The 57,671-nt window shown below is 41.5% G+C and carries 53 protein-coding genes (1 of these 53 running past the window's edge); 26 read left to right on the top strand and 27 right to left on the bottom strand.

The genetic code is table 11. From position 1 onward, the window contains the following. On the top strand, positions 1-663 hold the 3' portion of the coding sequence (locus tag AC1RM2_RS32775; protein ID WP_492989345.1) for a DnaJ C-terminal domain-containing protein. It extends 240 nt beyond the left edge of the window; 663 of the gene's 903 nt are visible here — the last part of the coding sequence; the start codon falls outside the window, past its left edge; the stop codon is at positions 661-663. A 5-nt stretch (positions 664-668) separates the two neighbouring features. Continuing rightward, complete coding sequence (locus AC1RM2_RS32770; RefSeq protein ID WP_492989344.1) at positions 669-962, top strand: chaperone modulator CbpM; 294 nt, start codon at positions 669-671, stop codon at positions 960-962. Between the two features lie 7 nt (positions 963-969). On the opposite strand, the gene AC1RM2_RS32765 is transcribed toward AC1RM2_RS32770, so the two are convergent. Further along, positions 970-2,652 (bottom strand): MutS-related protein, encoded by a 1,683-nt coding sequence (locus AC1RM2_RS32765; RefSeq protein WP_492989343.1) that lies wholly within the window; start codon positions 2,650-2,652, stop codon positions 970-972. A gap of 92 nt (positions 2,653-2,744) precedes the next feature. Between AC1RM2_RS32765 and AC1RM2_RS32760 the strand changes: the two genes are divergently transcribed. After that, positions 2,745-3,023, top strand: a complete 279-nt coding sequence (locus AC1RM2_RS32760; RefSeq protein ID WP_492989342.1) for a hypothetical protein — start codon at positions 2,745-2,747, stop codon at positions 3,021-3,023. Positions 3,024-3,101: 78 nt separating this feature from the next. Here AC1RM2_RS32760 and AC1RM2_RS32755 read toward each other — a convergent pair whose 3' ends face one another. The 6 genes from AC1RM2_RS32755 to kaiC all read right to left on the bottom strand — a co-directional run bounded on the left by AC1RM2_RS32755 (position 3,102) and on the right by kaiC (position 11,165). Then, the gene (locus AC1RM2_RS32755; RefSeq protein ID WP_492989341.1) at positions 3,102-5,726 is read right to left on the bottom strand and encodes a PAS domain-containing protein; all 2,625 of its coding nucleotides are present in this window, start codon (positions 5,724-5,726) and stop codon (positions 3,102-3,104) included. A gap of 251 nt (positions 5,727-5,977) precedes the next feature. Further along, positions 5,978-6,754, bottom strand: coding sequence for an enoyl-CoA hydratase/isomerase family protein (locus AC1RM2_RS32750; protein WP_492989340.1), 777 nt, complete (start codon positions 6,752-6,754; stop codon positions 5,978-5,980). 354 nt (positions 6,755-7,108) lie between these two features. Beyond that, on the bottom strand, positions 7,109-8,794 hold the full coding sequence (locus AC1RM2_RS32745; RefSeq protein WP_492989339.1) for a PAS domain-containing sensor histidine kinase: 1,686 nt from the start codon (positions 8,792-8,794) through the stop codon (positions 7,109-7,111). Position 8,795: 1 nt separating this feature from the next. Continuing rightward, a complete protein-coding gene (locus AC1RM2_RS32740; protein ID WP_492989338.1) occupies positions 8,796-9,128 on the bottom strand; it encodes a circadian clock KaiB family protein in 333 nt (110 codons plus the stop codon). Positions 9,129-9,138: 10 nt separating this feature from the next. Then, positions 9,139-9,426 carry a circadian clock KaiB family protein gene (locus tag AC1RM2_RS32735; protein ID WP_492989337.1) on the bottom strand — a complete coding sequence of 96 codons (288 nt, stop codon included), beginning with the start codon at positions 9,424-9,426 and terminating at the stop codon, positions 9,139-9,141. A 5-nt stretch (positions 9,427-9,431) separates the two neighbouring features. Next, entirely contained in the window at positions 9,432-11,165 is a 1,734-nt protein-coding gene (gene kaiC / locus AC1RM2_RS32730) for a circadian clock protein KaiC (RefSeq protein ID WP_492989336.1), read from the bottom strand. A 350-nt stretch (positions 11,166-11,515) separates the two neighbouring features. On the opposite strand from kaiC, the gene AC1RM2_RS32725 reads away from it, so the two are divergent. The 3 genes from AC1RM2_RS32725 (at position 11,516) to AC1RM2_RS32715 (ending at position 15,039) form a co-directional block, all read left to right on the top strand. Continuing rightward, entirely contained in the window at positions 11,516-14,119 is a 2,604-nt protein-coding gene (locus AC1RM2_RS32725; protein ID WP_492989335.1) for a PAS domain-containing protein, read from the top strand. 109 nt (positions 14,120-14,228) lie between these two features. Continuing rightward, positions 14,229-14,699, top strand: coding sequence for a ferritin-like domain-containing protein (locus tag AC1RM2_RS32720; protein ID WP_492989334.1), 471 nt, complete (start codon positions 14,229-14,231; stop codon positions 14,697-14,699). A gap of 10 nt (positions 14,700-14,709) precedes the next feature. Further along, positions 14,710-15,039: a hypothetical protein gene (locus tag AC1RM2_RS32715; protein ID WP_492989333.1), complete on the top strand. Its 330-nt coding sequence runs from the start codon at positions 14,710-14,712 to the stop codon at positions 15,037-15,039. Here AC1RM2_RS32715 and AC1RM2_RS32710 read toward each other — a convergent pair. Next, positions 15,029-15,418: a DUF8785 domain-containing protein gene (locus tag AC1RM2_RS32710; protein WP_492989332.1), complete on the bottom strand. Its 390-nt coding sequence runs from the start codon at positions 15,416-15,418 to the stop codon at positions 15,029-15,031. The two genes, AC1RM2_RS32715 and AC1RM2_RS32710, sit on opposite strands and share 11 nt — an antisense overlap. Positions 15,419-15,600: 182 nt before the next feature. On the opposite strand from AC1RM2_RS32710, the gene AC1RM2_RS32705 reads away from it, so the two are divergent. Next, positions 15,601-17,082 carry an ATP-binding protein gene (locus AC1RM2_RS32705; protein ID WP_492989331.1) on the top strand — a complete coding sequence of 494 codons (1,482 nt, stop codon included), beginning with the start codon at positions 15,601-15,603 and terminating at the stop codon, positions 17,080-17,082. On the opposite strand, the gene AC1RM2_RS32700 is transcribed toward AC1RM2_RS32705, so the two are convergent. From AC1RM2_RS32700 to AC1RM2_RS32685, 4 genes are all read right to left on the bottom strand, one after another. Beyond that, positions 17,079-17,861, bottom strand: coding sequence for a DUF6438 domain-containing protein (locus AC1RM2_RS32700; protein ID WP_492989330.1), 783 nt, complete (start codon positions 17,859-17,861; stop codon positions 17,079-17,081). The genes AC1RM2_RS32705 and AC1RM2_RS32700 overlap by 4 nt on opposite strands. Before the next feature lie 28 nt (positions 17,862-17,889). After that, entirely contained in the window at positions 17,890-18,522 is a 633-nt protein-coding gene (locus tag AC1RM2_RS32695) for an HAD family hydrolase (RefSeq protein ID WP_492989329.1), read from the bottom strand. A 241-nt stretch (positions 18,523-18,763) separates the two neighbouring features. Next, positions 18,764-19,426 (bottom strand): MBL fold metallo-hydrolase, encoded by a 663-nt coding sequence (locus AC1RM2_RS32690; RefSeq protein WP_492989328.1) that lies wholly within the window; start codon positions 19,424-19,426, stop codon positions 18,764-18,766. Positions 19,427-19,762: 336 nt separating this feature from the next. Beyond that, positions 19,763-21,106, bottom strand: a complete 1,344-nt coding sequence (locus tag AC1RM2_RS32685; protein ID WP_492989327.1) for a PhoH family protein — start codon at positions 21,104-21,106, stop codon at positions 19,763-19,765. An 888-nt stretch (positions 21,107-21,994) separates the two neighbouring features. On the opposite strand from AC1RM2_RS32685, the gene AC1RM2_RS32680 reads away from it, so the two are divergent. Then, positions 21,995-22,408 (top strand): Ohr family peroxiredoxin, encoded by a 414-nt coding sequence (locus AC1RM2_RS32680; protein WP_477367424.1) that lies wholly within the window; start codon positions 21,995-21,997, stop codon positions 22,406-22,408. Between the two features lie 112 nt (positions 22,409-22,520). Here AC1RM2_RS32680 and AC1RM2_RS32675 read toward each other — a convergent pair whose 3' ends face one another. From AC1RM2_RS32675 to AC1RM2_RS32665, 3 genes are all read right to left on the bottom strand, one after another. Continuing rightward, complete coding sequence (locus AC1RM2_RS32675; protein WP_477358482.1) at positions 22,521-22,955, bottom strand: OsmC family protein; 435 nt, start codon at positions 22,953-22,955, stop codon at positions 22,521-22,523. Between the two features lie 93 nt (positions 22,956-23,048). Continuing rightward, a complete protein-coding gene (locus tag AC1RM2_RS32670; RefSeq protein ID WP_492989326.1) occupies positions 23,049-23,465 on the bottom strand; it encodes a DUF3052 domain-containing protein in 417 nt (138 codons plus the stop codon). A gap of 5 nt (positions 23,466-23,470) precedes the next feature. Next, positions 23,471-23,902 carry a DinB family protein gene (locus AC1RM2_RS32665; protein WP_492989325.1) on the bottom strand — a complete coding sequence of 144 codons (432 nt, stop codon included), beginning with the start codon at positions 23,900-23,902 and terminating at the stop codon, positions 23,471-23,473. 84 nt (positions 23,903-23,986) lie between these two features. Between AC1RM2_RS32665 and AC1RM2_RS32660 the strand changes: the two genes are divergently transcribed. From AC1RM2_RS32660 to AC1RM2_RS32635, 6 genes are all read left to right on the top strand, one after another. Then, positions 23,987-25,237, top strand: coding sequence for a nucleoside recognition domain-containing protein (locus AC1RM2_RS32660; protein WP_492989324.1), 1,251 nt, complete (start codon positions 23,987-23,989; stop codon positions 25,235-25,237). A 197-nt stretch (positions 25,238-25,434) separates the two neighbouring features. Beyond that, positions 25,435-29,562 carry a PKD domain-containing protein gene (locus AC1RM2_RS32655; protein WP_492989323.1) on the top strand — a complete coding sequence of 1,376 codons (4,128 nt, stop codon included), beginning with the start codon at positions 25,435-25,437 and terminating at the stop codon, positions 29,560-29,562. Positions 29,563-29,565: 3 nt separating this feature from the next. Further along, positions 29,566-30,603, top strand: a complete 1,038-nt coding sequence (locus tag AC1RM2_RS32650; protein WP_492989322.1) for a PorP/SprF family type IX secretion system membrane protein — start codon at positions 29,566-29,568, stop codon at positions 30,601-30,603. A gap of 43 nt (positions 30,604-30,646) precedes the next feature. Further along, the gene (locus tag AC1RM2_RS32645) at positions 30,647-31,093 is read left to right on the top strand and encodes a hypothetical protein (protein WP_492989321.1); all 447 of its coding nucleotides are present in this window, start codon (positions 30,647-30,649) and stop codon (positions 31,091-31,093) included. 215 nt (positions 31,094-31,308) lie between these two features. Beyond that, complete coding sequence (locus AC1RM2_RS32640; RefSeq protein ID WP_492989320.1) at positions 31,309-31,941, top strand: RNA polymerase sigma factor; 633 nt, start codon at positions 31,309-31,311, stop codon at positions 31,939-31,941. Beyond that, positions 31,938-33,362 carry a hypothetical protein gene (locus AC1RM2_RS32635; RefSeq protein ID WP_492989319.1) on the top strand — a complete coding sequence of 475 codons (1,425 nt, stop codon included), beginning with the start codon at positions 31,938-31,940 and terminating at the stop codon, positions 33,360-33,362. The genes AC1RM2_RS32640 and AC1RM2_RS32635 overlap by 4 nt, the downstream gene beginning before the upstream one ends. 88 nt (positions 33,363-33,450) lie before the next feature. Here the strand turns inward: AC1RM2_RS32635 and AC1RM2_RS32630 are convergent, their stop codons facing one another. Together AC1RM2_RS32630 and AC1RM2_RS32625 are read right to left on the bottom strand one after the other, a co-directional pair. Continuing rightward, positions 33,451-34,047: a 2OG-Fe(II) oxygenase gene (locus tag AC1RM2_RS32630; protein WP_492989318.1), complete on the bottom strand. Its 597-nt coding sequence runs from the start codon at positions 34,045-34,047 to the stop codon at positions 33,451-33,453. Between the two features lie 80 nt (positions 34,048-34,127). Continuing rightward, positions 34,128-34,790 carry an NAD-dependent epimerase/dehydratase family protein gene (locus AC1RM2_RS32625; RefSeq protein WP_492989317.1) on the bottom strand — a complete coding sequence of 221 codons (663 nt, stop codon included), beginning with the start codon at positions 34,788-34,790 and terminating at the stop codon, positions 34,128-34,130. A gap of 176 nt (positions 34,791-34,966) precedes the next feature. Here AC1RM2_RS32625 and AC1RM2_RS32620 point away from each other — a divergent pair, with 176 nt between their 5' ends. The 8 genes from AC1RM2_RS32620 to AC1RM2_RS32585 all read left to right on the top strand — a co-directional run bounded on the left by AC1RM2_RS32620 (position 34,967) and on the right by AC1RM2_RS32585 (position 44,480). After that, positions 34,967-35,794, top strand: a complete 828-nt coding sequence (locus AC1RM2_RS32620; protein ID WP_492989316.1) for a glycosyltransferase family 2 protein — start codon at positions 34,967-34,969, stop codon at positions 35,792-35,794. Between the two features lie 15 nt (positions 35,795-35,809). Beyond that, positions 35,810-37,222 carry an oligosaccharide flippase family protein gene (locus AC1RM2_RS32615; protein WP_492989315.1) on the top strand — a complete coding sequence of 471 codons (1,413 nt, stop codon included), beginning with the start codon at positions 35,810-35,812 and terminating at the stop codon, positions 37,220-37,222. A 76-nt stretch (positions 37,223-37,298) separates the two neighbouring features. After that, complete coding sequence (locus tag AC1RM2_RS32610; RefSeq protein WP_492989314.1) at positions 37,299-38,963, top strand: hypothetical protein; 1,665 nt, start codon at positions 37,299-37,301, stop codon at positions 38,961-38,963. Next, positions 38,953-39,921 carry a glycosyltransferase family 2 protein gene (locus AC1RM2_RS32605; RefSeq protein WP_492989313.1) on the top strand — a complete coding sequence of 323 codons (969 nt, stop codon included), beginning with the start codon at positions 38,953-38,955 and terminating at the stop codon, positions 39,919-39,921. Before AC1RM2_RS32610 ends, AC1RM2_RS32605 begins: the two co-directional genes overlap by 11 nt. Continuing rightward, on the top strand, positions 39,918-40,988 hold the full coding sequence (locus tag AC1RM2_RS32600) for a glycosyltransferase family 4 protein (RefSeq protein ID WP_492989312.1): 1,071 nt from the start codon (positions 39,918-39,920) through the stop codon (positions 40,986-40,988). Before AC1RM2_RS32605 ends, AC1RM2_RS32600 begins: the two co-directional genes overlap by 4 nt. Before the next feature lies 1 nt (position 40,989). Continuing rightward, complete coding sequence (locus AC1RM2_RS32595; protein ID WP_492989311.1) at positions 40,990-42,120, top strand: DUF1972 domain-containing protein; 1,131 nt, start codon at positions 40,990-40,992, stop codon at positions 42,118-42,120. Next, on the top strand, positions 42,095-43,411 hold the full coding sequence (locus AC1RM2_RS32590; RefSeq protein ID WP_492989310.1) for an O-antigen ligase family protein: 1,317 nt from the start codon (positions 42,095-42,097) through the stop codon (positions 43,409-43,411). Before AC1RM2_RS32595 ends, AC1RM2_RS32590 begins: the two co-directional genes overlap by 26 nt. A 148-nt stretch (positions 43,412-43,559) precedes the next feature. Further along, a complete protein-coding gene (locus AC1RM2_RS32585; protein ID WP_492989309.1) occupies positions 43,560-44,480 on the top strand; it encodes a hypothetical protein in 921 nt (306 codons plus the stop codon). A gap of 70 nt (positions 44,481-44,550) precedes the next feature. Here the strand turns inward: AC1RM2_RS32585 and AC1RM2_RS32580 are convergent, their stop codons facing one another. The 6 genes from AC1RM2_RS32580 to AC1RM2_RS32555 all read right to left on the bottom strand — a co-directional run bounded on the left by AC1RM2_RS32580 (position 44,551) and on the right by AC1RM2_RS32555 (position 51,481). Beyond that, positions 44,551-45,429: a DMT family transporter gene (locus tag AC1RM2_RS32580; RefSeq protein WP_492989308.1), complete on the bottom strand. Its 879-nt coding sequence runs from the start codon at positions 45,427-45,429 to the stop codon at positions 44,551-44,553. 445 nt (positions 45,430-45,874) lie between these two features. Continuing rightward, complete coding sequence (locus AC1RM2_RS32575; protein ID WP_492989307.1) at positions 45,875-46,690, bottom strand: class I SAM-dependent methyltransferase; 816 nt, start codon at positions 46,688-46,690, stop codon at positions 45,875-45,877. Continuing rightward, the gene (locus tag AC1RM2_RS32570) at positions 46,687-48,159 is read right to left on the bottom strand and encodes a B12-binding domain-containing radical SAM protein (RefSeq protein ID WP_492989306.1); all 1,473 of its coding nucleotides are present in this window, start codon (positions 48,157-48,159) and stop codon (positions 46,687-46,689) included. Before AC1RM2_RS32570 ends, AC1RM2_RS32575 begins: the two co-directional genes overlap by 4 nt. Before the next feature lie 5 nt (positions 48,160-48,164). Next, the gene (locus AC1RM2_RS32565; RefSeq protein ID WP_492989305.1) at positions 48,165-49,214 is read right to left on the bottom strand and encodes a radical SAM protein; all 1,050 of its coding nucleotides are present in this window, start codon (positions 49,212-49,214) and stop codon (positions 48,165-48,167) included. A gap of 3 nt (positions 49,215-49,217) precedes the next feature. Then, positions 49,218-49,964, bottom strand: a complete 747-nt coding sequence (locus AC1RM2_RS32560) for a class I SAM-dependent methyltransferase (protein ID WP_492989304.1) — start codon at positions 49,962-49,964, stop codon at positions 49,218-49,220. A gap of 17 nt (positions 49,965-49,981) precedes the next feature. After that, complete coding sequence (locus tag AC1RM2_RS32555; protein WP_492989303.1) at positions 49,982-51,481, bottom strand: B12-binding domain-containing radical SAM protein; 1,500 nt, start codon at positions 51,479-51,481, stop codon at positions 49,982-49,984. A 179-nt stretch (positions 51,482-51,660) separates the two neighbouring features. Here AC1RM2_RS32555 and AC1RM2_RS32550 point away from each other — a divergent pair, with 179 nt between their 5' ends. From AC1RM2_RS32550 to AC1RM2_RS32540, 3 genes are read left to right on the top strand one after another with little or no spacing between them, the layout of a single operon-like run. Beyond that, positions 51,661-52,401, top strand: coding sequence for a class I SAM-dependent methyltransferase (locus tag AC1RM2_RS32550; protein ID WP_492989302.1), 741 nt, complete (start codon positions 51,661-51,663; stop codon positions 52,399-52,401). Next, the gene (locus tag AC1RM2_RS32545; RefSeq protein WP_492989301.1) at positions 52,398-53,567 is read left to right on the top strand and encodes an amidohydrolase family protein; all 1,170 of its coding nucleotides are present in this window, start codon (positions 52,398-52,400) and stop codon (positions 53,565-53,567) included. The genes AC1RM2_RS32550 and AC1RM2_RS32545 overlap by 4 nt, the downstream gene beginning before the upstream one ends. A gap of 2 nt (positions 53,568-53,569) precedes the next feature. Further along, positions 53,570-54,682, top strand: coding sequence for a glycosyltransferase family 4 protein (locus tag AC1RM2_RS32540; RefSeq protein WP_492989300.1), 1,113 nt, complete (start codon positions 53,570-53,572; stop codon positions 54,680-54,682). On the opposite strand, the gene AC1RM2_RS32535 is transcribed toward AC1RM2_RS32540, so the two are convergent. The 3 genes from AC1RM2_RS32535 to AC1RM2_RS32525 are packed head-to-tail and all read right to left on the bottom strand — an operon-like array spanning position 54,668 to position 56,290. After that, complete coding sequence (locus tag AC1RM2_RS32535; RefSeq protein ID WP_492989299.1) at positions 54,668-55,723, bottom strand: glycosyltransferase family 4 protein; 1,056 nt, start codon at positions 55,721-55,723, stop codon at positions 54,668-54,670. The two genes, AC1RM2_RS32540 and AC1RM2_RS32535, sit on opposite strands and share 15 nt — an antisense overlap. Then, positions 55,716-56,033, bottom strand: coding sequence for an ATP-binding cassette domain-containing protein (locus AC1RM2_RS32530; RefSeq protein WP_492989298.1), 318 nt, complete (start codon positions 56,031-56,033; stop codon positions 55,716-55,718). The genes AC1RM2_RS32535 and AC1RM2_RS32530 overlap by 8 nt, the downstream gene beginning before the upstream one ends. After that, positions 56,030-56,290 (bottom strand): ATP-binding cassette domain-containing protein, encoded by a 261-nt coding sequence (locus tag AC1RM2_RS32525; protein ID WP_492989506.1) that lies wholly within the window; start codon positions 56,288-56,290, stop codon positions 56,030-56,032. Before AC1RM2_RS32525 ends, AC1RM2_RS32530 begins: the two co-directional genes overlap by 4 nt. Here AC1RM2_RS32525 and AC1RM2_RS32520 point away from each other — a divergent pair. Continuing rightward, the gene (locus AC1RM2_RS32520; protein ID WP_492989297.1) at positions 56,229-56,519 is read left to right on the top strand and encodes a hypothetical protein; all 291 of its coding nucleotides are present in this window, start codon (positions 56,229-56,231) and stop codon (positions 56,517-56,519) included. The two genes, AC1RM2_RS32525 and AC1RM2_RS32520, sit on opposite strands and share 62 nt — an antisense overlap. Here AC1RM2_RS32520 and AC1RM2_RS32515 read toward each other — a convergent pair. Continuing rightward, entirely contained in the window at positions 56,482-57,087 is a 606-nt protein-coding gene (locus AC1RM2_RS32515) for an ABC transporter transmembrane domain-containing protein (protein WP_492989296.1), read from the bottom strand. The two genes, AC1RM2_RS32520 and AC1RM2_RS32515, sit on opposite strands and share 38 nt — an antisense overlap. Positions 57,088-57,671 lie beyond the last annotated feature (584 nt).

Genomic DNA, 57,671 nt, shown 5'->3' with positions numbered 1-57,671 from the left:
CAACAAACCAGGCAGCAACAAAACAGGCAACGTAGTAGTGGCGCGGGCGGTTTCGAAGGATTTGGCGGCGGCTTCGGCGGCGGCGAAGATTTTTCTGATTTCTTCCAATCCATGTTTGGTGGCTCCGGAGGTGCAGGTGGAGGGCGCCGCACGGGTTACCGCGGACAGGATTTGAATGCCGAATTCCAATTGAACCTGCAGGATACTTTACAAACACATAAGCAAACGCTTACCGTTAACGGAAAAAATATTCGTATTACAATCCCGGCTGGCATTGAAAATGGCCAAACCATAAAAATTGCCGGCCATGGGGGCTCTGGCGTAAATGGAGGCCCTGCCGGCGATCTGTTTATTAAATTTAATATCCCTGCGGATGCCCGCTTTAAACGGGATGGCGCTAACCTTTATAATATCATTGATCTTGATTTGTATACGGCTGTATTAGGTGGCGAGATTATGGCCGAAACTCCAACCGGAAAAGTAAAAGTTAAAGTAAAGCCCGAAACTCAAAATGGCGCCAAGGTAAAACTGAAAGGCAAGGGTATGCCCGTTTATAAAAAAGAGAATGAGTTTGGCGACTTATATCTTACCTATAATATAAAAATACCAACCAACCTTACCGATAAACAAAAGCAACTGTTTGAAGAACTGTCAAAATCCTGATTATTATGAAAACGGAGAATCTAATTACAGTCAATGAATTTTGTATCTACCATAACGTGGAGTTTACGTTTATAAATTCGTTGCAGCAAGCAGGGCTTGTTGATGTTAAAGAAGTTGACCAAACCATATTCATTCCCGAATCGGAATTAAAAAAACTTCAGAAAATAGTTAGCTTACACGAGTTAGATATCAATATCGCAGGCATCGAGGCTATAACACATATGCTTGACAGGATTGAACAAATGCAGGAAAACATGCGCGGGTTGAGGAATAAGCTGAAGTTGTATGAAGGAGAATAAAGCTAAGCTACTCCATATACTTCAACATCATACGTTCGCTTACAATGTGGGCATCGTCAATTACAGATTCCGGATATCCCATAGATGCTAATATGGCTATGCCATTTTTGCTTTTAAGCAAGCCTTCTTTCAATTTGTAGTCGAATACCAGCGTTTTGCCCGATTTGGAGTCTAAAAACGAGTAAATGGCAAAATCTTCATCCAGTAATTCGGCCAGTTCAAGATCGTGGGTGGATACAAAAACAAAATTATCGTTGGCAGTGATATATGATAAAACCGATTTTGCGGCTGCAATACGTTCAATTGTGTTTGTTCCCCTGAAAATTTCATCTATAATAACCAGGCTTTTAATTTCTTCGGCAGCACTGCTGCTATCAACAATATTTAATATGGCCAAAGCCTGTGCCTGGAAAAAGCTTTGCTGCTCTTCAATACTATCCGTTATTTTAATACTGGTTTGTATTTTCAGGAATGGTGCTTTATAAGCCTTGGCGCAGCTTGTAAATATAGTTTGAGCCAACAAAGTATTGACTGCTATCGCCTTAATGAATGTTGTTTTGCCTGACATATTTGAACCGGTTATCAAAGCTCCCCTGTCTGCCCTGGTATACAATGAATTAGGCACGCACTTATCTACCAAAGGATGGAACAGGTCGGTAATTTCCATTTTGGCATCCTGGCTGATAAATTCGGGCTTGTTATAAAATGGCAAACCTTCCCTTACCGATTGGATGGCTATTAGTACATCAACTTCGGCAACAAAATTGTATACCTTTTCAATGTCTTCGCGGAATTTGCCGATGTGGTTTATTGAATTGGTATAAATATGTGGCTCGAGCAAAAAAAGCACCTTAAAAAGCTGGAATACTGCATAACCGGGAGAGCCCGAATCAACCACCAGCTCACTTTCGAGATTCACAATACTTAACGATCGTTTTAAACCTGCCAGATTTACCAGGCATTTCTTGATTTCACTGGTATCGCCAATGTCTGCATATTTAACTAACCAAACGGCTACTTTATGCATTATTAACAGTTGGGGTAGCGAATCTGAATATTCAGCTGTTTTTTTCTTGCTGGCAAAATGAAATATAGCGTTGTAACCCAACAGCACGCCCAATGTGATCAGGCTAACAGGGTTAGGTATAACAATAAGCGAAACAATTGCCGCTAAAATTAAATACGGCACAATTTTAACATACAAAGCCATCACAGGCGCAAATAGCGGCGCATGCGTTTTTAAAAACAAGTTGGGAATTTGATAGGCATTGCTATGGCCGAGCTTTGAAAGTTCGAGTTCCAAAAATTCGCGATTGGGTGCATCCGCGTTCAGCGCTGTTATCTTAGCATCAAGTTTTAATAAATTATCAAGTGATGTTTCCGGAAAATGTAGTTTTTTATATAATAGCTGTTTTCCTGGTTTTGAATTAGTCCTATCTATAAAATTAAAAACATTTTTAAGGTCAAGGTCATCCGAGGTCACGGCTGTTATTTTGCTATCAGCAGTATCTGCATCCAGGTAAATTTTTATCAAATCAAAATTACGTCTTGTGTTTACCGGCTTTGCCCATTTGTTTTTGATTTTCTCCAGATTTTTTTCTTTAGCCCGTAATTTCCCAAAATAAGATACTATGTATGAAATTGTTAACACAATAGACAAAAGTAGTACCGTAAAAATGATGTAATACATGCTTAAAAGAATAAAAAAAATTTAAACCCGTGGTTTATTTTCCAGTCAATATAAATGTAGACAAAGTTATTAACTAATAAATTTTTAAAGCGATGAAACTGATTAAAATTTCAATAATAACCATGGCGATATTATTTTCACGTCAATTTGCCAAAGCTCAAAGTTTCTCCATTGGCGCATCTTTTGGATATGGTTACCCTCATCACAGGGTTATCGTGGCCGACAATTATGGCCCTTACTACCCCGAACCCGTTTATTACGACCGCAGTGTTTATTACGGAAGACCACGATATTATGTATCGGAAAATTATTGCAGGCCATACTACCGTAGGGCGTATTATAGGCCATTTCATGGCCACCGCCGTTGGTAAAGCCTAAACAACAATATCAAAAAGCCCATTCTATCAAACCGGACGGGCTTTTTGATTTTCATTTTACGCCAAAGTCAGTTAATCTTCATGAATAGCTGCGTCGTTTGCCATTTCAATTATTACGGTATCAAGGCGGTCAAGTTCTACCATAATATACGCCAAAGCGGTGGCATCCCCAGGGTCATCTTTAAGCATTGCAGCAAGTCCCTTTAAATTGGCTACAGGGCTGCGCATAAAGTGAGATTGCTTCCAGGCCATTGTTTTTATACTATTTATCTGATCATGAATCTGTTCATAAGCAGCTTTCAGGTCGCTTTCGGCATTCTTTCTTTCGGTAATGTCATAAAGCGATATCATCAGCCCCAATATCAGGTCATTGCTGTCAATAATTGGCAACAACCTTACGTAATACCACATCATATCGCCGTTGGGCTGCTGGTAATCAATTTCATAACTTACATGATGTCCGGTTAACACCTGGCCGGCAAACTTTTCAAGCTGAGGAAACCGTTCAATGGGAAAGTAATCCGGCAAATCAGCGTCATCCAGCCCGTGATTATATTGCGTTTTTGCAAACTTAGCAGCCATGGTGTTATACGCCAGTACACGCAGGTTTTTATCAAACAGCGCATAAGCAGAATCGGTGGTATTTAAAATTGTCTGCAAGTTAGCTTCCGATTTCCGCAGCAACTCGTCCGATTTAATTTTTTCGGTAATATCATTTGCCAATGACAGCCTTACGGGCCGGCCATTAAATACAATATCCTGGGTAATGATTTGAACATTAATTATCGATCCGTCTTTTTTCTGGTGTTTAAAAATGCCCTGATCCCCCGAGTCGGAAGTGTTTTTATTAAAGCTATCAACCAATGCGCTCAAATCTTCTTCAATTCTAAAATCCCTGGCATTCATCTCTAAAAATTCATCGATAGTATAGCCGTAGTGCCTTGCTGCGGCCTTATTTGCAGCAATTATCGAAAGATCATCTTTCGATATCATCCACATAGGCAATGGATTGCTATCAAACAATAATTTATATTTCAGTTCAGATTGGCGCAGTAGCTCCTCTGCCTCCTTCCTTTCTGTGATATCTATCATTGATCCGATAATGGTGGGCTCGCCATTAATTGTTACCCTGTTACCATAAAACTCTACCCAATTCAATGAGCCATCCGCCCGGCGGCCAATTGCCTCGTAATCGATACTGTCAATCTCTCCTTCTAACCGCGTACGGATGTGCTCTAACGCGATATCCCTATGTTGCTCGCAAACAACCATTGCCGCAGATGGGGCATTAACAAGCTCGTGCTGGCTATAACCAAAAACCTGGGCAAAACGCGGGTTTACATAGGTAAATTTCCCTTTTTGAACAATGTAAATGCCCACCATTGATTTTTCGGCCAGCGTTCTGAATTTCAACTCAGCAAGTCGTAATTCGGTTTCCATTACTTTACGGGCGGTAATGTCACGCGCTATAACCAAAATACGGTCATCTGAAAATTTTTTTACGTTTACTTCCACGTCGAAAATAGTACCGTCTTTCTTCAAAAAACGGCGTTCTTTAATGGTAGCTTCTGTTAAGTCATCCGGGCGTAGTATGATAGGGTCAATTTTCAGATGCTCTGGATCAAGCAAGTTCATTAAATTGAGTTGCAAAAGCTCTTCGCGCGTGTAGCCCGTCATTTTGCACATGCTGGCATTAACTTCGGTAAAATTATTGTCGAAATTAAGTACATATATAGCGTCTGAAGCATGTTCAATAAGCAAGCGGTACCGGCGTTCGCTTTCACCCAGCTTATCTACAAGCGCCGTTAGCTCAACCGATCGTTCTGCTACCCGTTTTTCAAGCGAACTGTTAATTGAAATAACTTCATTTTCTGCTGCCGACCGTTTTTCATCGATACGGTTAAGCCATATTGCAGTAACGGCAACTACGGTAAGGCAAATGCTAAGCATGACGAGGGTTAGCACATATATGCTAACCTCAAGTGTAACCAGGTGGTTATACTGTGTTTTAAACCTCAAAAACCCTAAAACAATAAATATCAGCTCTAACGGTAAAAACAACTTACGGGCCATTTGATTACCCACCCTGCTACCGGTAAATACATTAGTAAGCCCGTATTGAGGATGCAAAAGCGAGGCGGCTATTGAAATTCCAAAAAACAACAATGCCGTATGCACCGGCATCGAGCTCACGTAGCTGAAGTTATAAAAAAGAGATAAGCCGTATAAGTAACCGATAATAGCAACAGTTGAAATAAGGGTGACAGCATGAAGCATGTATTGCCCCATTAACTGCATTTTTTTTCGCTTAGTAACAATAAGCAAAAAAGCAAAACCCAACAATAAAGTGCAAATGGAAGTATTGATGGTTGTATAACTATTATAAGTATAGTTGGCACCGGTTATGATATCAATACCATTGACAAAAAAATTATCGGTAAGTATATGAAACTGCAACAGATATTGGAGCAGCCCGAACAAGCCAATTAAGGCAACGATTATTGATAGAACAATAACAGCGCGATGGATATATTTTTTTGGAGGTTGTTGGATTAATAAAGTAATTAAACCCAGGAAACTCAGGCAAAGTGCGGTACTGAACTTTACGGCTACATATTGGGGTATGAGTGTTTTAAGTGCATCTATATTCAAAAGCCATCCGCACACAACCAGTACACCTGCCAATACGGTGAACAAGCTTACAAGGATTATAAATCTGCTTTTTTGAGGATGGTACATTTAAAATAAAATATTCCTGCAAGCTATATAATTTACCAAAATATTTCGCTTTTATCAGGATGCGGTTTGGGCTGTAAATTTATCCTGATAAAGTTATAATAAAATGAGGCTAAAGCTAATTTTAATAAATGATGGATTCAGTGGGTAATAATAACCATTTTGATTAGTCAACGAGAAAGTCAAAACCAATTGATTAACCTAACAGCCTCTCATTTTTTAGGGGTTAAAAAAGCACGAAGCGCCTGCTGGGTAAAATCAGATAATACCAGTTCGCCGCTAATTGCTGCCCTATCGGCTAATAACGAATCCCAGTTGTTGGTTCCTTCCCACAAGAGCAGTTTGAGGGCAGTTAAGGCCGCGGGATTATATGACACAAGTTTGTTTACCAACTCTTCAACAGCAAAATCAAGAGCGGCTATATCTTCATAAACTTCGTTATACAGGCCCTTTTCTTTTGCCCATTGCGCAGTTTGGAATTCAGTTGCCCGGATAGTTAACTGTGAAAATGCGGGTAAGCCAACTTTACGTACCACCGCCGGCGAAATTACAAATGGTCCTATCCCTATCGCCAGCTCGCTTAGCTTTATTGCGGCAAATTGAGTAGCCAGGCAATAATCGGCAACCGCGGCCAGGCCTACTCCGCCCCCAACGGCTTTCCCCTGCACACGTGCAATAATTATTTTAGTGGATTTGCGGCATGCATTTATCACATCGGCAAAGCCCGAAAAAAATTTACAGCCTTGTTCCTTATCTTTAATCTGCATCAATTCGTCAAAGCTGGCGCCGGCACAAAATGTACGATCGCCCCCGCTTTTTAATACAATGATTTTTACAGCATCATCGGCGCCTGCTTCCTGAATGCTTTTAGCAAGTTTTTGCAGTAAATGAGATGGAAGAGAATTTTGGGATGGATGATAGAAACTAATGGTAGCCGTACCATTGGTGCTTGTTATGCTTGATACATTTCCGTTATCGATGGCCGACATGTTTATAGATGTATAGGTAGGTTTACAAATAAACCCAATGCACTGCCAATATCAGAAGTATTTTAGTTAACTGCAATTTTAGCCTAAAATAATTAAGCGCAAACGCATCAAATTGGGTTAACATAACTTAACACATTTCAGATAAAATATTTATAAGTATTTAATAATCAACATTTTATATTTTATCATGGTTAACACTAAACTGATAGAACAATTTAGTCGCATCCAAATATTTGTGCCCGTTGTTGACCGATAAAAATTCCTTTGGTACCTCGATCATTTAACCACCATCGGCCAATGAAAACAAGGTGTCGTTTGATGCTTATATCTTCCCGACGCCATAAGCTCATTCCATTAGCTACTTAGATGCGTTTGCCCTGCTATAATTGGCAACTCAAAATAAAAGGTTGCGCCTTTGCCCAATTCACTCTCTACCCCTATTTTACCATTATGATTATTTATAATTTCGGTGCTGATATAAAGCCCCATGCCAAGGCCGCTGGCCATGAATTTTTGATCTTCAACACGGTAAAAGCGTTCAAATATACGCTCAATCTGCCCGGCAGATAGCCCGATTCCAAAATCGGTAACAGATAGGCGTACTACGCTTTCTTTAGCTTCGGTTTTGATAATTATCGTTTTGTTTACCTGCGAGTATTTTACAGCGTTATTGATAAAATTCATCACCACTTGTTCCAACCTTTCCGCATTTCCAATAATTTTAAACGGGACGGTCGCCTGGTTTTCAAATTCATACTGGGGATACATGTGCTCCGCATTCTCAAGTGATGTTGCAACCAAATCGCGCAGGTTAACTTCTTCGATAGCGTATTCAAGCCTTCCCGCGTGTATTTTGCTTACGTCGAGTAAATCATTTACCAGGCGCTGTAGTTTATTTACAGCAATCCCTGCTTTTTCAATATATTGTTTCACAACCGGGGGCACTTGTTCTTTGTTATAGCCACTGATGAGCTGAATGTAGCCTTTCAGGCTGGTTAGCGGTGTTTTAAGTTCATGGCTGGCCACACCTATAAATTCATCTTTACGTTCCATTTCCTGCTTCTGATCTTCAATATCAGTAGCAGTGCCTACCCAAAAAACAATTTCGCCGTTATCACCCTTCAATGGCATGGCCCTGTTTAAATGCCAGCGGTATTTTCCGTCCCAGCGCAGATAACGGTTTTCTACTTCAAAAACAGCTCCCGTTTTCAATGAGTGTACATATTTATCTATGGTTACCGCCAGGTCATCCGGATGGACTACACGTTGCCAACCCCAACCTGCTGTTTCGCTAAACCGTAAGCCGGTGTAATTATACCATTGCTGGTTAAAAAAATCAATTTCGCCGTCGGGCAGATTTGTCCAGCTCATCTGCGGAATATTATCGCTTAGCAACTTAAAATGCTCCCTGCTTATCAGTAGGTCTTTCGTGCGCTCTTTTACCGTATCCTCAAGTTCGTTATTCAGTTTTTTGGTTTCTGCCTGTGCCGCAATAAGCTGGTCATTTTTTACTTTGAGTTCCCATTCGGCTTCTTTTTGCGTCGTTAAATCGGTAAGTATCAGACTAAGCGACAGACCTTCATCGAGACTGAGCGTTGTACATGACAGCAAACAAGGGGTTAAATGGCCACTTTTATCTACCAACAAAATCTCCCCTTTGCAATCTTCTTCCCAGCCATTATTAATCATGTAATTAAATCTTTCTGTAGAAATCTCGGGTATAAAAGTTTCAAACCTTAACCCAATTACCCGCTCTAAGGGCATATTCATCATGGTTGCAAAACGCGAATTACTATACAGAATTATACCTTCCTTGTTGAGGGTGACGGCCCCCTCGTTCATTTTTTCGATAAAAACACGGTAGGTCTGGTCGGCCGTTTTAAGCGTATATAATTGGTGCCCGGTATCATCTTTAACAATAAGTGCATCAACCTGGCCATTCCGTATAGCATCAATAGTATCGTTTGCTTCGTCCAATTTAAACTGAAGTTCCCGAAATTCTTGTAATAGGTTGTCGTATGTTAATTTAGCAGGATTCATATCAATAATCAGTATATAAACCAAGCCCGCGAAGTACCTTGGCGACATTACTCATATCGCCTATTAACCGGCGCTCGGTCCCCGGCGCTTTTTTTATTAGCAGAGGCAGGGCAATAATCTGTTCACTTTCGGCAATTAAAGGTTGTTGGTAAACATCTATAATCTCTAATTCATAATTGCCGTTTAAATACTGTTCGCAAATACCTTTTAAATTGGATATGGCACGCGTTGAATTTGGCGAGGCTCCGGCTACAAACAAGCGTAACTGAAAAACACTCCCATCATCAAAATTTAAATTCCGGGCCAAAGGTGGCAGTTGATCTTGTTCAGACATTATGTTTTCTTTAGCGTGGCCTGATATTTAAACCCACCAGTACTTTTTCTTCGTTGGATAAATCGCCAATTATTTTCCTGATAGGCTCAGGTACCTTTCTTACCAGTGTGGGTATTGCAAATATTTGGTCGCCCTCGGCAAGTTGGGGTTGTATCAATAAATCTATTACCTCGATGGTATACTGGCCTTTTAAATATTCTTCGCAATATTTTTTAAGATTGGCAAGCGCGGCGACAGATTTGGCTGTTTTGCCGGCAACGTACAACCTCAATTCATATTTTACTGTTTCTTCTTCCATTGCATTTAACTTTTGTTCTTATCAGCACCAGTAGTACCCCTGCGCATTCTCGTAATCTCTTCCCGGTTCTTTTCTATTATCTGTTGCTTTAATTCTTCCTCTAAATAAATTTTATTCAGCTCATCTTCAACGGATTCAAATTCTGCCTTTAAGTTGGTTATTTTTGATTCCAGCATCATTCGTTTGCGCAAAATCTCTTTGTCTTTACGCGACACGGCGAAGTCTCTTAGCGCAAGCCCTGTTTTTTCTTTTAGTTTCTCGGCTTCACGTGCCGATCCGGTAAGTACGCCTTCTGGTCCAAGGTATACATCAACCAGGTCAAGCCCGTTGTCGGTAATAACAAATTCACGCACCTGGTTACTATGTTTCATACCACGCGATTTCATGATATACATACCCCTGTTCCTTTCACCGTTGTACTCAATGTCCCGCACCAATAGCCAGGCATCAACAAGCGAGGAAACACCCTCGTCGGTTTGGTCGCTGATAATTGTATTAAGGGTGAGCGCCGTAAACATTACCGTAATTTGTTCCTCCTGCAAAAAATCTATCAGCCTTATCAGCATCGATTTTACTTCGCTTACCGAGCCAACCGTGATAAGGTTGGTTATGGGATCGAGCACAACCGCGGCGGGTTTAAATTTTTTAATAAGTTTATAAATAGCCACCAGGTGCATTTCAAGGCCATATAAAGTAGGCCTCGATGCATAAAATTGCAGCAGGTTATTGTCAATGTGTTTTTGCATATCCACATTGATAGATTTCATGTTCCTGATAATCTGTTTTGGGGACTCCTCGAACGCAAAGTACAAGCATCTGTTGCCGCCATTACAGGTTTCATTGGCAAAGTATGCCGCTATACTGGTTTTGCCGGTGCCTGCTGTGCCCGAAACTAAAACGCTGCTCCCCTTAAAAAAACCGTGCCCGCCAAGCATACTATCAAGCGCCGGAATACCCGAAGACACCCTACGCGACGAAACATCTTTTCCCAGCTTTAAGGAGGTAACCGGTAATACAGAAATACCGTCCTCGTCAATTAAAAAAGGATATTCGTTAGTTCCGTGTTGCGAACCCCTGTACTTGATAACCCGTAACCTGCGGGTAGAAATTTGGTTGATAACCCGATGATCAAGCAGGATTACGCAATCAGAAACGTATTCTTCCAGGCCCTGCCGGGTTAAAGATGGGCCGTCGCCTTTTTCGCCGGTTATTATGGCGGTAACGCCTTTGTCTTTTAAAAAGCTAAATAGCCTGCGTAGTTCTGCCCTGAGGATAGTTTGATCTGTTAAGCCCGAAAATAAATTCTCAAGTGTATCTAACACTACCCTCTTTGCCCCAATTGAATCAATAGCGTATCCCAGCCTTATAAACAGGCCTTCCAGGTCATATTCGCCGGTTTCCTCAATCTCGCCACGGTCAATGTGAACATGATCAATCTTTACCATATGATCGGTTTGCAGCTTAATCAAATCAAAACCTAATGAAGCTACATTCATAGCCAATTCCTCGGCCTTCTCCTCAAAGGCCATAAAAATACCGGGTTCATTAAACTCCGTTGCGCCGCGAATGATAAATTCAAGTGACATTAAAGTTTTACCGCAGCCCGCTTCGCCGCATATTAAGGTAGGCCTGCCTTTGGGTAGCCCACCACCGGTTATTTCATCTAAACCTGTTATGCCCGTTTGACTTTTAGGTAACGAGGGAAAATTTGGCTTTTCTTCTTTTTTTACTTTACTCATTGTGAACAGCGTTTTACTTTATGCGTGCTATCAACGTACCAGCGTCTGCAATTTAATTGGTTAATAATGCAATACAGGCCCAATTTGTTTTATTTGGAAAAATTTATTTGTTAGATTGTAGCTATTTTTTTACATGGTTAATAAGGCATCAGCCTTGCTTGGCTATAACAATTTATAGCAGTACTGCCATAATTAATGTTTTGATAAAACAAGATTCCAGCAGCTGAAAATAACTAACTTATGGATGTAATTCAGCATCTGGATTTCGCAATTCAATAAAACATAAGGCTACATATTTAGTTTATTATCATGTAAATTAAAGGGCTATATTTATATACTTTTCCAGCTAAATGACCAACGCTACAGAACAAAATTTCCTCAACAACGAAAACATCTTTCGCACACTAATAGAAGAGTCGCCAAGCCCGGTTGGCCTTTATGTAGGGCAGGATATGCTGATAAAAATTGCCAACAAATCCATCATCAAAATATTTGCAAAAGGCGATGACGTTGTTGGTAAACGTTACTTTGAATTGTTACCCGAGTTAAAAACACAATCGGTTTTTGATATCCTTAACAATGTTTACCATACTGGGGTAGTTTATGAGGCAACAGAAGCACGCGTTGATATAGTTGTAAATGGAAGCCTTGAAACATTTTACTTTAATTTTGTATTTACGCCAATAAAAAATAATGAGGGCCAGGTTTGGGGAGTTTTAAATACAGGCGCAGATGTTACCGAACTGGTTTTAACCCGCCTAAAATTAAAAGAAAGCGAAGAACGTAAACAATTTACCTTACATGCTGCCGAAATAGGCACCTGGGATCTTTATCCGCCTAAACGAGTTGTGATTTGGGATGATCGCTGCAAAGAATTGTGTGGCTTTTCGGAGGGCGAGGAAGTAACGTACGACGATATTTTCAGGCACATCCATCCTGAAGATGAGTTTCGGGTGAGGGAAGCTGTCCAAAATGCCTATGATCCACTGTCGGATGGCAATTATGATATAACATTCAGAACAATTAACCGGGATGGCAGCCTGAAGCATTGGATTCAATGTAAAGGCAAGGCATATTTCGGGCTAAACAATGAGCTTTGGCGTTTTGCCGGCATCATAAGAGACGTTACCCGCGAGCAACTGGATAGGCAGGAGCAACAAAAATTGATAGCCCTGGTTGAGAACACAGCAGATACTATTGTACTGGGGAGCGCATCTGCCGATGTTAGTTACCTAAACAAGTCCGGTTTCAATTTATTGGGGATAGATGACGCAGCCGACGCATTAACACCTGGTTTTAATTATTTTCATGAAGATGACAGGCAAATTGTAACCGATAAAATATTACCTGCCATACAGGAAAACGGTAAATGGAGCGGCGAAATTAGATACAGGCATTTTAAAACCGGCGAAGCCATACCTGTATACATCAATTCGTTCAGCATCAATGATAACTTTACCGATAAACCTATTGGCCTGGCAACAGTTGCCCGCGACCTGAGGCCCGAAAAGAATGCCCATAATGAACAGTATAAATTATTAACACTGATTGACCACAGTTCTGATTTTGTAAGCCTATCCGACCCGGATGGCAACGTGAGTTATGTTAATGCGGCCGGGCGTCTTATGTTGGGCATAAAAAGTCAGCAGGAACTGGAGCGACACAACAGCGAGTATCTAACGCAAGCCGAATTGGTTAAGCTGGTTAATAAAGTAAACAAGGGCTTGATGAAAGATGGGAAATGGTCGGGCGAGATAAATTTTAAACATTTTGAAACAGGCGAGGCAATCCCTGTTTATGGAACAACAATGCTGGTTTATGATTCGGTTACCGGTAAACCGCAAGGGCGCGCTACCATAGCACGGGATATGCGCCGCGAAATTGCCGACAGGCAAGAACTAAACGAGCAGATTAAGCAGTTTGAGTTTGTTACCGATTTTATGCCCGTACAATTATGGACAGCCACTGCAGATGGTAATATTGATTACGTAAACCAGCGAACAACCAATTATTTTGGAACAGGCCAGGAGCAGCTAATTGGCTCATCATGGTTAAACCTGGTGCATCCCGAAGATACAGATGGCTGTGTTGCCGCCTGGACATCATCCGTTAAAACCGGAAATATATACCAATATGAGTTTAGGCTGCTCGATAAAAACCGGGTTTATAAATGGCACCTTGCCCAGGCCTTGCCTTTTGTTAACGACGGGAAAATTGTTAAATGGTTTGGTACCAATACTGATATAGATGAGCAAAAGCAGTTGCAACGTCAAAAAGATGATTTTTTAGGCATCGCCAGTCATGAGTTGAAAACCCCGGTAACCAGTATAAAAGCTTATGCGCAGGTGCTGGGAGCAATGCTTACCCGGGAAGGTGAAACTAAAAAAGCCGAAATGGTTGCAAGAATGGATGCCCAGGTAAACCGGCTTACCAATTTAATAGGCGATTTGTTGGATGTTACCAAAATAAACTCAGGCAGGTTACAATTTAACAAGGCATGGTTTGATTTTAACCAGGCGGTTAAAGAAACAATGGATGATTTGCAGCACACCACAAAAAAACATAAGCTGGTAGCCGATTTTACCGAAACCGGCCAGATTTATTCGGATAAAGACCGCATAAGCCAGGTGATCACCAACCTGATAACCAACGCAATAAAATACTCGCCCCATACTGATCAGATAATTGTGAGTACCCAATTGAAAAATAAAGAAGCTATTGCTTGTGTGCAGGATTTTGGCATAGGTATACCCGATGATAAAAAAGATAGGGTATTTGAACAATTTTACAGAGTTAGCGGCGACAAGCAACATACCTTCCCGGGTTTGGGGTTAGGATTATACATCTCGTCGGAAATAATTAAGCGGGAAGGTGGCCGGATGTGGGTGAACAGTGTTGAAGGAAAAGGATCTACTTTTTGCTTTGCTTTGCCAGTTGAGGGGAATGAGCAATAAATTTCTCCTTTTTACTTACAAAAGCGCTAATTAATACAACCCGCTTGATACAAAAACTGAAACATTAACTCTCATATAATGTTGTGTTTATATATAATATATATAAGTCATGGGAGTATTACAGCATATCCAACACCAGATCTCGGCACTTAATGATCTGATTAAAATAAATAATGACCGCATTGCCGGTTATCAAAAAGCATCAGATGATTCGGCAGACAATGACCTGGTTTTACTGTTCAACGAATATGTTGATCAAAGTAAAAACAATGTAAGCGAGTTAAAAGAATATATCCTTTTTTTAGGCGGACAACCAACCGATGGCACTACGCTATCGGGCAAATTTTATCACACCTGGATTAACCTGAAAGCCGTGCTTATCAATAAAGACAGGCAGGGTATATTGGCAGATTGCGAATATGGCGAAGACGTGATCATCAAGGCATACAGAAAAGCGCAAGACGATAAAGAGCTTATTTGGGAAGACGACAAAGTTGTAAACCTTTTAGCATGGCAATTGGAGGGTTTTAAAACATCGCACGAAACGGTAAAGGCATTGCGTGAAGCTGTAAATATTTAACTATTTTACTATGAATAACTCCGATCATACTTTTTTTGATGAGTATAAACCCTTACACGTGCCGCACGAATATTCGGCTTCGGCATGCGTGCAAAATAACGTTGTGTTTGCACTTGCGCAGTTAGGAGAAGCAACGGCCGGTGAAGTTGCCGCAAAACTAAGCCTGCTTGAACCTGGCACGCACCCCGATACTCACAAAAAAAATGCCGATGATATACTTAATTATCTTTTTGATAAAGGGTTGATAAAAGCAAACAACGTTGGCGGCCAATTAGCCTTTAATTTAAGCAAGATCAGAGAGGCAAACTCCGGTAAAGCCGATAGTCTTTTTAAGGATTAACCGGAGTTATTGGCTTAGCCGAAATGATGCTGTCTACAACAAATACGCTGACACCCCTCCATGGCAGGGTATGTAGGTATTCTTTATAATGCAATTCCAGGTACGATCCGGCATTGTTGTTTAGTTGTTGCGCTACCTTTTCATCTGTTACCGAAAACATAAATTCGTTTGAAGCTATACTCCCCTGCGCTTGCGTACGTATACCGTTTTGTATCAGTCTGCCTTCATACGTTTTGAAAATATATCCTTTTTTTACAAAATAATTCATGGTACCTGCCTTAGCGCCCTCGCCAAAAACAAAATAAAAGCGATAGTAAAAAAAACCTGCGAACAGTAACAATACTATTAATAAAAGAATTACCCTGGTTTTGATCTTCATGGATGGTATTTTAAATTATCTAAAGCTACAAAAAGTTGAGATGCAGCGTACGATAAATCAAATAAAAAGAGCCTTTGGTTCATGGATATTTCCTAAAGGTTAAATAAAAAATTTATTATTAATAATTACCCATATTAAGTTTAAACTCTAACTTTATCTGACTTTATCTAAAATTAATAAAAATGCCCGCCGAACTATCGCCTGTTTTGCCAGATGAGATTTTCAAAATCATATTCGAAAAATCGCCGGGTTCGCTGTTGGTAAAGGCTGATGCACCGCATTTTACAATTATGGCTGCTAATGAAGCCTATCTAACCATCACAAATGCCACCCGCGAACTGATTGTTGGCAAAAGCTTTTTCCGGGTATTTCCAGACGATGATGATGACCCCGAAGATGAAACAGGCGCCCGTAAAACATTTACCAAAGTAGTGCAAACAGGGCAAAAAATTGATATCCCAAGCTATCGTTATGATACACGCGACCCGGAAACCGGGGATTACCGGGTAAGGTATTGGTCATGTAGCAATGTGCCATTTAATGGTCCCGATGGTAAGGTTGCTTATATTTTAAATACCATTGCCGAAATAACGGGCGAAGTAAACGCCAAAGAAGCTGCTATAGAAAGCGAAAACAGGTTACGCCTTGCCGCCGAAGCTACCGGCTTTGCAACCTTTGATTGGGATTTTAAAGACGAAATAAGGTTGTGTTCGCCTCAGTTAGCCGAATTATTTGGCCATCCGGCAGGCAGCAGGTTATCATCAATAGAAGCATTTCAAAAGCAAGTGTTGCCCGAAGATGGGCAGGTAATAACTAACGCCCTTAACGAAGCTGTAAAAACCGGCATTTATGCATATGATATAAGAGTGGTTTGGCCCGATGGTAGCACCCACTGGCTAAGTATAAGAGGTAAATTGGTATTCGGCGCGCAGCAAAAACCCGTCAGAATGCTGGGTACCGTTATTGATATAAGCGAAGTAAAGCGGGATGAGATAAGAAAAAATGATTTTATAGCCATGGCCAGTCACGAGTTAAAAACGCCATTGACTTCCATTAAATCATATATCCAGGTACTCTCAAAAAAATTGGCTGCAAATAACGATGCTTTTATTGATAATGCTTTAAGTAAAGCAAATAACCAGGTTAACAAAATGACCGACCTGATTCACGGCTTTCTTGATCTTTCAAAACTGGAATCGGGTAAGTTGCAGCTTAAACCTGAATTGTTTGATATGAACAAGCTTTTGGGCGATAGCATTGCCGAGTTGTTGCTGTCAACCTACAGTCATACCATAATTTTCAATAATTCAAATATTTTAAACGTTACCGGAGATAAAGAAAAACTTGGCCAGGTTATTGGCAATTTTTTAAGCAATGCTGTAAAATACTCGGCCAAGGGCACCAAGATTATGGTTAATAGTACCATCACCGATGATTTTGTAGCTGTGGCGGTTACTGATGAAGGAGTGGGCATCAAATTAAAAGATCATAAGAGGGTATTTCATCGTTTTTACCGGGTAGATAATGAAAAGATAAAAAATGTCTCGGGCTTCGGGATAGGTCTTTACCTGTCAGCCGAGATTGTTCAAAGTCATAAAGGTAAAATTTGGGTTGAAAGTACCGAGGGGGTGGGTTCCACGTTTTATTTTAGTATCCCGCTTTAACGACCTGTGTTTACCGGCGTTAATTTTACCTTTTTATACGACGATAGCATAAACTGCACCAGGTCGGTCATATTTAATGGCGGCTGATTGGTGGTCACGCTCAGCTTCTTTTTATCGTTTTCAAAATCAATCTCAAAATAATAGTTAGGTGCATCAACTACCTGGTCTTGTTGCTGCCAGCCGTACATTTTTTTGAGTTCGCTATGCTTAACCCAATAATTCAAGGTATCAAGCTGAGGCCTGGACAATTTTGCTGTAAACTCTCCTTTATAAGGATCGGCATACTCCCCTCCTCTTAAATGATAATCGCCATTTGGCGAAATTGTGATTTCAAGCTGCGGGCAATCTCCGTGACAGGTTGACGATAAAAAGCGTATGGCCGAGAATTTAGCATCTTTATCATAACTGTTTTTAAAATTAGTAAACTCATAGGTGCCCGGGCCAGCCAGCTTAACGGCGTTGGAGTCGATAGCTTTGATATAAAGCCGGCTTTGGGTCAGGTTCCTTATCAGAAATTTAAAATTGGTTTTGTGTTTAACCCTAAAGTTATCAGCGCTTGACGTATAAATGTCAGTCATGATCAAAGTATCTTTTACAATGGTGTAATGGCTTTTGAATTTATCGGTTCCAACAAAATTAAAGTAGACACGGCCTTTCTGAAAATAGAGATGCCCCAGATCTTTATTAATCCAACGGATAGAATCCAGTTGTACTTTTTGAGCGTGCAACCCGCCAAAAACAATAACAAATGCAAATAACAAAAAGCCGCGCTTTATCATTTAGTATACTTATGAATGCAGATTTGCTTTACAAATCCATATAATAGGATGTTAACGACGGAAAATCATTAAACTTGTGTTCGTAGTCGTTAGTTTTTCCAAATCCGTAGCTCACAAATATAAAAGGTATACCTGCTATGCGTGTCTGCTCGGCGTCACCTTGTGTATCGCCCACATATACCGGCGCTTTAAGCCCATGTTTTTCAATCAGCAAATGCATATTATAGTGCTTGGGCATATTGTTTTCGCCATAGGCTATATAATCGGTAACATAATCGCCAATGTTTGCCCATGCTATAAATAGCGGTATAATGCCGACAGCGCAGTTACTCAGCACAAAAATTTTATATTTTGTTGCCAATAATTTCAGCCCATCTATAACGCCTTCGTACATATTGCCGCCACTTTGTGGTAATATCTGCCGCCTGGTTTCATTTACATCCATGTAGATTCCCTGGGCTATATTATCTTCAAAATCAGGCAGTATGGCCTTGGTTAGCTTCCTTCCCTCCATTCCGATAAGGCCCAGCAGTTCGGTACGGTTTATTACTCTATCTATAGCAAGTTTTTCAAAGGTTAAATTCCATGATGTGGTATAAGTGTCAACGGCATCCCAAAGGGTTCCGTCCATATCAAAAATGAGGCTATCAGGCTTCTGCATATATAGTTTTCAAGGGTTTTTGCTAAGATGTAAAATTAAGCTTAGGTATGAAAACGAAGTTCATACTTTCTTCATTATTAATCCTCACATTTGAAATGTGATAAGGTTAATGTGGGCCAGCTTAGCAGGAGGTTGGTTCCATAGAGGTCTCCGCCGTAATACGCGGGGACTTTTTTATTTTATGCCGAATCTGCTCAATAGCATCATATGGCACTGCCAAATATAGCTTTGTGAAGACCTATTAGTCGATAGTTATACTATCACCTACCCTATAAATTTCGTGAAATTTGATACCAAGTTTATCAAAATGTTTTGCATAAGCACCATAGCGTTGTTTTATGAAAAACTCTTTAGCATAGCCATCATGAACCGGCAATATTTGTTTTGGCTGTAGTTTGTCAGCAAAACCCGAAATTCTTACCTCATTGGCAAAAGGTGCCATGGTTACCATAAGCAGCAACTCAATTCCTTTATATTCCAAAAGCTTATCTTCCATGGAGTCAACAGGGTGCAGTATTTTGTCGTTGATGATAAACCCGGTCATCTGGGGCAAGGGATTGTCCATGATCAACTCGTGTGTAACCGGAATGGCTTTTAATATAAATGGGCCAAAATTTTGTGTACCTTCTTCAAACAGGGTGTAAACTATGCCGGCTTTATCCAGCTCCTGCCCTACATGACTGTTGGTTATCACTATGGCTCCGCTCAAATCCAGGATACTCTTCAAAATTTCCAGGTCGTAATGATCGGGATGGATATGCGTTATCACAATGGCTCTTACATCCGCAAACATTTGCGCGATGACCTCGCCTTCGGCAAACGAGAATTTACCAGGATCAAATAATAACTTGTAGTCATCCAATTCAAATACAAGGCAGGAATGGAGGTATTTAGTAATTTTCATAACACGATTTACAAGATTTACCAAGATTTCCAGGATTAGCTCACATAGGATACACTTACCATACGTATTAAGTTTAATAGTTTTTTAGACAAATAAAACCACATCTTGAAAAAAACTACTTTTTTAGGACAGACAAAAAAATCCTGTAAATCCTTCAAAATCCTGTAAATCGTGCCTATTTTAACACGATTTACAGGATCAGCTTCAATAAAGTATACATCCAACAGGCACAATAAGTTTAATAATTTTTACACAAGTAAAAGCACTATATAAAAGGTGTCTTTTTTTTTAAATCCTGTTAAATCATTAAATCGTGTTCAAATCCCGAAATCGTGTTTACAACAATTCGTTAGCCAAATTCGCCAATTCACTCCGCTCTCCTTTTTGCAAGGTGATGTGTGCGTAAAGCGGGTGCCCTTTTGCTTTATCAATCAGGTACGATAAGCCATTACTCTCGGCATCAAGGTATGGTGTATCAATCTGGTAAATATCGCCTGTAAAAACAAATTTGCTGTTTTCGCCTGCGCGGGATATGATGGTTTTTACCTCGTGCGGGGTAAGGTTTTGGGCTTCGTCGACAATAAAGAAGATTTTACTTAGCGTACGGCCGCGAATAAAAGCCAGCGGAGCTATGGATATTTTGTCGTTGCTTACCAACTCATCAATTTTAGCCTGCATTTTATCGTCATCGGCAAACTGATCTTTGATGAATTTAAGGTTATCCCAAATGGGGGCCATATAGGGATCAATCTTTGATTTGATATCTCCCGGTAAAAAACCAATATCTTTATTACTTAGTGGTACTATAGGGCGGGTAACAAAAATCTGGCGGTAATATTTACGCTGCTCCAGTGCACTGGCCAGTGCCAGCAAGGTTTTACCCGTGCCTGCATTACCCTGTATGGTTACCAGTTTAATATCGGGATGTAGCAAAGCGTGTATAGCAAAAGCCTGCTCAATGTTTCGGGGCGATATATTGAACACTGGCTGTTCCGTAACTTTTTCCAGTTGTTGCGTTGCTGCATTATAAAAACCAGACACATCGCTTTTTTTGCCTTTTAATATATAAAAGTGATTGTTGGTGTACTGTGGTACACTTAGGCTTTCGGCGGGCAGATTTTCTTGCTTATTGAACTGGGAAATTAGTTTTTCGGTAACCTTATCTACATCCGTTTTGCCGGTGTACAGCTCAGCAAGGTTTTTAATTTTACCGGTTTCGTAGTCCTCTGCATGCAGGTTAAGCGACTTGGCTTTAAGTCTGAGGCAGATATCTTTTGATACCAGCACCACCTTTTTTGCGGGGTATTCTTCCTGCAGACCTAAAGCAACGTTCAATATGCGGTGGTCTATCTTGTCCGATCCAAAAACTGCTTCTGCATCGGCAGCCGTGGTTTTCACATCCATGGCAACTTTAAAACTGCCTTTACTTTTCCCGTTCAGCGGGATCCACTCGTTTACCAGGTTGTTTTTCGAGAGGTCATCCATCAGGCGGATAAAACTCCGGGCCTCGAAGTTTCGGGTATCATTGCCGTTTTTTTTATTATCCAGTTCTTCCAATACCTGTATGGGTATGGCTACATCGTGCTCCTGGAAGTTTTGAAAGGCGTTGTGATCATACAGGATCACGGAGGTATCTAAAACGAATATCTTCTTCTGGTTACGCTGGCCGTCCTTATTCATATCCCACTAAATTAGGTTTTTTAAAAGTATTCTGAACATAAAAAAACCTTATAAAAGCGAAAACGGGAGCCTCCTCTTGCGATTTGAACTCCCGTTTCCAAACCCCTGTTCAACCGTAGCTTCCCAGTGGCATCAAGTTTTGTGTATCCTTAACCGATATGCCTTTGTCTGTCGTTCTTGCGAACTACCGACTTCCGCGATATCCCCAGTTCTGTTTTGGCTCTCCGTAAAGCTCCGCATCGTTCCTGGTACCTCCTTTAATCACAATCTTTTTTCAAAGACTTTCGTAATTTTCATTTTTTCATGTGACTCAGTGAACTTCTTTTGATCTTTAACTCCTCCGAAGATTCGCCCGATTCAATTTCTGTTTTCCTGAAAGGTTGTCAAAGTACGTCGTTCTTGATGATTACAATATAGGGACTAAAAGGCACCTTTGTCAAGTAAAAAATAAATTTGTTATAAACAGGTTATTAACATTTTAATGTTGATAACAATATCATCATATATAATTGATATACAATGATTTGAAATGTAGTTATCAATAAAATTTACAGGTTATCAACATTAAAGTTATCCACAAAAACAGCCAAAAACTGCACTCTTCTTATTTGTTAAAACGCGTAAAAATATAAAAATGCAAATTTTTCTCTTTCAAATACCGTCAATAATATGTCTTTAATAGCGTTTAGTATCCCTCCTGGTTACAGTGTTTATGCAGGTATAAGTTTCATCAAAGGTGGTTATAAATTCGCCTGTCTTTTCTTTTGCAAACACGCTCATTACACCGGTAAGTTCATTTAGCCGAGGTCATGTTAAAATACATAACAACTAAAAGCCCATAAAACATAATCACCATTTGCGGGTTGATTTTATAAACGGAATTGAATCATGGAAAAAGTATATACCGCTGTAGTAACAGCAAAAGGCGGCCGCGACGGCCATATAAAATCTGAAGATGGTGTAATAGATATGGAACTGAAAGCTCCCGCGGCTATGGGGGGCGAAGATGGTTATCCTAACCCCGAATTATTGTTTGCCGGTGCATGGGGTGCTTGTTACCTGGGCGCGCTTGGTTCAGTAGGTATCAGGGATGGCGTAAACGTTACGCAGGCTACGGTTGATGTGCATATAACCTTTAATAAGGAAGGTGCATCATCATACGCCTTATCTGCCGAGCTTCATGTACACATTCCGGGCATTGACTGGGATGTGGCCCAAAAACTGGCTGATGCCGCGCATAAGGGGTGCCCGTACTCCAAAGCAACAAGGGGTAATATTGAAGTAAAGGTTATAGCCGATTGATTTTGGCAGCCACCTTTTAAAGCAAAAAGCGATGGGTTATACCCGTCGCTTTTTGCTTTAATGAAAATACCTGAAACGATCTGGATCCGGGAATTAAAGGATTTTATTGAACTTATATTTCCACCGCCGGATGAACAAACACTTTCGATTTAATTTCGGCGCCGGCTTTACCAAGTGTAGCGGCCACCGAGCAATATTTATTTAATGATAACTCAACCGCGCGGGCCGCTTTATCCTCATCAATATCGCCATACAGGTGAAATTCAACTTCGATATCCTGCCATAACGATGGTTCTTTGCCGGCTTCACGCTCGCCGTTAACTACCATTTTATAGTCCTTTACTTCCTGGCGTTGTTTTTTCAAAATGCTGATAACATCAATTGCCGAGCAGCCTGCAAGGCCCATTAATAGCATTTGCATCGGGCGTATCCCAAAATCTTCGCCACCACTTTCGGGGCTGCTATCCATTTTTACAGTGTGACCAATGGAATCAACGGCCTCGAAGCCGAAATCGCCATGCACACGTTTAAGTTCTATTGTGGCCATAGTATTAAATTTATAATGATGCTAAGTTAGGTAATTGTTGGCGTTTGCAAATAATAGCCGATGATTGTTTACGCTGTTATTACCAAAAAAGTTTTAAGCCAATGATTTCCTGTCCTTTACCGGAATAACCAATTTTAAACCCGACCAAATTTCGTCTACAGCACAAACCTTTATATCAACCAGTCCTATTTTAAGCGCGAAATTACGGATCACGTCTTCTGTAATATCGGTAACCACTTTTGATGCTTTTTTGGGCCATGAAACCCAGATTATGCCATCGGGTTTTATTTGCTTCATCAATAACGACAAATTAGTTAAAAACTCATCCTGGCTTTTGGTGAAAAAATGGACCAGGTCTTTTTTAATACCGGCATCGTTCACAAAGTAAACTTCGGGCGGCATATCGGTAAATAACTGCAAATAATAATCGGGGGCATTAATCAGCATTACTGTTGCCGAAGCCTTTATGCCCAGTTTTTTTGCCAATGGAGTGCCGGAGTATCCTGCCATATTAATCAGATCGTTTTTAAGTGATGCATTAAATGTTCAACATAATCATTAGCCAGCCATTCAACGGTTTGAAGGTTGGGTTCGCCTTTGCTATTATCGCAACGGGCGGTCAGTCTATCGGCCGGGTAGTTTTCCCAAACCCTTATTATTTGTCTGTTAAGTAAAATCCAAAGATCAAGCAGTTCTTTAATATCAACATCCTGGTAATGTTGTATGGCTACATATTTATCCTGTTCGTAAATCAGTTTAAAATTTTCTTCATAGGTACAGCGCACAAAACGCTGCAGGTTTATTTGGGCACTGTCAATCAGGTGGCCAATCACCTCTTTTTTAGACCATTTACCGGGCGCAGGTCTTAAATCCCAATTGTCATCCTGTGACCTTGTTTGCAAAAAATCGGTTATAGCGGTGTTTAAAATGGCAGAAGTGGTAGTCATTGCGTGTTTTTTAATTCAGTATTTAAAGATTGTTATTTCATATTGAAATACAAAACCATTAACTTCAAAGCCTTAAAGATACATATGGCCCTTAATTATATCTGGATAGCATTTTTTTTGATCGCATTTGTTGTAGCACTTATCAAGCTTGTTTTTTTTGGCGACGTAGAGGCTTTTAAATTGCTCGTTGATGGTATTTTCAATTCGTCAAAATCATCTGTAATGGATATTGCTTTGCCGCTAATCGGGGCAATGGCTTTTTGGCTGGGTATATTAAACGTGGGCGAAAAAGCAGGCGCAATAAATTTTTTGTCGCGCCTGGTAGGGCCATTTTTTAGCCGCCTTTTTCCCGATGTGCCTAAAAAGCATCCTGCCGTGGGTCAAATGCTCATGAACTTTTCGGCCAATTTGCTTGGGCTTGATAATGCAGCCACACCGCTGGGTTTAAAAGCCATGGGGAGCCTTCAGGAGTTAAACGAGGATAAAGAATCTGCTTCAAACGCACAGATCATGTTCCTGGTACTACATACTTCGGGCCTACAAATGCTGCCTGTAACCATTATAGCGCAACGCGCCATTTTAAATGCCAAAGACCCTGCGGATGTATTTTTGCCCTGTATTATAGCAACTTATGCCGCCACAGTCGTTGGTTTACTTATAGTAGCCATTAAACAAAAAATTAACCTTTGGGACAGGGTAATTATTGCCTGGCTTGGCGGCTTAACCGCTTTTATTACCCTGGTAGTTTGGTATTTTACTACACATTTATCGCATGATCAAATAAGTATTGTATCAAAGGTTGTGAGTAACTTCCTCCTCTTCTTCATTCCCGTAGTGTTCATAGTTGGTGGCATGGTGAAAAAGATCAATGTGTTTGACATATTTGTAGACGGTGCCAAGAGTGGCTTTGAAACTTCTGTAAAAATTATCCCCTACCTGGTGGCTATGCTGGTAGGCATCAGTGTATTCAGGGCCTGCGGGGCTTTAGATTATATGAACGATGGATTGCGCTGGGTTTGCGTTAAAGCCGGTTTAGATACCCGTTTTGTTGATGCTATGCCAGTTGCCTACATGAAACCCCTAAGCGGATCTGGATCCAAGGGGATGATGATAGATGTGATGAGGAATTTTGGTGGCCCCGACAGCTTTGCAGGGCACCTGGCATGCATTTTTAACGGATCGGCCGATACTACTTTTTACATTGTAGCATTGTACTTTGGCACTGTTGGCATCAAAAAATCCCGTTATGCTATCCCCGCCGGTCTAATTGCCGATTTAGCTGGAATCATAACGGCCATATTTATTACCTACCTGTTTTTTGGCAATTTAAAATAAGCCGGGCATCTTTATGAATTTTAATCGCCAGCAACTTCTGCTGCGGTTATTGGCAATTATTTGTCCGTGTTTTATATGAAATCAAAAACGCTCCAAATTTTGCTTTTTGCAACGAATTCGATTATTATTTGAAAATAAATGCTATTTTTGATTGAACTATTGAATTTTAAGCAATTATAGGCAATAAAAGCAGGTGAATGAATAAAATATTTACTACAAATTTATTTTTTTTTGCTTTACTTAATTTAGTTGCTTTTTCCGCCTTAGCGCAAACAATAACTATTGGCAATGTAGATGCCGGCCCTTATGCGCCGGGATCGACAATAAGTGTTCCTATCCAGGTAACGGGGCAATGCATCGGTACTGCTAACACCTACAATCTTTACCTTTCAAATGCAAGCGGAAGTTTTGCATCGCAAAAGTTAATCGGCAAATTTACGGGCAACTATGCAACCTTTGTAAACGGTATTATCCCTGCTGGTACTGGTCCAGGCAGCGGTTATTTGGTTAAGGTGGCGGCTACAAATCCAGCGGTTACCAGTGGTGCGTCGGCTGCATTTTCGATTATAGCCGGCACAGGCACTGTTGCAGCTTTAAATTCGCAATCGATAGATGCCAATTATCCCGAAGTGTTTGGTTCATGTTCGGGGGCCAGCAATTCTTCTTACAATTTTATTAATACATCAACAACAGGCGCCACCGTTACTGCAAGTTTTTTCAATGAGCTTTCGCAGGTAATCGAGGCATCGAATGTTGATTTTACCAACAACGGTAATTTTACAGCCAAAACAGCCAATTATACAATTAGCGTAAAAGCTACCGCAGGAGGTATTGTAGGTACCTATACTTATATCCTGGTTAACAACCTGGTTAACAATAGTTTTGGGGTTGAGGGTAGCACTACAGCCTGCCTTGGCAGCGGGGCTACAAATTTAACTTACAACATCGATCCTAATGTAATCAAAAACAACTATCCAGGGCTGCTTTATAACGTTTCCTGGGGCGATGGTACAGCATCCGTATCTTATACCTACTGCCAGATACTTGCAGCCGGCGGCAAAGTTTCTCACGAATATGTTAAGGCATCGTGCGGAAACATAGTTAAAGGCCAAAACAATTCGTTCGAAGTAAAACTGCAACTTATTAGCCCTTTTTGTGGTAATGTAGGTACCCCTGTTGCCAGTTACGCAAAGGTAATAGCGCCGCCAGTTAACCTGCCAGTTGTGCCGGTGGCTGCTTGTGTAAATACAGCGGTAAAGTTTGTAAATAATTCGTTTCCGGGCGATGACCCCAACAGCACATCAACAACGTGCTCAAACACCAAAGCCCGCTATACCTGGCTTGTTGATGGTGTAACCAAACAAGTTAATTACAAATTATCTGATGCTTTCATTTATACTTTTACAACTACCGGTACACATACGGTAACCTTACAATTGCAAAACAACACAGGCTCATGCGCGGTTGCTGATGTTACACAAAGTATTTGTATCCAGGAACCTCCGGTACCAGCGTTTTCGCTGCCTGTTAATTCGGGTTGCATTCCTCTTGCAGTAACGCCGGTAAACACATCAAAAATCGACTCAAATTGTAATAATACCAATAAATACGTTTGGACCGTTACCGGCCCAACGCCGGTAGCTTATGCAAACGGAACAAATGCAAGCAGCCAAACACCCCAGTTTTTGTTTAATAAAACAGGTGTTTACAATATCAAACTGGCCATCTCAACAGTAAGTTGTGGCCTGATAACCGATGCCAATGTACAAACCGTTGTAGTTGATGATACGCCCACGGCTACCCTATCAAAAGACACCGTATTTTGCGGAACAAATACTACCCTTAAGTTTGATAATACCAATAAAAGCGCTACCAAAGTAACATTTTCCGGATCGGCGCAAAACACCGGTGCAACCTACAAATGGACGATAACCGGTGGCGCTTTTACATTTGTTAATAATACCAGTGATGTTTCACAGTATCCGGTCATAAAGTTTAATGATTTTGCCAGGTATACTGTTAGCGTAACTAATACCAACGTTTGCGGAGCACCAGCCAGCAGCAGCCAACAATTAGAATTTATAGCGGCACCAACGGTTACGGCGGGCACCTACCCTGCTGTTTGTGCCGGAACGGATATTAATTTGAATGGTACATCCAATAATCCGTCAATAAAAATGCGCTGGGCCGGCGGTAAGGGTACGTTTAGCGACCGGAACCTGGCGCAAACTGTTTATACACCATCGGCGGCCGAGATAAAAGCGGGCAAGGTTACACTTGTTTTTCAGGGCATAACCACACTGGCTGCCCCCTGCGATACCATAACCGACCCGACAACGATCATCATCAATAAGGCCGACTCAATTACAAGTAAAAACACGGTAACTTCATGTGCAGGAAAGCCGCTTAGTTATAACATCACCGCAACAAAACCCACAACAACATTTACATGGGTGGTTGATGCATCAAAAACCAGCGCAACCGCGGGTGGTTATACGGTAAGTGGCGGCGGCAGCTTTATAAACGATGTTTTAACCAACAGCGATTTAAACGGCAATGCAACTGTAACCTATAATATAATATCAACCAGCCAGGGGTGTGTGAGCGGTGTATTTGTGCTTACCGTAACCATACCTCCGGCTATTGCTACACCTTCGTTCACCAAAGATAACAGTACGGCATGCGGTAATTTGCTGGTTCAGTTCACCAATACTTCGAAGCCTTTAAATAGTGTTTTTTTATGGGATTTTGGCGATGGGTCAACAGATACAGGGATTAATCCGCAACACACATTTTTGGCAAAAACAGATGGGCGGGATACTGTTTATCACATCAGTTTAAGTATTGTAAGCAATTGTAATATAGCCCCTCCCTATCTCGATTCGGTAAAGATAAGCCCTCAAAAACCTATTGCAAGGCTAATTCCAGACAGAGTTGAGGGTTGCTCTCCTTTTATTGTAACAGGCAAAAACTCATCGCCCGGAAAAAACTTACAATACACCTACTACCTGTATGATGGATCGCTGATGCTGGAATCAAAAATATATACCGACAAAAGCGATTTTAAATTTGACACGCCATTAAATACCACGCGTACAAAGCAATACACCATATTCATGGTAGCCCAGGATTACTGTGGTAATACCGATACTACCCTGAAACGCATCATAACGGTATCGGCCCCAACCATTACACCAGATATGTTTTTTCTGGATAATAAAAACAGCGGTTGTGCACCTTTAAATTTAACGTTCGTAAACAATTCATTGGGCGGCGATACCTTTTATTATACTATTTATGATGATAAATACGCTGTAGTAACCAATGTGGCCGCCGGTACCGATAATTTGCCGTACGTGTTTACAAAACCAGGCTTGTATTATATAACCATTACGGCTTCAAGTAAATGCTCATCAGGTGTCGAGTCATCAAAATCAACAAACCGGGTTATGGTATATGATATACCAAAGGCAGGCTTTACAGCATCAGATACCACAGGTTGCCGAAGTGTTACCGCGTTATTCACAAACACAACCTATGCCGACCCCAATACGCAGCCCGTGGCTTTATCCTATACCTGGTATTATGGAGACGGTGCCACAGCAACCGGATTTACCCCGCCGCCACATACCTACAGTTTTAAGAATTCGCCATACACGGTTAAACTTGTAGCTGTTAACCCGCTTACCGGCTGTACCGACAGTTTAGTAAAAAAAGACTATATAAAAGTTACATCGCCTCCTGGCACTGCTTTTACAGCCAATCCGGATACCGTAACCAGTATACCAAATTATCAGTTTCAGTTTGTTGACCAAACTACGGGGGCACCAGCCAACTGGGCCTGGGATTTTGGAGATGGAACTTTAAGCACCCGCCCTAACCCATCTCATACTTATGCCGATACCGGAAAATATAAGGTAACGCTAATAACCAGCACTAAAGATTTTTGCGATAGCGCGGCAACACACTATGTGCGTATAACAGGTATTCCCGGCGAACTGTATTTGCCGAATGCATTTATGCCAACCAGCGGTACAACCGAACTAAGAAAGTTTGCAGCTAAAGGATCGGGCATTAAACAATGGCACCTGCAAATATTTAATGGCTTTGGCCAGTTAATTTGGGAAACCACCAAACTATCAGCCCCTAAAGGCACCCCGGTTGATGGCGACGGTTGGGACGGTACTTTTAAAGGCGTACCGGTAGAGCAGGGCGTTTACGTATGGCAGGCTTCGGCAACGTTTATAAACGGCAGCGAGTGGAAAGGTATGTCGTACAATAATTCATTACCCAAACGAACGGGTGTTGTTCATTTAATAAGATAAATAATGCGCGTTTTGCTCAAAGGATATATCTTGTGGTTAGTAATGCTGTTGTGTAGCAAACCGGCCGTTGCCCAGGACCACATGTATTCGCAGTTTTTTAACTCGCCGGTATACCTTAACCCTGCATTAAACGGGCAGTTCCAGGGCGACTTGCGGATGAACCTTATCTATCGCAATCAATTTACATCTGTGCCTGGCGGGTTTAATTATCTTACTGCATCTGTAGATTACAATATTCCGCAATTTGGTGGCGGGGTTGGCTTGATATTTACCCGGGGCAACGAGGGTACCGCCGGGCTTACAAAAAACAATATAGCCGGTATTTATTCTTATAGCGTTGGTTCTGATGATTTTGTATTGTCGTTTGGTGTACAGGCGGGGATAACCAACCGCACTGTGGATTATGGTAAATTGGTATTTAGCGACCAGATTGACCCACGTTTAGGATACATCCCCGGGGCACCAACAAATGCCGAGTCGCCACGGTTCGACAACCGGTTTTATTTTGACGCCGGCGCCGGGATAAACCTCGCGCTAAGCGATTTTAATATTGGTGGCGCGTTGCAGCATATCAACCGCCCTAATGAATCATTTACCGGTACACCTGCAAAACTGCCTATGCGCGGCACAGCACACGTAAGCTATAGATGGGACCTTAACAAAGATGAGAATCTTGATGAGGACGAGAAAACATTTTTTATTCCATCGGTAGTTTTTTATAAGCAATCAACGGCACAATCAATAAATATCGGGCTGCAATATAAAAGGCATAACCTTAATGCCGGCTTATGGGTGCGTACCGCCGGATCAGGTGGCCCATCGGCTATTACATTTTCGTTGATATTTGATTTGTTTTTAAACAAAGAGAGTGGAGAGAAATTCAGGCTGGGTGTAAGCCACGATGCACCTATTTCGGGGCTCAATTACAGTAATACCAGTGGCACAACCGAAGGAAGTATTGGTTATGAAACCACTCTGCCTTCGCGCACGGATACCTACCACAAATTTGAAGGGGCAAGGCGTTGTTATGATTTTTATTAAGAATTTTATTTATATCTTTATCAGTTATATATCCTGAATTAAGATGGAGAAAATCTATCACAAAGCAAGACCTGACCAGTCTTATCTTAAAGACAAGCAACATAAAAAGAAAACAGCCATGATAGGTGCATGGATGTTGGCGCTTTTTGGAATTATTTTCATGATAGTGGTGGTAAAGTTTGCCACATCAGGCGGTTCATCTGATATGCTTACATTTACCATGTTCCCAAACAGCGATGATGCTTACCAGGTGGCTAAACAGTACATTGCTCCTACTATCAAATCGAGCAACCTGGCTTTTGCCGAAGACCGTTACCAGTTTGCAAAAAAATCCGACTCTGTATTTGTAATCAAATCTTACGTAACGTCAATTGATGAAAAGGGAGCCAAGGTAAAAACCAACTTTCAGATCACGTTAAAATATGACGGAGGCCCCAAAGCAGTGCAGGATAACTGGACAATGATTGATATGAATGAGGTAGCAGAGTAATGCTTCGTTATTCAGCACTATTTGCGATCCATAAAACATCTTAATGTTTTTTTTACGGTTCTTTTACTTTTTATCAGATTAAAACAGGCAAAAGCGAAGGACATTGAATGTAGATAAGCCATTTGGAAAAAAAAATTAAGTCCACAGGCAACCCTTTGCAACATAACTACGTGTTAGTTGCAAACAGGAATTAATTAAACAGGTAGCCCGTATATATGGGAGAAGCAGAACTACAACAATTGATTGCGGGCTGTTTACAGCAAAGCCGAAAAGACCAGAAGATGCTTTATAAAGCGTTTTACGGCTTCGCTATGAGTATATGCCTGCGATACGCCGGCAATAGGTATGAAGCTGCTGAAATCATGAACCAGGGCTTTTTAAAGGTATTTACCAACCTGCAAAAATATGATACCAGCCGCCCTTTTATCGCGTGGGTTGGCAGGATTATGATGAACACTTCTGTTGATTATTACAGAAGCAACCTGAAACTCTCGCTCACCGATGACCTTGATGCCGCCGAGGACATAGGGCATAACGAACTCCCCGACCAGAAGTTAAATTACGATGATCTTATTGGCATGGTGCAACAACTGCCCAACGCTTACCGGACAGTATTTAACCTGTTTGCCATTGAGGGGTTTTCGCATGAGGAGATAGCGTCGAAACTAAATATAAGTACAGGTACATCAAAATCAAACTTGTTTAAAGCACGTGAAAAATTGAAAAATATGGTAATAAATTCCGGCAGGTTGCCGGATAGTAATGCCGGCAGCGGGCAACATACTATTGTGGCTATTGGCACTATAAGCATCAGTATGTCGGTATTGATAGAATTAATAATGAAATGAAAGAGAAACACGAAAATAAACTGGATCAATTGTTCAGGGACGGCTTATCCGGCCCTGAAGACCACTTTGCTTTTCGTGAGGAGGATTGGGAATCAATGGAACAGCTGTTGGATAAAAAATCCAACAAAAAGGCAGGGTTTATCCGCATCATGTATTATGCATCCGGGATTGCAGCTTTATTGCTGCTTGCTTTGGGCTTATACTTTTATAGTAGAACCGATAAAATAGATCCAACCAAATTACAAGGCAAGGTTAACAAAGTTCAAACTAAAACAGGTGATGATAACAAGCATATAGATTCAGTTGATCAACAACGTGGCAACGATACTATTGGTGATAACACCAATAACCTTGCTGCAACCACGCCCGCTAAACAAACAAATATTGTTAAGCCTGCAAAGAGCGATACTATATTTAATAAAGCCCGCAATGTGGCTATAAATGAAGCTGCAGTTAAAAAACAGGCGTTAAAAGTTAAGGTAGGCCCTGGTGGCAGGCTTTACAATAAAGCTGCAAATATGGCAATTAACCGTGCTGTACCTCAAAACGCTGCGCCGAAAACCGAAACAAGTAACAAAGTTATGCAGGGTGACAATGTAACTCAGTTGGCCGCAAACAAAACACAACCGGTAAATCAAATAACCAAAAACAAAACAGCTGGCATTGATACCGTTTTTGATGGCGGTAAAATAGCATCGGCAAGTAATCAGGTAAAAAACAGTATAACAACAAATCAAAATACGGATACGCTTACCGGGAAAGCTAAAGAGCAGGAAGCAAAAAAACAAATGGCTATTGTTAAGGCATCAGCAATAAAAAACAGGCCACAGTTTTCTATCAGCGTATTGGCCGCGTCTGATGCTAATGCGGTAAATTCATTTGGGCATAGCCAAACAGGCACTAATTATGGATTGCAGCTTTCGTTACGGATTACACAAAAGTTAACAATAAGTACCGGAGCAGCATACGCTATTAAGCCTTATTCATCAACACCTACCAGTTATTCGTCTGCGTCTTACAATCCATCAATAACGCCTACTAATATCCAGGCAAACTGTAAGGTACTTGACGTTCCGTTGAACCTCAGCTACCAATTGTATTCAAAAGGAAGCAATACTATTGGTCTGGGGACAGGTTTATCATCCTATTTTATGCTTAAAGAAGATTACAGGTTTGATTATTCGGCCGAAAGCGGTTGGAAGCCACATAACCTGGAAGTACGGAATCAAAACACCCACTTGTTTGGCGTGCTGAACGTAAATGTTAATTATCAGAGAAGAATAAACTCAAAGTTTAGCGCAGTTTTACAGCCCTATATGAAACTACCACTTACCGGTATTGGCAATGGCAAGGTCGATCTGAAATCAACCGGCGTTGCACTTGGTATAAACTGGAATATTGGTTCGGGGTTTAAGCCATAGTCCGAAGTCTTAAGTCTGTAGTCCTAAGTCCTAAAACAATTTTTTAATTTTTTGACTTAGGACTTAGTACTTTCGACTTCAGACTTATTTAATGGTCTACCTTTAACCAGCCCGTAATGCTCATCCGGGGCTTTTGCGTACACAATACCTCATGAACAAGTTCGTTGCTTTTAAAAAATACCGAGCGCCCGTTTTCCGGGCCGATGTTTTGCTCATGATCAGCATGGTGTATGCGCAATTCGCCCCCATCAGCAGCTAACCACCCTGTGTTTAAATACATGATCATTGAATATTTGCGGCTATCATTATTCCTGAACTGATCAAGGTGTTTTTTGTAGAAAGCACCCTTTTCATACAAGGTATAATGAAATTCATAGCCGGTGATACCGGTATAACATGTTTTATTAAGATAGGCAACAAAACTATCCATCAGGTCGAAAAAATCATTTTCGCATGGGGTGTCATGTTTGCGGTCGAGCCAGTAAATATGGTCTCCCCTAACCTTGGTGTCGTGGTTCACGGTTTTATCGTTACCGGTTCCGGCAGATAACAACAAGCTTGATTTAACAAGTGCCAGCAGGTTTAACTTAAGATCGGCAGCAAGCGTGTCGCTTAAAAAGTGATCGGCAATGCCAACCTTGTCAGCAAGATAACTATCGATAAGGCAATTGAATGAGTCTTCCAATAAAGGTGGGTTAGCATGTTGGTCCGGCTAATGCAGGCATGTTGTTAAAGATACCCCTTTTAGTCGGCCCGGCGGCAACATTACTTAGCCAACGCTATAATATCCTTCCCTTCTATCACTTTTTTGGGGTACGGGTGGTCAACTACCTTTATCATCGCGGCAGCCAATTCCTCCAGAGTGCAAAAACCGGCCGGGTAAAGCGCACGGCCAACCGGGAACAGCCAGTTAATATATTTGTAAAAACTGTGGGCATTTTTCAAACCCTTTATCGGTTTTATAAAACCTGGTCTAAAGGCGTACACTTGTTTAAAGGGTAGTTTCATCAGGTCGTTTTCTGTTTTACCTTTTACTGCGGCCCAGCCGTTGCCTTTTTCATTAGTATCTGTGCCGGCGCCCGATACGTAGCAAAAAGTCATGTCAGGATCCTGTTTTGCCAATATTTCGGCCACATGCATGGTGAGTGTATACGTAAGCTTATAATATTCATCGGCCTTTTTACCTACCGAAGTAACACCCAGGCAAAAAAAGCACGCATTATAACCGCTAAGCTGATCACTGATTGGCGAGAGATCAAAAAAATCGGCGTGAATGATCTCCTTTAATTTTGGATGCGATACCCCCGACGCCTTGCGGTTAATCACTAAAACCTGCTCAACATCCGGACTTTGCAGGCATTGGTGCATAAGCCCCTCGCCTACCATTCCGGTAGCCCCAGTAACAATAGCTCTTATTCCTGTTTTCATGTGGTTAAATGTATTTGTATAAAATTAATGCTTTAAAGTGAGGCCGGCACGCGCTTTTTAAAATAAGTTTTCGGCACGCGGGCAACCCTTCCGCCTAAAATAACGATATAGTTAATAGATGTCTGCTGCTTTTTGTATCACTTAAAGCGACAGACACCGACTAACATTACTATAACATGAATCCAATTTCTGTTGTGATCATTACCAAAAACGAGGCCGGTACCCTTGTTAAAAGCATCCCGCTGCTGAAACAGATCAGCGACGACATTATTGTGATTGACAATAACAGTACCGACCAAACCGTGACTATAGCTAACGCATATGGCTGCAAAGTATTTCAAAAAGTATGGATTGGCTATGGCGCCAACAAAAATAAAGGCATTCAGCTGGCGCGATATAACTGGATACTGAGTGTTGATGGCGATGAGATACCCGACCAGGCCCTGATCAACTCGATAAAGGCCATGGCCCGCGATGATGATAAAACTGTTTATGACATAGCCTTTAAAACATATTTTGGCAAAAAGCTTATCCGCTTTGGTAGCTGGGGCCGCGATCACCATATCCGCCTGTTCAACAGGCAACATGTTAAATGGAACGAAACGCCGGTACACGAAACACTGCAACTGCCGGAAAATGTTATCATAAAGAAACTGGCCGGTAACCTGCACCATTATTCAGTAAAAAACCGGGCCGAATACGAGAAGAAGACAATACACTACTCACAATTAAGCGCGATAAAGTACCTGAAAGCAGGGAAAAAGGCAGGCCTGGTAAAGCTGTATTTGGCGCCCGTATTTCATTTTGTGAAGACCTACCTGTTTTTATTGGGCTTTTTGGATGGCAAGGAAGGCTTCATCATCTCGCGGATGGCATTTAAAAATACATGGCTAAAATATTACTACCTTAGTAAAGCTACACAAAGTGTAAGAAATAAACCATTATACCAGCGTGACATACCTGCCATGGCATATAAGCTTAACACCCATGCACGTGTTGAATAAACCGCAACATCGTTCATGAAAAAAAAGCTGGTAATTGATCTTTCGGCAAATACATTGCAGCTTGTCATCAACCAGCTGTTTGGGGTGGTTATTTTTTATGTATTATCTGTAAATCTGGATAAAAACAGCTTTGGGCAGGTTAACCTTGCTTTAGCGGTACTGCTATCTGCATTCAATATCCTTTCTTTTGGTATCGACCAGGTAATTATCAAAAAAGTAGCGCATGGCGATGATGCCCAAACCGTTTTGTCGCTTTATGCTTTCCATGTATTGCTTACCGGCGGTCTGTTTTATGGTATCCTGTTATTAGGCCGGACGTTTTTTATACACGATAATGAAGTATACCGGCTGATACTATTATTGGGCCTGGGTAAGCTCATGATCTTCTTCTCTACACCGCTAAAACAGGTTTCAAGTGGCATGGAGCGGTTTAAAGTATTGGCCTGCATGCTGGTTGTATCTAATGGTTTAAGGGGTACCAGTCTGCTTGTTTTGGCTCTTTTACACCAGGTAAGCGTCGGCACTATAATATGGGTATTTATTGGTGGCGATGTACTTGAATTAGCGGTATCCTTTTATCTTTTCAGGCGTTATGTACGGGTGCCTGTACTTCCGGCCTGGAGAAAGTTACCTTATTTTGCTTTGCTGCGTCAATCAATACCCCAGGTTGGCGTTGTATTAATTACTTCGGCCCTCGCCCGGTTTGATTGGTTGTTCATCGGGTTTATGGTATCGGCAGTTAGTTTGGCCGAGTATAGTTTTGCTTACAAAATATTTGAGATCTCTACCCTCCCATTGTTGGCTATCGCCCCTTTAATTCTTCCCCGTTTTACCAAATTGTTTAAAACAGGCGACCACCAGCAAGGCGATTTTAAATTACTGATCAAGATAGAACTTATTATAGCCGCGTTTACTGCTTTGATTTTAAACATGTGTTGGAACCCGGTAGTTGACGATATAACCCATGGCAGGTATGGTGCAGTTAATACCACCACCATATTTATCCTGTCGCTCTGTTTACCCCTTATGTATCTGAATAACTTTTTGTGGACTATTTTTTTTGTGCAAAACCGGTTAAAAATGATCTTTCAATCGTTCCTGCTCACTTTTGCCGTAAACGTAGTGGGCGATCTGGTATTAATCCCTTTTTACAAAAACGAAGGAGCGGCACTTGCCTTTTTATTGGCCTGTCTGGTGCAAGCTATTTTCTATCTGGCCAATGACAAATCGGGGCTTAAGGGTTCTTTTTATACGCTCATCATTTGTACCGCATGTGCTTTTTTTAGCGGCCTTGCTGCCAAAGCTCTGTTTCAAAACCTATGGCTGGCGGCGACTATTGCAGTAGTTTTTTACGGCTTATCGTTATTAATCACCCGGCAGTTAAAGCAGAATGACAGAGCAGGTCTGATCAGACTACTAAACCGGTAAAATAAGGCATCTTCTTGTTGCACACAGGCAACCAATACGGTTTTTAGGTCGTAATGACTTTAAATGCCCCAGGATAATGTTGGTTAACAAAGCAATCTTTTACATCAATAAATTAAAGCAAAAAGTGGATTGGAAGCTGCTGGCATTTTTGCTTTTGTTTTTAAACGTAAAAATCGGCATCAAGATCCCGGTTGTCCTGCTGTTCACACTCCTGCAGTTTAATTTCAAATTCGGTTTTAGTTTCAAAAACTCCCGGTTGCCCCTGTTTTATCCACTGGTAATTGCTATAGCGGTTATTAACTGGTTGATAGGCAAAAATTATACGCAACTTAATTATACCATTATGTTGTTGGCCGGCATAGGGTTTTGGATATTATGCATTCTTGCCATTCACCAGGTAAAACTGGCTGTTGAGCAAAACCAACCTGCGGTAATACATCAAACCATCCTTGTTTTTTTTATTATCAATGCATTATTCTCGGCGGGCAACCTGGCTGCTATATTTTTAGAGACCCATGCCATAAATCCTTATACCTACCAGGGCCAGCTGCAAAAGTATTTTTTAAACACCGGCGATTACATAAGGGGAGTAACTTTTGATACTTCGACAACCAACGCTATGCTAAATGCTTTTGGCGTAATCTACTTTTTAACGCGCAAAAACGCCATTATGCTTTTTGTGTGCATGGCTACGCTATTGTTTACGGGTAGTAATTTTATCAATATTGTTATCGTTATCGTTTTTTTACTGCTATTTGCTTTCAAAACAGATCGTTATCAAAAAAGCCTGATTGTAATTTGCCTGGTTTTTTTAGGCATTTTTATGGCGAAGATCTCGCCTCAAAATAACCAATATACAGCTAACGCCATTTCTATCCTGCTGCATAAAGATCCAAGCCCGGCAAAACCCTCAGTGTGGGCAAATATACCCGTGGAAGCGAGACCGGATAGTATATTAAGCTTTGATGAACGCCGGCAAAAACAGGCCATCATTTTCAGAGACAGCATTTATAAGGCAGCCCATCCAAAAAAAACAGAGATTATAAAGCCTCAGGATGAGCCTTACGAAACCGAAGGCGGCCGTATAGCCATTAAGGGCCCCGATATCAATTCGGCGCCTTATCAAAGCAGCACCCAAACCCCTCCCGAGCAAAAACAATTGGTGCAGTTTATAGATGAACACAAGGCGGCATTACCGGTTGCGGGGCAGGAAATTGTAGCGCCCAGGCAGGATAGGCCCGGCAAGCTGATTGGCTTTTTACAAACAACCAATTTTTTGCATCACCATATTGATAAAATAATAACCGGCACTGGTATCGGCAATTTTTCATCGAAGCTGGCTTTTAGGGCCACCGGGCTGGGGTTTGCGGGGGGCTATCCGCATAAATTTACCTACATCGGGCATGATTTTATGGTCAATCATCTCGATTTGTATCTCAATTATTTCAGCAAAAGGGCGGGCTTCCATTCGTTAACCAATAGCCCGTTTTCAGTTTACGACCAGTTGTTAGCCGAATATGGCCTTATTGGTTTACTCCTATTTGCCGTTTACTACCTTGGCTTTTTTGCCAGGCATTATAAAGCTTTAACCTACGGCCTGCCCCTTTTGCTGTTAATGCTGGCTGCATTTTTTATCGAGTACTGGTTTGAGCAGCTTTCGGTTATCGTATTTTTTGAACTGCTGCTACTGTTAAATATCAAAGAAACCCAATCACCTAAACCTTTGGTAAATGAATTTTAGCATCCCACAAATAACGGTACTGATGCCTGCCTACAACGCGGGCAAATATATTGGCGATGCCATAACATCGGTGTTGGAACAAACTTTTACTGATTTTGAATTACTTATTGTAAATGACGGCTCGACAGATAACACGATTGATGTTATCGGTTCATTTGATGATCCACGTATTGTGGTAATTTACCAGGATAACAAAGGTATTGCCGATGCCCTCAATAACGGGTTAAAATATGCCCGTGCCCCCTATATAGCGCGCTTTGATGCCGATGATATTTGCTACCCCGAACGACTGCAACTACAACATGATTTTATGATAGCCAACCCGGAGTACAGCGTAATTGGGTCTGCAGCAGATTATATTGATATGGAGGGGCAATTTTTGTTTACCCACAAGCCCCCCGCTTTTGATAACGACGAGATTCAGCAGTTAAAATATTCGGTTTGCCCATTCATTCACTCCTGTGTTTTTTACAAAAAAGATCTGGTGATTAGCAAAGGTGGCTATAATGAGCATGCCTATACCTTTGAAGACCATTTTTTATGGGTTAATATTTTAAAAGATCAAAAGGCATGCAACCTTGCGCAACCCTTAATTAAAGTAAGGCTAAACCCCGAATCAATCACTATTGACGAAAAATGGAGGCCGCGTAAATTCAGGGATATCAAATACGCCACACTTAAAAACCGCGTGATAAGTAAACGGGAAGGCAGTTTACTGGCGGAGATGGGCGAAAAACAATATTCAGCAAAAATAAAACAGGGTTCTTATTATGCGCTTTGTGGTAAAAAATTGCTGCTAAATAATTTCCAGCCTCAAAAGGCCCGCGTTCACGTAGCCAGGGCTATCAGCATCTCGCCTTTAAGGTTAGATAATTACCTGCTATATACGGTTAGCTACCTTCCCGAACGTGTAATTAATTGGCTGCATAAATTAATATCAGGAGGCGCTGCGATATGAAAGTTGCATTCATCACCCGGTCAACTTTATATACCGTGCCCGGCGGCGATACCGTGCAGGTGGTACAAACCGCGCGCCACCTAACTTTCATGGGCATTAGTGCCGACATAAAATTGGCAAATGAACGCATTAATTACAGCAATTACGATCTGCTGCATTTTTTTAACCTCAGCCGCCCTGCCGATATCTTATACCATAGTCATAAGGCCGAAAAGCCTTTTGTAATATCAACCATATTATGTAATTACAGCGAGTACGATCAGCAGCATCGCAAAGGTTTGGGCAGATTTTTTAAATACCTGCCGGCAGATGGCGTGGAATATGTTAAAACCATAGCCCGTTACCTGCTTGGCCGCGATAAGCTGGCCAGTACGGCCTATGCCTGGAAAGGGCAGCGCAAAAGTATATTGGATATTTTGAGCCGGACGGCTATGATATTGCCCAACTCAAGATCAGAGTATCAAAGGGTATTAAAAAATTACCCGGGCGAAGTAAAGCACATGGTAGTGCCCAACGGCACCGATCAGCATTTGTTTAAGTATGATGCTTCGGTAAAAAAAGATGATAAACTGGTGCTTTGTGTTGCCAGGATAGAAGGCATTAAAAATCAGCTGAACCTCATAAAAGCATTAAATAATACGCCTTACCGGTTGTTGCTTATTGGCACCCATGCCCCCAACCAGGCCGCTTATTACCAGGAATGTCGTAAAGCGGCTGCCGATAACATCACATTCATCGATCAGTTACCGCAATATGAGCTGGTAAAATATTATACGCAGGCCAGGGTACATGTATTACCAAGTTGGTTTGAAACCACGGGCCTCAGCTCGATAGAAGCTGCCCTGATGGGGTGCAGCGTGGTAATAAGCGACAAAGGCGATGTAAGAGAATATTTTGCCGACGATGCATTTTACTGCGACCCGGCAATACCGCAAAGCATTTTGGCCGCCGTTGAAAAGGCCAGCCTGGCTCCTGTAAACGAATGTTTACGGGATAAAATTTTACAACAATACACCTGGAAACAGGCTGCAACTCAAACTTTAAAAGCATATCAATCTGTATTATAACATGAAACTACGCATAGCCATATTAGGGACCAGGGGTGTACCAAATTACTACGGTGGGTTTGAACATATTTCAGAATATGTATCGGCCGGCCTGGTAAAGCGCGGCCACTCGGTAACGGTTTATAATTCGCATAATCACCCTTATCAGCAGGATAACTGGAACGGTGTGGAAATAAGGCACTGCTACGACCCTGAATACCTGGTTGGTACCGCCGGCCAGTTTATTTATGATATGAACTGCCTGTTAGACGCCCGCAAACGAAATTTTGACGTGGTAATGCTCATGGGCTATACCAGCAGTTCGGTTTGGGGGCAGCTTTACCCCAAAAACAGCACCATTATTACCAACATGGACGGCATGGAGTGGAAGCGGACCAAATATTCTAAACCAGTACAGCAATTTTTGAAATATGCAGAAAAACTGGCAGTTAAACATAGCGATTATTATGTTGCCGATTCAAAGGTGATAAAGGCTTATCTGAAGGATAAGTATAACATCAATAGTAAATATATCCCCTATGGAGCAGATATTTTTACCGATTTTGAGCGCGAACAATATGATGTGGACGAAGCGCTTAAAGAGGACTATTTTTTGTTGATGGCGCGCATGGAGCCCGAAAATAATATTGAGGCCATCCTGGAAGGTTTTAACAGAAGTAATTCGGGCAAAAAATTTAAAGTTTTGGGCGATACCAGCAATCGTTTTGGCAAGTTCATCACTAATAAATTTGCCAACGATGAGCGTATACAATTTAAAGGTGCCATTTTTGATACACCTAAAGTACGTTCATTACAAAATAATTCTTACCTCTATTTTCACGGGCATAGTGTTGGAGGCACCAATCCATCGCTGTTAGAGGCGATGGCCAGCGAGGCGCTGATAGCTGCGCATAATAACCCTTTTAATAAATCGGTGTTAAATACAGATGCATTTTACTTTTCCAACGCAGCCGAAGTTACCCACCTGGTAGAGAATGTACAGCGTAAAGCACCCGAAAAAAACATGGTGATGAATAACCTGCATAAAATTCAATATCAGTTTAACTGGGAACGCGTAATTGACCAATACGAGGAGTTTATCATCGAAAGCTATAAACATAAAAACTATGAAGCAATTATTGCTGATAAATGATAGTAACGCTAACAAGGTAAGTTATTACCACATCATGCTGCTGATGGCAAGCCTGCCGTTTGACAGGTTTTACAGTCATATTATACTCATTAGTTTTATTGCGCATACGCTTATCCATTTGCGAAAGGAAAAGCTAAGGGCTGTATTTACATTAAAAACCGCATTACTACAGTCTGTTTTTTTTGTTACGCTTATTGCCACGATTTACTCCCGGTACCCTGCCGAAGCTTTTAACGAATGGGTGTTGCGTTTGCCTGTATTGATTTTTCCGGCAATTTTGTTGCTCAATAACCTCGATATAAAAAAATACAAGGCTAATCTTTTATTGGCTTTTGGGTTGGTGTGTACGGCAACCATCATCTACCTGTATATTGATGCCCTCTTTACTATTAAATATTACCATTTGCCGTTTAAAACTATTTTTTCGCCGGCGTTTACCAATCATAATTTCTCGGAGCCGCTTGATATACATGCCACTTTTTTTTCCTTACAGCTGGTGATAGCACTGGTGTACCTGTTAACATTATTGTTTAAACCGCTACCATTACCTGTTAAATTAATTTACTGTGTTTGCAGCCTCATATTGTTATGCGGGCTTATCCAGCTAAGTTCAAAATCAATACTGGCAGTTTTGTTTATAGTTATTAACCTGGTGCTGCCGTATTGCTTGCTCAATGGTAAAAACAAGCTGAAGTTTATATTGGCCGGCATTGCTATATCTGGGTTGGCTTTTATAATAGTTTTAAATGAACCTTCGTTCAAAGAACGCTATTTAACCAGCTTGACGGATGATTTTTCGGCATTTAAACCAGGCGAAAGTACCGACTCGCGCCTGGCCCGTTGGCAGGTGGTAGCCAAACTTATTAAACAGAAGCCTTTAATTGGCCATGGCTCCGGTGCTGAGCAGCTATTGTTACATGATGAATTTTTTAAAGCTAAAATGTACGACTCTTTTTTAGCCAATTTAAACTCCCACAACCAATACCTCAGTTTTCTGGTAAAATCCGGTATATGGGGACTGCTTGTTTATTTGGTAACACTTGGATATGGTTTTAAAATCGCCGTCCAAAAAAAAGATGTGGTGTTTATCAGTTTTATGCTGCTGATTACCATTGTTTCGCTATCAGAAAATGTGTTGGATGCCGATAAGGGTGTTATGTTTTACAGCTTATTTTTTGCCTTCCTGTTGTTTTCAGGCGGCGAAGAGAAGCCCGGAGCGAGCGTTAAAAATAAAAGCCCCGAATATTTAAAGGAAGTGGCAACCAAGAGTTTAGCGCTTACGTCATACTAATGTTGTGCCGCCTATAAAATGGCGGATAGTTTTTAGTCGAAAGTCCTAAGTTACAATCTGGTACAGGCGAGTTTAGACTCAGAACTTACGACTTAATACTATAAATATGCAGATCAGGTCCGTTTTTAATCAACCAAGCTTCAATACCGTGTCAGAAATTAAAAAGAACATATTAACTACCCTGGCCTATTTTGATGCATTTAACTATCCGCTCACCCGCGAAGAGGTATGCTTGTTTTTGCCGGTGAAATTTGAGCGCAAAACGTTTGACGATGCCATGACCTGCCTGATTGAGACCCGGATGGTATACCGTTTTGATAAATTTTACTGCTTAAAAAACGACCAATACCTGGCGCAGCGCCGTAATAAAGGCAACCAAAAGGCTATTGAAATGATAAGTACAGCACGCAAGGTTGGTAGCTTGCTTATTAATTTTCCTTACGTGCGGGGTATCGCCATTTCAGGCTCGCTGTCTAAAAATTATGCCGACGACCAATCAGATATCGACCTGTTTATAATTACCGCGCCAAACCGCCTTTGGATAGCGCGTACGCTGATGCATTTTTTTAAGAAATTAACCTTCGTGGTAAACAAGCAACATTGCTTTTGCATGAACTATTATGTAGATGAGCAAGCGCTTGAAATAGCCGAAAAGAATATCTATACCGCCACAGAAGTTGTTACACTGATACCTATCCAGGGCGACACTACCTTTGCTGATTTTTTTACAGCCAACGCCTGGACACGTAAATATCTGCCTAATCATATTATGCGGGTATCAACAGCTAAGTCGCTTAAAAATAACTGGTTAAAAAGCCTGGTTGAATTTTTACTTAATAATAAACTGGGCGATTTATTGGATGATAGTTTCATGAATATAACATCGCGCAGGTGGAATGAGAAAACCAGGCAAAAGAAACTTAATGATCATGGGGTATTACTGGCCATAGTTGCGGGCAAGCATTGCGCCAAGCCCGATCCGGGCAATTTCCAATCAAACCTGATTAAGCGCTTTCAAAATAAAGTAGCCCAGTTGCTTGCCGAAGACCATCATAGCTTGGCCAATTGATAGTAAAAGCTTAAAGCAGAATGCACAAAGCTGAAAGCCCGGAACATGGTCTTCAAGTTAATAAAGGTCTTTATAACGGCTCAACGTTTTTTATCTTCTTTTTAGATACCACAAGCCCGGTTACCACCAACACCGTTCCGGCAATTGCGTAAACCGAGATTTGTTCACCAAGTAAAAGGTAACCAAAACCATACCCAAATACAGGCGTAAGGTAAAGCCATGTGCCGGCGGTAACGGCATCCTGGCCAACCAGGTATAGCCACAGCTGGTTGGCGATAAATGAGAGTACCACAATTAGCCAAAAGAGGGATAAAAACAGGTTGACGTTAATGTGGTGAACATGCTGCTGGCCAAACAGCGGGCAAAACGGCAACAAAATTATGCCACCTACAAATACCTGCCAGATATTGAATGATACATTAGGTAGGCTGATACTTAATGTAGAGAAGTAAACACTGCTTGATGCATAGGCAAAAATGTAAATAATCAGCAATATAATACCCAGGGGTTTTATACTGGCATTAGGCAATGCCGCTGCCGAAGCCAGCACCAGGCCGGTAAAAGCAATCAGCATCCCGATAATTTCGAACCGGGTAAGTTTCCGTTTAACAATTATTGACGAAAATAACGCGATTAGTAAAGGAGCAACCGCTATAAACAACATACTGATACCAGCCGAAGCGTATCGCTGGGCGGCAAAGAACGAACCCAATGTTAAGGTAGTGCATAAAAAGCCATAAATGACGATGCTTTTCCATTCGCTTTTAAGCGGCCAAAAACGTTCTTTCCTTACCAGGCCAAAAAAGGGTCCAAATATAAAACCTGTGGCAATAAAACGGATGCTGGCCAATATCAATGCATCTGCCGAGCGGATTCCGAATTTTACAGCGACAGAACCGGTTGCCCAAAGAATACTAAACAATAAACCGGGAAGAATTTTTTTTAACATGGGCACGATGATATGCCTGCAAAGATATTTTTTAATGATTTAAATTAAAGGGTTCTATGACGTTTTGTGTGGGTAACGCAGACGAGATGCTGATTTGCTTCTAAAGATATATTTTGTTGACACATCGGGGGCTTGTTCAACACGAATTAGAGGCGTAGCCTCGGTCAATTTTGTAGCCACGGGTTTTTAACCCGTGGAAAAAACGAGGAAAACGGGTGAGAGCCGTAGGTTCGATCCATATGAGCAATGCGTATATGTCGCTTTAACAAAATGAAAATACCTGGATTTACACCAAAATATGAGCCGTGCCGACGGCACTCTTGTCATATTTTGGCCAATCATCTACAATTATGTGTCGGGCCGATGGCCCTTAGGAAGAGAGTTATGTAGAAGCTAATTGAAATCGATCAACCCATACAAAGCTTAATCGAGCCAATTAAAGTCATTATTTCTTCTCCAGCGAGATTATAAAATAGTCGCCCATGTATTTCCAGGGCCAGGTTGCTTTAAGTCGATTTTCTTTTTCTGACAGGAATTTATATGCTTTGGGATGCTTTTCGGCAAAGCCTTCTATGTATGATGGTGGCACTATTGTACACAAGCCTTCAACGCCCAATACTTTAAATTTTTTTTGTAAAGTATTGATAATGAATGACGGTTTATAATAAAAACACTTAAAGTAGGCGCCTTCAATATGGGCAGACCTTCCTTTGCTGCTAAAAAATCGCCTGAATGCAGTTTTGAACCGTACTTTAAAAACAAGCAATGTTTCCCATAGGCAAAATGGGGATATGATAACTAAAGTCACGTTACCGCCGGGTTTTAAAAGACTATCAAATGATAACAAAACCTTTTCCAGCTCGCCGGTACAGTTCAAACCGCCAAAGTTGGAAAATATATGATCGTAGGGGCCTTTTTGTTTTAGCTGATCCAGTTGGGTAAATGAACAAATTTCGGTGCTTATATGATCTTTATAGGGTATTGCTTTTTGCCGAAGCTCTTGCTGCATTCCTGTTGATATGTCTGTAGCATGAACATGATATCCTTGTTGCGCAAAAAACAGGGCATCCTCCCCTGTCCCGCTGTTCAATTCGAGTATGCTGGCCGCTGGTTTTAAATATTGGAGCACATGCTCCCTTACCCTTGCCCTTTTGTAATTGATGATGATATTGCCCGAGTAAATTTCGTCAAATACCACAGATTGCCGGGTAAAGGCATCTGATGCGTTTGCTTCATTATTTACAAGGCTGATTTGGCTCATATAGTGTTCTCCAATTTTTGAAGCTTAAAACCTTCTATCAAAGTTGCAGGGGCATGATAAATAAACGACGCTGCCTTCCTGATACGTTTTAAACTGGGTTTAAATGGATTTTTCAATAGTTTTACCAGGCTGTTTTTGGCCAGGTGGGCATGATAATTTTGATGCACATAGCGGTGTAGCTGCTTATAATACGCCGGGCTAAACGTGTTACTAAACATCAGCGCCATCTCGTCAGAGTCTGTCCAGTTTGTTTTTTGGCGCAGGTCGGCTTTTACTTTTTCATAAAATAAAGTCCCTGGCAATGGGTACGATACAGATATGCCAATTTCATGGGGCAACAGATTATTGATCATGTTGATAGTAAGTGCGATATCCTCTTTTGTTTCGCCGGGATAACCAAACTGGATAAAGAAAGACGGCTTGATGCCGTGCTTTTTCATCAGCTGTGTGGCTGTTGCTATCTGTTCAATGGTAGTACCTTTATCCATCGCGTCCAGTATCTTCTGCGAACCACTCTCGGCGCCTATCCATACATTTTCGCAGCCAGATGCGGCCAGTGCAGCCACGTCTTCAGCATCCAGCAACAAATCCGCCCGCGACTGGAGTTTGTACCTGAACTGCAGCTCCTCCTTTTTTACCAGTTGGGCAAACTGTTTTACCCAACCTGGTTTCAATCCAAAAATATCGTCGCAAAACCAAATATGGTCCATGTTGAACATGGTTTTTAAAAGCTTAAGCTCGGCAATCACATTTTCGGGGCTGCGGGAGTTATAGCGGTTGCCATAAATCGGTTTAGCGCACCAGTTGCATTTAAAAGGGCAGCCACGGGTAGTACCAACGTTCATCGAGAAATATCCCGCATGTTTAAGCCAGCTTTCGCGGTAAGGGTTAATATCAACCAGGTCCCAGGCAGGTAGCGGCAAAGTATCAAGGTCTTTGAGCACCGGCCTTGCAATGGTTTTAAAAGGGATATTATTTTTAATATAAGCAAGTCCCTGTATTTGCGCGATATCTTCAATACCACTTTTGATGGCGTTGGTAAGTTCCAACAGCGTTTGTTCAGCCTCGCCGATAATTACAAAATCGGCCCCCTCGTTCAAATACTCCTTGTATCTGTCGGTCGAGTCGGAACTGGATACAATTACGGTGCAACCGCTTTCTTTGGCCAGCTTACACATTTTAAAAGCGGCTTCGCGCATATTGGTAAGGCACATTTTGGTGAGATAGTTGAAGCCATCATCATAAATCACAAAAAAGCCTGGTTTATTTTGGGTTATGGCGGGTATAACATCATCTGCGGAGTGCGAAAACATGTTATCAAAAAACGATATATTATAACCATGCATCCGCATATTGGATGCGGCATATAATGTGCCCAGTGGTGCATAAGGCTGGCCTATTGCCCATTGCTTGGGATCGAACCGTAAAAAGTAAGAATGAGTGAACAATATATTATTTAACTGCTCCATAAAAATTAAGATAGACGGGTTAATGGCGACAGGTTAAGCGAGCAAACACATTTTAAACAGGTTGGATGCGTTGATGTATTCAACGATTTGCGGAAGGCGATAGCATCAGGGCTATTTAAAATTACATCAAGCGATGAATCCCTGATGTTACCCATCGGCTCCAAAAAGAAACAAGGTCTAACCGTTCCATCAGCTTCAATAACAGTTGATACCCATGGCGCGTTGCATTTTTTAAACGGGAATTCATTCAAACCATAAAAAGCCGCATAATAATGGTAGATGTCCTGGATCTTCTCTTTGCTTTCGGCAATAAAACCATTGTGAAAATCTTTGTCAAATTCTTCAAACAGGTAACTGATTACTTCGCAAAGTTCGGGCAATTCCTTTTCCGATACCAGGATCTCGTTTTGTTTAGGCTCGGCCCATGCCTGTTGCCGGTTAAAAGCGTGACTGCTTACATCGGCAGGTAAAAAGCTTACCTGGTTAAGTCCCATCTTTTTGGCTTCGGCAATAATATTGGCCCAGTTGCGGTAGTTTAACCGGTGTATCACGGTTCGCCCGGTTATCCGGTAAGCAGGGTTGAGTTTTTTGATGTACTCCACTCCTTCTTTCAGCTTTTTAAAGGCATTTGGCACATTGCGGATGGCATCATGCAGCGGCTCGTCGCCATCAATAGAGACGATTACCTCGTTAACGTATTTCAGAATATCGCCGGCATTATTTTTTATAGATAAACCAGTAGTCAATAACACCACGCTAATGCCTGCATCTTTTAAAATCCGGCATAATGTAAAAAAGTTGGCGTTCAGCAAAGCCTCTCCGCCCGACATGAGCACTTGCGTGGTGCCCAATGATTTTAATGAGGTTAATAGTCCGGTGATATCGGCTTCGGTCAGTTGCTTCAGGTTTTTATTATCTTTCCAGATGTCACACATTACACAACGGCAGTTACAGGCGCTGTGGGGCATTAATATTACAATAGGCAAGGCTGTTACCCTGTGCGTTTGCAGGGTGCGGTAGCGCTTAAAAGTATGTAATACGTTTTGCCCGGTCATTGGTCAGGGTTTAATTTTAATCCAGTAAAAAATGTTTCTTTTGATGATCTTATTTAAAAAGGAGGTAGGATTAAACATCACCTTGTGCTTATAATGCATCACCTGTTTTAATGGATGATGAAAATAGTACTGCGCCATCTGCGGAAAGTCTATTGATGTAAAATAATCCTTACTCCTTTCGGCTGCTATTTCAACTTCACCAGAATGATAAAAATGGGTATCGAGCACGTGTACCCGCCCGGCGGAGGTAAGCAAACTGAATGCATCAGCCATAACGTCCTTAATGCAGGGGAAGTATTGAATAGATGCAGCAAAAATGATGACATCAAATTGCGTTCCCCCGGCAAACGAAGTACCGCTAAACGGGGCGTGGATAAATTTAAGGTTCTTTTTTTTAAACACCCTGCTTGCCTGCTCAATTTCCACACCATTAGGATCAATCCCGGTTACTTTGGCTTTAGGGATATCAGCAAGTTTGGCCGAAAGCCAGCCGTTGCCGCAGCCAACCTCCAGGATATCCAATGAGCGGCGTTGTTTTTTTAGGAAAGCAATTAACTGCTCAGCAGAATGCTTTCTCATTTTCCACTCCTTATGATACCGGTGGCCGGAATCAATTTCAGGCAGGTGCGCTACTTGTTTGTTTGTATACAGCCTGCCTTCTTTATCGCGCACGGCAACATACATGGCCTCAAATGCATCATTGGCTATTGGGCTATTACTTATGGCAATATCGTTTCTTTCGGTGTTCAATTATTATCAAGCTAAGTTTAAAAACCTTGTATTTCGGGCTGGCGGTATTCCCATAATCGTTGCAGCAGTTTTATTTCGTAAGGGTATTTGTACAGGTTTGCTTTGTAACGTACAGTAGATACAAACTTTATGGCCCTTCTTTTCAGCTCATTAAGCTTAATATCCGTAACGGTTGGATATACACCATTAAGCACAGTCTCAAAATTCCTGATCTTATCAATCATTTCCGGCGTTAGCCAGGGGGTAAGCGGGTTTTTACGCAGGTCGAAATTTTCCCAGGCTGGGCTTACCCAGTCGTCGAGGGTTTTAGGGTATTCAAAACCCTGTGCCTGCACTTGCTTAAACAGTTCCGAGCCTTCTGTGGGCACAGGTGTGTAAGTGTATATTACAATTTCGGTTTTTGGGTTAACCGCCTTCACCTTTTTAATAAAATCAATTTCAAAATCTATTCCCGCCTGTACCTTTTCGGGCGTTGCTGCCGGTGTTCCTAATACAAAAGAATATTCGGGGATGATATCAAATTGCTTTAACCGTTCGGCAAACCGCAATATCTGTTCGCCGGTTTGGGTACCGCCCTTGTCCATTTGCTCCAATACTTCATTATTACCACTTTCGGCACCAAAAAAAATACATTTACAACCCGATTTACGAATTTGCTCCAGTGAGCTATCTTTAAATTTATCCATGGTATCAATACGGGCCATGCCCCACCATGTCATATTTTCGGGCTCAATCAGCCTGGCAAAATCAACGGAGCGTTTTTCTGATACGAAAAAGTTATTATCATGAAATTCAATGGCATCAGCGCCGTATTTATCTTTAATGTATTTAACATCCTGATAAACTTTAATTGCCGATTTTGCTTTCCAGCGAGCCTCGTATATGGGCACCACCGCGCAAAACGAACAGGTGAACGGACACCCGATGCTTGAATGGTAGGCCATCGTTTTTTCACCCAGGTAGGTTTTACCCAAAAACTTTTGTAAGGGATAAAAATTATTCAGCTTATCATATGGCAAGGGCGGTAACGAATCCTGATCTAATAAGTCTTCTTTTATGGCTTTAGTGATCTTTCCATCTACCTTATAAATCAGGTTTTTTATAAACTCGTAAGGCTGATTATTCTCCAGCGCATCTATCAAACGCGGAAAAGCGTTATCACCAGGGCCGTTAATAATAAAATCAACATAACCCGAATCTAAAACAGCCTTGGGCTGATTGGATGGAAAGTACCCTCCCCAAATCATTGTTGTATTGGGGTATTTTCGTTTAATTTCCTTACAAATAGGTATAGCTGCTTTTAACTGGGGGCCGGGCATCACTGTAAAACCCAGGTAACTAAATTCGCCTGTTTTTAAATAGCTGTCTATTTTGTTCCAGGCATCTGCTTCACAATTACCATCAACAATAACCCATTCATATTTACCATCAACAGATGCCGCTATATTTAAAATAGAGTTTGGTATCCGGTACTTGGCATTCGCGCTTTTAGGGTTATAGAGTAAGATCTTATTCATGTGTTATTGGCAATTAATGGCAACGGCGGATGTTATTTCCGCCGTCGCCAACCCAGATCAACATTAAACTATTCATAATACATTACGGTGGCAAAACAGCGGAGGTTGCCTGTGGCAAAATAAAAAGAGCGGGGCAACCCTAAGGCTCGCATGGCCGTTATGTTATAAAAACGCGTACAATGCTGGCAACCGTTAAAAACTATATAAAAAGCAAAATAACCACCCCGGTAACCGAAAAAGGCGTGGTGGAGGCTTACGACCTGTGGGCTTCTGACTACGATATGCAGCCCGGCAACCTCATGCTGCACCTTGACGGGATACTTTTTAAAGGCTTGTTAGATGGCTTGGATTTGAAAGGCAAACTGGTTGCCGATATAGGCTGCGGTACAGGCAGGCAATGGCCCGCTATATTTAATAAACAACCGGCGACGCTGACAGGTTTTGATGTATCTGCCGGGATGTTAAAAAAGCTGAAGGATAAATATCCTGACGCTTATACACGCAAAATTACCGATAACTTGTTTTCGGATATTGCCGACGGCTCTTTTGATATTATAGTTTCAACACTCACCGTTGCCCATATTGAAGATATAGACGAAGCGATGCACGCCTGGAGCCGTTTGCTTAAACCCGGAGGCGAGATCATTATCACCGATTTTCATCCGCATACGCTGGCATCAGGCGGCAAGCGTACCTTTAAACACGGCAATACATTAATGGCGGTGCGTAATTATGTCCACCCCATATTTACCATTAAAGAAGCGCTCATAGCTAATGGTTTTAAGCTGATAACCCAGCAGGAAATAAAAATTGACGAAATCATGAAGCCATTTTATGCAGATGCCAACGCACTGCATGTTTACGAAAAATACCTGGGCTTCCCCGTTATTTATGGTATTCATTTAATAAGAAAAAAATGATACTGGGGAATGTGGTATCCGCCGACAGCGAGCAAACGTTTGATATTAAAATTGAAGGCGGGAAGATTGATACCGTAAGTTTAACAGCTTTAAACGCTGATGACCAGTTATCGCTTTATTTTGAAAACTCCATCATTTTTCCCGGACTCATTAACTCGCACGATCACCTTGATTTTAACCTTTTTCCGCAACTGGGCAACCGGGTTTATAATAACTATACCGAGTGGGGTGCAAACATTCACCGGGAGTTTAAAAAAGAAATTGCAGCTGTACTTAACGTGCCCCGCCACCTGCGAATACTTTGGGGGATATACAAAAACTTATTGTGCGGCGTTACAACCGTGGTAAACCACGGGGAGCGGTTAAACATTGACAACGCCCTGTTGAATATTTTTGAGGAAACACAAGATCTGCATTCCGCATCGTTTGAAAAGCTTTGGAAATTAAAGCTCAATAATCCATTAAAACGAAAATTACCCGTAGTTATCCATACAGGTGAAGGATCAGATGAACTGGCCTCGCGCGAAATAGATGAACTGATTAGCTGGAATAAATTTGGCCGCCCCCTGGTTGGCATACACGCTGTAGCCATGAGCAAGCAACAGGCCCCGTATTTTAAGGCTTTAGTATGGTGCCCGGAGTCGAACTTTTACTTGTTGAACAAAACGGCAGAAATTCATAAATTAAAGCCGTTTGCCGATATTCTTTTTGGAACCGACTCTACCCTTACCGGCAGTTGGAATATATGGGACCACATCAGCATGGCACGTAATATCGGTATGCTAAGCGACCAGGAACTATATCAATCGCTCAACAAAACGGCCGCAAAAGCCTGGAATATGAATACCGGCGAAGTTATTGCCGGCAAATACGCCGACCTGGTTATCGCGAAAGCAGACAGTGCCAATGACTATAATGACGTTTTTTTTGCTACCCGGCTGGTTGATATCCAAATGGTGATTCACCGGGGAAACATCCGGCTGTTTGACCAGGACCTGTTTATTGCATTAGCAGGTGGATTAAAGGGAAAATCCTTTAGTTTGATAAAGGTGGATGGTGCCTATAAATATGTTGAAGGAGATATCGGGGAGTTAATGGCCTCCATTCAATCGTACTTGCCGGGTGTTGTTTTCCCGGTTACCTTTATACAACATCAAATTATCTAAAATTGATAAAACTGGTTGACCTTGTTTACTATTCGCATTTAAACTATACCCGGCCACAGGACGTAACAGAAAAACATGCCCCGGCGCTGGCCTTTGCTCCCTACCTTAAGAATAAGCTTGATTTTACATTTGTAAAGCACGCCGCTTTTGAGCAGCATGTGGTGATGGATACGATACCCTATTATTTTTTTAAGGGCAATAACAGATTCTGGTCGATAACCATAAAAACGCATCGCTTTATAAAAAAACTGAAGCCCGATATCGTAATGGTACAAGGCCTGGTATTCCCATTACAGGTAATGTTTTTAAGATTGCTTTGCGGCAACAAGTTTAAGCTGATCATACAGCATCATGGCGAACTACCTTCAGGGGGATTAAAAGGCCGGCTGCAAAAGATGGCCTGCACTATAACGGATGCATTCCTTTTTACGTCGGCCGGCAATGCGGATACCTGGAAACAAAAAGGCATTATAAACCCTGATGCCCGGATATTTGAGTTATTAGAAGCTTCTACAGCCTTTAAACCCGTTGATAAAGAGCTTGCTAAGAAGCATACCGGGGTTACCGGCGATGCAAACTTTATCTGGGTGGGCCACCTAAATGCAAATAAAGACCCTTTAACCGTTTTAAAAGGTTTCCGGGATTACCTGCCTGCAAACCCGGGTGCAAAATTGTACATGATTTACCAAAGTGAAGTACTTTTAAGCGATATAGAAGAGCTGATAACGTCTTCCGCCCAACTACGGGATGCCGTTATTTTAGTAGGCGAAGTTGCAAATAACGATTTGCCTTATTGGTTTAGTGCAGCAGATTTTTATATATCGGGCAGCCATAAAGAAGGCAGCGGCTATGCTTTGTTAGAGGCTATGGCCTGCGGTTGTATCCCCATTGTTACCACCATCCCATCTTATCAAAAAATCACAGTCAACGGTCAGTATGGTTTTTTATATCCTGCAGGTGATGCCAATGCTTTGGGTCAAACTCTTAAAGCGCTTGAGGGCACAGACTGGCAAAAGCTTTCGGCAGCTGTTTTAAATCATTTTAACAAAAAACTAAGCTTTAAAACCATAGCCGATGACCTGGTTGATATTTGCCATCAATTAACCGATAAATAAGCCGGTAACACGGGCCGCTATCTCTTCGGTAGTGTATATCAGCACGGGCTCATGTTTCAGTTGCTTATCATTCAACATTGCTTTGATAATAACCGGCAGGTCTTCAGCATTGCCGGGAACGTGATGCTGTGTGGGCCTTACATTCATTCCGTTAACCAGGCTCACCACCTGGCAGCCCGCATATAAGGCCTCGCTTAAAACAGTACTATAACCCTCATAAGCCGATGTATGCAAAAATATTTTCGAACGCTGCATCATCGCCAACACCTCCGGGTGCGGTAATTCACCTTTTAATTCGATGTTATTTTCCAGCCCAAGCTTATTTATTTGTTTTCTCAATTTTTCCATTTCCGGGCCTTTACCACATATTACCGTTTTTAATTCCGGAAATTCAGCAACCAGGCTTTTTATAATATTTACAAAAAGGCCATATTGTTTAAGCGGGATGAGCGAGCCTGCACCCACAATGTCGATATCCCGGTCAACCACCCCGGCACCAAAAAGCGTTACATCAATACCTGTAGGGATAACATGCGCCGGCTGAATACCATAGTTTATCCTGAACTCCCTGGCCAAAAAATCGGATATCGCTATTACCGAGCTACCCTCGGGTTTTATCCGGTTAACATACTCATTACCGGCTTTTGCATCCTGCCCAAGCAACCACGGATAATGTGGTAAACCGTATTTTTTTGCAAAGCGGTTGCCAATAAAGGCGCACTCCCCCATCCAAAAGCTTAATAAACCCACAAGTTTGTACCCGGCATTCAGTTCTTTTAAGTTTTGCCATACCCGCCGCCAGGTTATCAGCCTGAAAAGCTGCCCCTTGCCCTTACCTGCTATCGCAATAACCTCAACCCCGTGCCAGTAATACCGGGATGCTGTAAAAGGGTATTGAAAGCTAATTACGATGATATGTAAGAGTGGATTGTGCTGTTTTAAAGCTTTTACAAAAATCTGCATAGGCGGTAAACATGTGGTATCGTTACCGTTTGCGGGGAAGCCCGGGGTTAATATGACCAATGCTTCAGGCTTATTCATTTATTAAGGGGATTATTTTGTTGCAATGCTTCAGGCTTGCAATGTTGTGTGTTATAAAAAATATGATCTTACCCTGGGCTGTTAATTGCTTTAGCTGGATAAGGATCGCTTCTTCGGCCTGCTGATCCATTTCGCCAAACGGTTCGTCCATGATCAGTACATCAAAGTCGTGGTACAGCGCCCTTGCCAGGGCTATGCGCTGTCTTTGCCCGCCGCTTAGGTTTTTGCCGTTTTCGCGTACTATTTTATTTATGCCTTCGGGATAGCCGGATAGTAAGGTGGCAAGCCCGCAAAAAAGATATCGCCTCATCCAGTTTTTATGGTATCATATTCCTGGTCGTCAGTAAGCGTAATGTTTTTGAGGATGGTATCGTGAATAAAATAGTTTTGTTGTTTTACATAAGCTATTTTTTTCCAGTACTGCTGTCTTTTACGGGTATCCGCTTGTTTTCCGTCTATATAAATATAACCCGATTGAGGCGTTAAAAAACCAAGCAGTAAATTAATGACGGTTGTTTTGCCCCGGCCGGAGGCTGCCGATAAGCCAACAAAATCGCCCGCGCAAATATCGAAGCTGATGCCGGATAATTACTGGTTGGTCTGCGTAACTAAAATAAACATTGTGAAAACGGATAGAACTGATAGGTTCAGCAATATTAAGCATACCCGCTTTTGGCAACGTGCCGGGTTCTTTTACAGCAAGCAAATCATTAAGGGTAAATTCATAGGTTTTTATTTGCCCCATACTATTGAGGATTTTAATAATACCGGGAATGATTTTTGTAGGCAGCTGTAATAAAAACGCCAATGGTAAGCACATCAACTACTGCCCCACGTACAGCCCATTTATTGACCAGCACAAGGATAAAAAAACCAAAAATGGCAAAAATCTCCACCAATCTTGCTGGCAGCCCCTGCAGTGTTTGTTGCGTTGCTATATTGTTATTAAGCTGCTGCTGGTAATCGGCGTATCTATCGGCCAGGAATGTGTGCTTGTTGTAAATGTTGCTTTCTATGAAACCGGCTAACGACTCCTGTAAATATTGAATGCTTTTTTCGCTTGCAATTTTTGTTTGTTCGCGCACCTGTTTCGATTTCCGTTTGATAAAATAGGCAAGGATAATTATGGGCGGTAACAACACCAGCAGCAATAAAAAAAACAGCAATGGCTGGTAAATCAATATGGCGCCAATGGTAAATAAAATGAGCAGGCTTTGCGATATAATTTGCTGTACATTATTGAGGATGTAATGGCTAAATTCGATAGGCTGCTGGCTTACCCGGCGGATGTGTACAGATGAATCGACATTGACAAATTTGATATACTCATCTTTAAGATAATGAAGGATATTCCTTTTCGACAAGCGCGATGCTACCCCGTAAAAAAATGATGCTGAAACCGGGTAATGAGGTAGCCCAGCCAGTTTTTGCCGCAATACAGCAACATAAATATACCGATTGGCAGTATAGATTGCTGTTTAAGCCAGCTTAGCTGTAATAAATGATGTTGAACTGGAGTGCCCGAGGTGTAAAGCCCGATAATGATGAGCAGGGGCTCCTAAAAAGGCATATCAAGCACGCTGATAAACAGATCGAGCAGGATGAGCCGTGTACAACCTGTTTTTTTCGGTTACGCTAAGCAGCGAAAGTATTCCTTAAAAATGTGTTTCAAAATGCCGTAATGAAAGTCTTTTAGTACTTCATCATTACGGCACAGGGCGCATAATGGTTGCCCGTTATGTTAAGTCTTGAGTCCTAAGTCTGAAATCCCAAGTCAATAATAACATTTGACTCTTCAAACTCAGAACACAAGACTCATAACTCACTACTACTGCACAAGTTTAATCTCCACCCTCCGGTTCAAAACACGGCCTTCTTCGGTTGTGTTATCGGCAATGGGTTTGCTTTCGCCGAAACCCTTAACCGAAAGGTTATCTGTACTGATGCA

The organism is Mucilaginibacter sp. GW822-FHT03E02 (genome assembly GCF_058801545.1).
The sequence above is the reverse complement of the archived record's forward strand: the minus strand, read 5'-3'. Positions and strand labels throughout refer to the sequence as shown.

What these genes read in the sequence shown, in the direction of transcription:
- AC1RM2_RS32735 (WP_492989337.1), bottom strand. Translation starts at nt 9,426, where the DNA reads ATGGAAGAAGAAACAGTAAAATATGAATTGAGGTTGTACGTTGCCGGC.
- AC1RM2_RS32520 (WP_492989297.1), top strand. Translation starts at nt 56,229, where the DNA reads ATGACGGTTGTTTTGCCCCGGCCGGAGGCTGCCGATAAGCCAACAAAA.
- AC1RM2_RS32645 (WP_492989321.1), top strand. Translation starts at nt 30,647, where the DNA reads ATGGAGAAAATCTATCACAAAGCAAGACCTGACCAGTCTTATCTTAAA.
- AC1RM2_RS32650 (WP_492989322.1), top strand. Translation starts at nt 29,566, where the DNA reads ATGCGCGTTTTGCTCAAAGGATATATCTTGTGGTTAGTAATGCTGTTG.
- AC1RM2_RS32535 (WP_492989299.1), bottom strand. Translation starts at nt 55,723, where the DNA reads ATGAATAAGCCTGAAGCATTGGTCATATTAACCCCGGGCTTCCCCGCA.
- AC1RM2_RS32680 (WP_477367424.1), top strand. Translation starts at nt 21,995, where the DNA reads ATGGAAAAAGTATATACCGCTGTAGTAACAGCAAAAGGCGGCCGCGAC.
- AC1RM2_RS32625 (WP_492989317.1), bottom strand. Translation starts at nt 34,790, where the DNA reads ATGAAAACAGGAATAAGAGCTATTGTTACTGGGGCTACCGGAATGGTA.
- AC1RM2_RS32595 (WP_492989311.1), top strand. Translation starts at nt 40,990, where the DNA reads ATGAAACTACGCATAGCCATATTAGGGACCAGGGGTGTACCAAATTAC.
- AC1RM2_RS32545 (WP_492989301.1), top strand. Translation starts at nt 52,398, where the DNA reads ATGATACTGGGGAATGTGGTATCCGCCGACAGCGAGCAAACGTTTGAT.
- AC1RM2_RS32620 (WP_492989316.1), top strand. Translation starts at nt 34,967, where the DNA reads ATGAATCCAATTTCTGTTGTGATCATTACCAAAAACGAGGCCGGTACC.
- AC1RM2_RS32660 (WP_492989324.1), top strand. Translation starts at nt 23,987, where the DNA reads ATGGCCCTTAATTATATCTGGATAGCATTTTTTTTGATCGCATTTGTT.
- AC1RM2_RS32765 (WP_492989343.1), bottom strand. Translation starts at nt 2,652, where the DNA reads ATGTATTACATCATTTTTACGGTACTACTTTTGTCTATTGTGTTAACA.
- AC1RM2_RS32760 (WP_492989342.1), top strand. Translation starts at nt 2,745, where the DNA reads ATGAAACTGATTAAAATTTCAATAATAACCATGGCGATATTATTTTCA.
- AC1RM2_RS32690 (WP_492989328.1), bottom strand. Translation starts at nt 19,426, where the DNA reads ATGAAAATTACTAAATACCTCCATTCCTGCCTTGTATTTGAATTGGAT.
- AC1RM2_RS32725 (WP_492989335.1), top strand. Translation starts at nt 11,516, where the DNA reads ATGACCAACGCTACAGAACAAAATTTCCTCAACAACGAAAACATCTTT.
- AC1RM2_RS32745 (WP_492989339.1), bottom strand. Translation starts at nt 8,794, where the DNA reads ATGAATCCTGCTAAATTAACATACGACAACCTATTACAAGAATTTCGG.
- AC1RM2_RS32565 (WP_492989305.1), bottom strand. Translation starts at nt 49,214, where the DNA reads ATGACCGGGCAAAACGTATTACATACTTTTAAGCGCTACCGCACCCTG.
- AC1RM2_RS32715 (WP_492989333.1), top strand. Translation starts at nt 14,710, where the DNA reads ATGAATAACTCCGATCATACTTTTTTTGATGAGTATAAACCCTTACAC.
- AC1RM2_RS32640 (WP_492989320.1), top strand. Translation starts at nt 31,309, where the DNA reads ATGGGAGAAGCAGAACTACAACAATTGATTGCGGGCTGTTTACAGCAA.
- AC1RM2_RS32740 (WP_492989338.1), bottom strand. Translation starts at nt 9,128, where the DNA reads ATGTCTGAACAAGATCAACTGCCACCTTTGGCCCGGAATTTAAATTTT.
- AC1RM2_RS32605 (WP_492989313.1), top strand. Translation starts at nt 38,953, where the DNA reads ATGAATTTTAGCATCCCACAAATAACGGTACTGATGCCTGCCTACAAC.
- kaiC (WP_492989336.1), bottom strand. Translation starts at nt 11,165, where the DNA reads ATGAGTAAAGTAAAAAAAGAAGAAAAGCCAAATTTTCCCTCGTTACCT.
- AC1RM2_RS32590 (WP_492989310.1), top strand. Translation starts at nt 42,095, where the DNA reads ATGAAGCAATTATTGCTGATAAATGATAGTAACGCTAACAAGGTAAGT.
- AC1RM2_RS32615 (WP_492989315.1), top strand. Translation starts at nt 35,810, where the DNA reads ATGAAAAAAAAGCTGGTAATTGATCTTTCGGCAAATACATTGCAGCTT.
- AC1RM2_RS32550 (WP_492989302.1), top strand. Translation starts at nt 51,661, where the DNA reads ATGCTGGCAACCGTTAAAAACTATATAAAAAGCAAAATAACCACCCCG.
- AC1RM2_RS32685 (WP_492989327.1), bottom strand. Translation starts at nt 21,106, where the DNA reads ATGAATAAGGACGGCCAGCGTAACCAGAAGAAGATATTCGTTTTAGAT.
- AC1RM2_RS32695 (WP_492989329.1), bottom strand. Translation starts at nt 18,522, where the DNA reads ATGCAGAAGCCTGATAGCCTCATTTTTGATATGGACGGAACCCTTTGG.
- AC1RM2_RS32570 (WP_492989306.1), bottom strand. Translation starts at nt 48,159, where the DNA reads ATGGAGCAGTTAAATAATATATTGTTCACTCATTCTTACTTTTTACGG.
- AC1RM2_RS32705 (WP_492989331.1), top strand. Translation starts at nt 15,601, where the DNA reads ATGCCCGCCGAACTATCGCCTGTTTTGCCAGATGAGATTTTCAAAATC.
- AC1RM2_RS32655 (WP_492989323.1), top strand. Translation starts at nt 25,435, where the DNA reads ATGAATAAAATATTTACTACAAATTTATTTTTTTTTGCTTTACTTAAT.
- AC1RM2_RS32575 (WP_492989307.1), bottom strand. Translation starts at nt 46,690, where the DNA reads ATGAGCCAAATCAGCCTTGTAAATAATGAAGCAAACGCATCAGATGCC.
- AC1RM2_RS32675 (WP_477358482.1), bottom strand. Translation starts at nt 22,955, where the DNA reads ATGGCCACAATAGAACTTAAACGTGTGCATGGCGATTTCGGCTTCGAG.
- AC1RM2_RS32720 (WP_492989334.1), top strand. Translation starts at nt 14,229, where the DNA reads ATGGGAGTATTACAGCATATCCAACACCAGATCTCGGCACTTAATGAT.
- AC1RM2_RS32665 (WP_492989325.1), bottom strand. Translation starts at nt 23,902, where the DNA reads ATGACTACCACTTCTGCCATTTTAAACACCGCTATAACCGATTTTTTG.
- AC1RM2_RS32530 (WP_492989298.1), bottom strand. Translation starts at nt 56,033, where the DNA reads ATGAGGCGATATCTTTTTTGCGGGCTTGCCACCTTACTATCCGGCTAT.
- AC1RM2_RS32580 (WP_492989308.1), bottom strand. Translation starts at nt 45,429, where the DNA reads ATGTTAAAAAAAATTCTTCCCGGTTTATTGTTTAGTATTCTTTGGGCA.
- AC1RM2_RS32555 (WP_492989303.1), bottom strand. Translation starts at nt 51,481, where the DNA reads ATGAATAAGATCTTACTCTATAACCCTAAAAGCGCGAATGCCAAGTAC.
- AC1RM2_RS32670 (WP_492989326.1), bottom strand. Translation starts at nt 23,465, where the DNA reads ATGGCAGGATACTCCGGCACTCCATTGGCAAAAAAACTGGGCATAAAG.
- AC1RM2_RS32710 (WP_492989332.1), bottom strand. Translation starts at nt 15,418, where the DNA reads ATGAAGATCAAAACCAGGGTAATTCTTTTATTAATAGTATTGTTACTG.
- AC1RM2_RS32770 (WP_492989344.1), top strand. Translation starts at nt 669, where the DNA reads ATGAAAACGGAGAATCTAATTACAGTCAATGAATTTTGTATCTACCAT.
- AC1RM2_RS32610 (WP_492989314.1), top strand. Translation starts at nt 37,299, where the DNA reads ATGTTGGTTAACAAAGCAATCTTTTACATCAATAAATTAAAGCAAAAA.
- AC1RM2_RS32600 (WP_492989312.1), top strand. Translation starts at nt 39,918, where the DNA reads ATGAAAGTTGCATTCATCACCCGGTCAACTTTATATACCGTGCCCGGC.
- AC1RM2_RS32750 (WP_492989340.1), bottom strand. Translation starts at nt 6,754, where the DNA reads ATGTCGGCCATCGATAACGGAAATGTATCAAGCATAACAAGCACCAAT.
- AC1RM2_RS32635 (WP_492989319.1), top strand. Translation starts at nt 31,938, where the DNA reads ATGAAAGAGAAACACGAAAATAAACTGGATCAATTGTTCAGGGACGGC.
- AC1RM2_RS32700 (WP_492989330.1), bottom strand. Translation starts at nt 17,861, where the DNA reads ATGATAAAGCGCGGCTTTTTGTTATTTGCATTTGTTATTGTTTTTGGC.